57 protein-coding genes (2 of these 57 cut by a window edge) are annotated in these 57671 nt (G+C 60.8%); 40 read left to right on the top strand and 17 right to left on the bottom strand.

The genetic code is table 11. The annotated features are described in order from the left end of the window. The 3 genes in view from accD to HKD31_RS10540 are tightly spaced (at most 45 nt apart) and all read left to right on the top strand, a layout consistent with a single transcriptional unit that may run on beyond the window. A protein-coding gene (accD, locus tag HKD31_RS10550) for an acetyl-CoA carboxylase, carboxyltransferase subunit beta (RefSeq protein WP_062496312.1) crosses the window boundary here: on the top strand, positions 1–139 show its final stretch. Its footprint begins 731 nt before the window's first position; only the last 139 of its 870 coding nucleotides appear in the window; its start codon lies off the left edge, out of view; its stop codon occupies positions 137–139. Beyond that, entirely contained in the window at positions 139–1461 is a 1323-nt protein-coding gene (locus tag HKD31_RS10545; protein ID WP_194265017.1) for a bifunctional folylpolyglutamate synthase/dihydrofolate synthase, read from the top strand. Before accD ends, HKD31_RS10545 begins: the two co-directional genes overlap by 1 nt. Before the next feature lie 45 nt (positions 1462–1506). Beyond that, entirely contained in the window at positions 1507–3021 is a 1515-nt protein-coding gene (locus HKD31_RS10540; RefSeq protein ID WP_062455970.1) for a replicative DNA helicase, read from the top strand. Positions 3022–3582: 561 nt separating this feature from the next. On the opposite strand, the gene HKD31_RS10535 is transcribed toward HKD31_RS10540, so the two are convergent. After that, the gene (locus HKD31_RS10535; protein WP_011252760.1) at positions 3583–3891 is read right to left on the bottom strand and encodes a helix-turn-helix domain-containing protein; all 309 of its coding nucleotides are present in this window, start codon (positions 3889–3891) and stop codon (positions 3583–3585) included. Positions 3892–4087: 196 nt separating this feature from the next. On the opposite strand from HKD31_RS10535, the gene HKD31_RS10530 reads away from it, so the two are divergent. The 23 genes from HKD31_RS10530 (at position 4088) to HKD31_RS10420 (ending at position 23721) form a co-directional block, all read left to right on the top strand. Beyond that, positions 4088–4393 (top strand): hypothetical protein, encoded by a 306-nt coding sequence (locus HKD31_RS10530; protein ID WP_062496308.1) that lies wholly within the window; start codon positions 4088–4090, stop codon positions 4391–4393. Further along, a complete protein-coding gene (locus HKD31_RS10525) occupies positions 4393–4932 on the top strand; it encodes a hypothetical protein (protein WP_194265016.1) in 540 nt (179 codons plus the stop codon). Before HKD31_RS10530 ends, HKD31_RS10525 begins: the two co-directional genes overlap by 1 nt. Before the next feature lie 606 nt (positions 4933–5538). Beyond that, entirely contained in the window at positions 5539–5991 is a 453-nt protein-coding gene (locus tag HKD31_RS10520; RefSeq protein ID WP_194265015.1) for a hypothetical protein, read from the top strand. Beyond that, complete coding sequence (locus HKD31_RS10515) at positions 5975–7288, top strand: phage terminase large subunit (RefSeq protein WP_194265014.1); 1314 nt, start codon at positions 5975–5977, stop codon at positions 7286–7288. The genes HKD31_RS10520 and HKD31_RS10515 overlap by 17 nt, the downstream gene beginning before the upstream one ends. A gap of 46 nt (positions 7289–7334) precedes the next feature. Beyond that, entirely contained in the window at positions 7335–8753 is a 1419-nt protein-coding gene (locus HKD31_RS10510; protein WP_194265013.1) for a phage portal protein, read from the top strand. A 14-nt stretch (positions 8754–8767) separates the two neighbouring features. Beyond that, positions 8768–9265, top strand: a complete 498-nt coding sequence (locus tag HKD31_RS10505; RefSeq protein WP_228120525.1) for a phage scaffolding protein — start codon at positions 8768–8770, stop codon at positions 9263–9265. A gap of 71 nt (positions 9266–9336) precedes the next feature. Beyond that, positions 9337–10716 carry a DUF4043 domain-containing protein gene (locus HKD31_RS10500; RefSeq protein WP_194265012.1) on the top strand — a complete coding sequence of 460 codons (1380 nt, stop codon included), beginning with the start codon at positions 9337–9339 and terminating at the stop codon, positions 10714–10716. Positions 10717–10769: 53 nt separating this feature from the next. Then, positions 10770–11171, top strand: coding sequence for a hypothetical protein (locus tag HKD31_RS10495; RefSeq protein WP_194265011.1), 402 nt, complete (start codon positions 10770–10772; stop codon positions 11169–11171). 10 nt (positions 11172–11181) lie between these two features. Continuing rightward, positions 11182–11781 carry a hypothetical protein gene (locus HKD31_RS10490; RefSeq protein WP_194265010.1) on the top strand — a complete coding sequence of 200 codons (600 nt, stop codon included), beginning with the start codon at positions 11182–11184 and terminating at the stop codon, positions 11779–11781. 12 nt (positions 11782–11793) lie between these two features. Then, complete coding sequence (locus HKD31_RS10485; protein ID WP_194265009.1) at positions 11794–12777, top strand: hypothetical protein; 984 nt, start codon at positions 11794–11796, stop codon at positions 12775–12777. A 96-nt stretch (positions 12778–12873) separates the two neighbouring features. Continuing rightward, complete coding sequence (locus HKD31_RS10480) at positions 12874–14361, top strand: phage tail sheath protein (protein ID WP_194265008.1); 1488 nt, start codon at positions 12874–12876, stop codon at positions 14359–14361. After that, complete coding sequence (locus HKD31_RS10475) at positions 14362–14787, top strand: hypothetical protein (protein ID WP_194265007.1); 426 nt, start codon at positions 14362–14364, stop codon at positions 14785–14787. Beyond that, on the top strand, positions 14784–15101 hold the full coding sequence (locus HKD31_RS10470) for a hypothetical protein (protein WP_194265006.1): 318 nt from the start codon (positions 14784–14786) through the stop codon (positions 15099–15101). The genes HKD31_RS10475 and HKD31_RS10470 overlap by 4 nt, the downstream gene beginning before the upstream one ends. A 665-nt stretch (positions 15102–15766) precedes the next feature. After that, positions 15767–15982 (top strand): hypothetical protein, encoded by a 216-nt coding sequence (locus HKD31_RS10465; protein WP_194265005.1) that lies wholly within the window; start codon positions 15767–15769, stop codon positions 15980–15982. A gap of 161 nt (positions 15983–16143) precedes the next feature. Further along, on the top strand, positions 16144–17058 hold the full coding sequence (locus HKD31_RS10460; RefSeq protein WP_194265004.1) for a hypothetical protein: 915 nt from the start codon (positions 16144–16146) through the stop codon (positions 17056–17058). A gap of 4 nt (positions 17059–17062) precedes the next feature. Further along, positions 17063–17275, top strand: coding sequence for a hypothetical protein (locus HKD31_RS10455; protein WP_228120517.1), 213 nt, complete (start codon positions 17063–17065; stop codon positions 17273–17275). Beyond that, entirely contained in the window at positions 17272–18333 is a 1062-nt protein-coding gene (locus tag HKD31_RS10450; RefSeq protein WP_194265003.1) for a hypothetical protein, read from the top strand. The genes HKD31_RS10455 and HKD31_RS10450 overlap by 4 nt, the downstream gene beginning before the upstream one ends. Next, on the top strand, positions 18330–18953 hold the full coding sequence (locus HKD31_RS10445) for a baseplate assembly protein (protein WP_194265002.1): 624 nt from the start codon (positions 18330–18332) through the stop codon (positions 18951–18953). Before HKD31_RS10450 ends, HKD31_RS10445 begins: the two co-directional genes overlap by 4 nt. Beyond that, positions 18950–19309: a hypothetical protein gene (locus HKD31_RS10440; RefSeq protein WP_062496276.1), complete on the top strand. Its 360-nt coding sequence runs from the start codon at positions 18950–18952 to the stop codon at positions 19307–19309. The genes HKD31_RS10445 and HKD31_RS10440 overlap by 4 nt, the downstream gene beginning before the upstream one ends. A gap of 44 nt (positions 19310–19353) precedes the next feature. Beyond that, positions 19354–20493 carry a baseplate J/gp47 family protein gene (locus HKD31_RS10435; protein ID WP_194265001.1) on the top strand — a complete coding sequence of 380 codons (1140 nt, stop codon included), beginning with the start codon at positions 19354–19356 and terminating at the stop codon, positions 20491–20493. A gap of 42 nt (positions 20494–20535) precedes the next feature. Next, positions 20536–21774 (top strand): hypothetical protein, encoded by a 1239-nt coding sequence (locus HKD31_RS10430; protein WP_194265000.1) that lies wholly within the window; start codon positions 20536–20538, stop codon positions 21772–21774. Between the two features lie 4 nt (positions 21775–21778). After that, positions 21779–22465: a hypothetical protein gene (locus HKD31_RS10425; RefSeq protein ID WP_194264999.1), complete on the top strand. Its 687-nt coding sequence runs from the start codon at positions 21779–21781 to the stop codon at positions 22463–22465. After that, positions 22465–23721, top strand: coding sequence for a glycine-rich domain-containing protein (locus tag HKD31_RS10420; protein WP_194264998.1), 1257 nt, complete (start codon positions 22465–22467; stop codon positions 23719–23721). The genes HKD31_RS10425 and HKD31_RS10420 overlap by 1 nt, the downstream gene beginning before the upstream one ends. 8 nt (positions 23722–23729) lie before the next feature. Here the strand turns inward: HKD31_RS10420 and HKD31_RS10415 are convergent, their stop codons facing one another. From HKD31_RS10415 to HKD31_RS10375, 9 genes are all read right to left on the bottom strand, one after another. Beyond that, complete coding sequence (locus HKD31_RS10415; RefSeq protein ID WP_194264997.1) at positions 23730–25043, bottom strand: cytochrome c; 1314 nt, start codon at positions 25041–25043, stop codon at positions 23730–23732. Next, positions 25040–26818, bottom strand: coding sequence for a GMC family oxidoreductase (locus HKD31_RS10410; RefSeq protein WP_194264996.1), 1779 nt, complete (start codon positions 26816–26818; stop codon positions 25040–25042). Before HKD31_RS10410 ends, HKD31_RS10415 begins: the two co-directional genes overlap by 4 nt. Position 26819: 1 nt before the next feature. Further along, positions 26820–27530, bottom strand: a complete 711-nt coding sequence (locus tag HKD31_RS10405; protein ID WP_194264995.1) for a gluconate 2-dehydrogenase subunit 3 family protein — start codon at positions 27528–27530, stop codon at positions 26820–26822. Positions 27531–27668: 138 nt separating this feature from the next. Beyond that, complete coding sequence (locus tag HKD31_RS10400; RefSeq protein ID WP_194264994.1) at positions 27669–28487, bottom strand: hypothetical protein; 819 nt, start codon at positions 28485–28487, stop codon at positions 27669–27671. 19 nt (positions 28488–28506) lie between these two features. Then, the gene (locus tag HKD31_RS10395) at positions 28507–29469 is read right to left on the bottom strand and encodes a hypothetical protein (protein ID WP_194264993.1); all 963 of its coding nucleotides are present in this window, start codon (positions 29467–29469) and stop codon (positions 28507–28509) included. Then, positions 29466–30395, bottom strand: a complete 930-nt coding sequence (gene hslO / locus HKD31_RS10390; RefSeq protein ID WP_194264992.1) for an Hsp33 family molecular chaperone HslO — start codon at positions 30393–30395, stop codon at positions 29466–29468. Before hslO ends, HKD31_RS10395 begins: the two co-directional genes overlap by 4 nt. After that, positions 30395–31423 (bottom strand): ornithine carbamoyltransferase, encoded by a 1029-nt coding sequence (gene argF, locus HKD31_RS10385; RefSeq protein WP_228120513.1) that lies wholly within the window; start codon positions 31421–31423, stop codon positions 30395–30397. The genes hslO and argF overlap by 1 nt, the downstream gene beginning before the upstream one ends. Continuing rightward, the gene (locus HKD31_RS10380) at positions 31345–32541 is read right to left on the bottom strand and encodes an aspartate aminotransferase family protein (protein ID WP_194264991.1); all 1197 of its coding nucleotides are present in this window, start codon (positions 32539–32541) and stop codon (positions 31345–31347) included. The genes argF and HKD31_RS10380 overlap by 79 nt, the downstream gene beginning before the upstream one ends. A gap of 168 nt (positions 32542–32709) precedes the next feature. After that, on the bottom strand, positions 32710–34299 hold the full coding sequence (locus tag HKD31_RS10375; protein ID WP_194264990.1) for a D-aminopeptidase: 1590 nt from the start codon (positions 34297–34299) through the stop codon (positions 32710–32712). A gap of 66 nt (positions 34300–34365) precedes the next feature. On the opposite strand from HKD31_RS10375, the gene HKD31_RS10370 reads away from it, so the two are divergent. The 8 genes from HKD31_RS10370 to HKD31_RS10335 all read left to right on the top strand — a co-directional run bounded on the left by HKD31_RS10370 (position 34366) and on the right by HKD31_RS10335 (position 41214). After that, complete coding sequence (locus tag HKD31_RS10370) at positions 34366–34980, top strand: regulatory protein RecX (protein WP_194264989.1); 615 nt, start codon at positions 34366–34368, stop codon at positions 34978–34980. 3 nt (positions 34981–34983) lie between these two features. Beyond that, positions 34984–35472: a CHAP domain-containing protein gene (locus HKD31_RS10365; RefSeq protein WP_193363797.1), complete on the top strand. Its 489-nt coding sequence runs from the start codon at positions 34984–34986 to the stop codon at positions 35470–35472. Between the two features lie 70 nt (positions 35473–35542). Then, positions 35543–35797: a twin-arginine translocase TatA/TatE family subunit gene (locus HKD31_RS10360; RefSeq protein ID WP_062496251.1), complete on the top strand. Its 255-nt coding sequence runs from the start codon at positions 35543–35545 to the stop codon at positions 35795–35797. Continuing rightward, positions 35797–36423: a methylthioribulose 1-phosphate dehydratase gene (locus HKD31_RS10355; protein WP_194264988.1), complete on the top strand. Its 627-nt coding sequence runs from the start codon at positions 35797–35799 to the stop codon at positions 36421–36423. Before HKD31_RS10360 ends, HKD31_RS10355 begins: the two co-directional genes overlap by 1 nt. Before the next feature lie 2 nt (positions 36424–36425). After that, on the top strand, positions 36426–36992 hold the full coding sequence (locus HKD31_RS10350) for a 1,2-dihydroxy-3-keto-5-methylthiopentene dioxygenase (RefSeq protein ID WP_062496247.1): 567 nt from the start codon (positions 36426–36428) through the stop codon (positions 36990–36992). A gap of 9 nt (positions 36993–37001) precedes the next feature. Next, the gene (gene mtnC / locus HKD31_RS10345) at positions 37002–37685 is read left to right on the top strand and encodes an acireductone synthase (protein ID WP_194264987.1); all 684 of its coding nucleotides are present in this window, start codon (positions 37002–37004) and stop codon (positions 37683–37685) included. Next, on the top strand, positions 37682–38605 hold the full coding sequence (locus HKD31_RS10340; protein ID WP_062496242.1) for a bifunctional riboflavin kinase/FAD synthetase: 924 nt from the start codon (positions 37682–37684) through the stop codon (positions 38603–38605). Before mtnC ends, HKD31_RS10340 begins: the two co-directional genes overlap by 4 nt. 209 nt (positions 38606–38814) lie before the next feature. Next, a complete protein-coding gene (locus tag HKD31_RS10335; protein WP_194264986.1) occupies positions 38815–41214 on the top strand; it encodes a TonB-dependent receptor in 2400 nt (799 codons plus the stop codon). Here the strand turns inward: HKD31_RS10335 and HKD31_RS10330 are convergent. Continuing rightward, positions 41192–41986, bottom strand: a complete 795-nt coding sequence (locus HKD31_RS10330) for a tetratricopeptide repeat protein (RefSeq protein WP_194264985.1) — start codon at positions 41984–41986, stop codon at positions 41192–41194. The genes HKD31_RS10335 and HKD31_RS10330 overlap by 23 nt on opposite strands. Further along, entirely contained in the window at positions 41986–42957 is a 972-nt protein-coding gene (locus HKD31_RS10325; RefSeq protein WP_338085565.1) for a TraB/GumN family protein, read from the bottom strand. Before HKD31_RS10325 ends, HKD31_RS10330 begins: the two co-directional genes overlap by 1 nt. A 179-nt stretch (positions 42958–43136) precedes the next feature. Here HKD31_RS10325 and ileS point away from each other — a divergent pair, with 179 nt between their 5' ends. The 5 genes from ileS (at position 43137) to dld (ending at position 50906) form a co-directional block, all read left to right on the top strand. Next, positions 43137–45995, top strand: coding sequence for an isoleucine--tRNA ligase (gene ileS, locus HKD31_RS10320; protein ID WP_194264984.1), 2859 nt, complete (start codon positions 43137–43139; stop codon positions 45993–45995). After that, positions 45995–46507, top strand: a complete 513-nt coding sequence (lspA, locus tag HKD31_RS10315; RefSeq protein ID WP_194264983.1) for a signal peptidase II — start codon at positions 45995–45997, stop codon at positions 46505–46507. The genes ileS and lspA overlap by 1 nt, the downstream gene beginning before the upstream one ends. Positions 46508–46572: 65 nt before the next feature. Beyond that, the gene (locus HKD31_RS10310; RefSeq protein ID WP_011252804.1) at positions 46573–47145 is read left to right on the top strand and encodes a DUF3035 domain-containing protein; all 573 of its coding nucleotides are present in this window, start codon (positions 46573–46575) and stop codon (positions 47143–47145) included. A gap of 89 nt (positions 47146–47234) precedes the next feature. Then, entirely contained in the window at positions 47235–49094 is a 1860-nt protein-coding gene (gene mutL / locus HKD31_RS10305) for a DNA mismatch repair endonuclease MutL (protein ID WP_194264982.1), read from the top strand. 81 nt (positions 49095–49175) lie between these two features. Next, a complete protein-coding gene (gene dld / locus HKD31_RS10300; RefSeq protein WP_194264981.1) occupies positions 49176–50906 on the top strand; it encodes a D-lactate dehydrogenase in 1731 nt (576 codons plus the stop codon). Positions 50907–50936: 30 nt separating this feature from the next. Here the strand turns inward: dld and HKD31_RS10295 are convergent, their stop codons facing one another. The 5 genes from HKD31_RS10295 to HKD31_RS10275 form a co-directional block, all read right to left on the bottom strand. Continuing rightward, entirely contained in the window at positions 50937–53078 is a 2142-nt protein-coding gene (locus tag HKD31_RS10295) for a TonB-dependent receptor (RefSeq protein WP_194264980.1), read from the bottom strand. A 114-nt stretch (positions 53079–53192) separates the two neighbouring features. Then, positions 53193–53615: a DUF2946 family protein gene (locus tag HKD31_RS10290; RefSeq protein ID WP_194264979.1), complete on the bottom strand. Its 423-nt coding sequence runs from the start codon at positions 53613–53615 to the stop codon at positions 53193–53195. Between the two features lie 103 nt (positions 53616–53718). After that, positions 53719–54609: an EamA family transporter gene (locus tag HKD31_RS10285; protein ID WP_194264978.1), complete on the bottom strand. Its 891-nt coding sequence runs from the start codon at positions 54607–54609 to the stop codon at positions 53719–53721. Between the two features lie 2 nt (positions 54610–54611). Next, positions 54612–56627, bottom strand: a complete 2016-nt coding sequence (gene parE / locus HKD31_RS10280) for a DNA topoisomerase IV subunit B (RefSeq protein ID WP_194264977.1) — start codon at positions 56625–56627, stop codon at positions 54612–54614. A gap of 67 nt (positions 56628–56694) precedes the next feature. After that, the gene (locus HKD31_RS10275; protein WP_155723183.1) at positions 56695–57255 is read right to left on the bottom strand and encodes a hypothetical protein; all 561 of its coding nucleotides are present in this window, start codon (positions 57253–57255) and stop codon (positions 56695–56697) included. A 282-nt stretch (positions 57256–57537) separates the two neighbouring features. On the opposite strand from HKD31_RS10275, the gene HKD31_RS10270 reads away from it, so the two are divergent. Further along, positions 57538–57671 carry the 5' portion of a hypothetical protein gene (locus HKD31_RS10270; protein ID WP_228120511.1) on the top strand. Its footprint extends 442 nt past the window's final position, so the window shows 134 of its 576 coding nt (coding positions 1–134); the start codon lies at positions 57538–57540; the stop codon falls past the right edge of the window.

Below are 57671 nucleotides of genomic sequence, written 5' to 3'. Positions count from 1 at the left end.
AGGCTTTCAGCGTTCGGAGTATCTGCGTGAGCACGGCATGGTCGATATCGTGGCCAAGCGCTCCGAGCTTCCGGAACTTCTGGGGCGGATTCTGGGCATCATGATGCGCCAGAAAACCGTTTCCGACGCGGCAGCCTGATGACTGCGGAGCGTGGGGCGCCGGTTCGGTTGTCCGGCGAATATCAGGGACGGCCGGGTGCCGTTCTTGCGCGGTTGCAGGAGCTTTATCCGGCGCTGATTGATCTTTCGCTGGGGCGGCTTGAGGCGCTTCTGGCGAAGCTGGGCAATCCCGAGCGTCATCTGCCGCCAGTCATTCATGTGGCCGGGACGAACGGCAAGGGTAGCACCTGCGCCAATCTGCGGGCGATTGCCGAGGCGGGTGGTCTGCGCGTTCATGTCATGAGCAGCCCGCATCTGGTGAGCGTGACCGAGCGCTTCCGGCTGGCGGGGCGGCTTGTGGATGAGGATGTTCTGGTTGCTGCGCTCGAAAAGGTCGAGCAGGTAAATGCGGGTGCTCCGATTACGGTTTTCGAAGTTCTGACGGCGGCGGGTTTTTTGCTTTTTTCGCAGGTTCCTGCGGATCTGGTCGTTCTGGAAGTCGGGCTTGGGGGGCGGCTGGATGCGACCAATGTCGTGCCGAAGCCTGCGGCCTGCGTGATTACGCCGGTCAGTCTGGATCATGAGGCGTTTCTGGGCAGTACGGTTGCGGCCATTGCCGGGGAGAAGGCCGGGATCATCAAGGAGGGTGTACCGGTTGTTTCGGCGGCCCAGATACCGGAGGCGCTGGATGTCATTCGTCGCCGGGCCTCAGAGCTGAATGCGCCGCTTCGGGTGATCGGGCAGGATGTTGTCTTTACCGAGCGCGCCGATGGTCTGGAATATCGCGATGCGGATGGCGTGCTCTCACTGCCTCTGCCCGCTCTGAAAGGGCAGCATCAGGCCGGGAATGCGGCGCTGGCTGTGGCGGCATTACGGGTTTCGGGGCTGGGTCTGCCGGTTTCGGCTTATCAGGGTATTTCCAGGACTTTCTGGCCTGCGCGGTTGCAGAAACTGGATGGTACGCTGGCGCAGATGCTTCCTGCCGGATGGGAACTCTATCTGGATGGTGGTCACAATCCGGATGCCGGGCAGGTGCTGGGAACGGTTCTGGATGGCTGGAAAGACCGGCCTGTCCATGTGATTGCCGGTGTGAAGCAGACCAAGGATGCGTCAGGGTTTCTCAAGCCGATTGTTGAGCGGGCGGCTTCGGTTCAGGCGGTGGCGGAGCCGGGGCAGCATCTGGCGATGCCGGTCGAAGAGATCATTGCAGCTTCGGGGGGGCGGGCGATTGCTGGTCCGACTGTCAGGGAAGCTCTGGAGCGTCTGGTCGCTGAAGGGGGGGCGCCTGCACGCGTGTTGATCTGTGGCAGTCTTTATCTGGCGGGTGTGGTTCTGGCCGAGGATGGCTGGGTCGCGAGGTAATCCGTTTCTGGTCGCGATGCAGGATGGTAGAAGGGCAGCGTGAACATGATCGAATCGCATTCCTCTCCGACCGTTTCTGATGCTTCCTCGAACGATGGAGATCTGGGTGTCCTGCTGAGGCGCAGCCCGCCGTCCAGCACGGCCGCCGAGCAGGCGCTTCTGGGCGCCATTCTGACCAACAACAAGGCGTATGAGCGGGTTTCGGACTTTCTGGAACCGGCTCATTTTTCCGATCCGCTCAATGGACGGATCTACGAGGCCATTGCCCGGCGGATCGAGCGCGGGCAGTTGGCCGATCCCGTGACCATGCGGGCGGAGTTCGAGCATACCGGTGTTCTGGATGCTGCGGGCGGCCCGGCCTATCTGGCCAAGCTGCTGACGGCGATGGTGGGTATCGTCAATGCGGGTGATTATGGGCGGGTGATCCATGATGCCTGGGTGCGCCGGCAGCTGATCGATATTGGTGAAACTGTCGTTAACAATGCCTTTGGAGCGCGGCCTGATCTGGATGGTTCCGATCAGATTGCGGCGTCTGAAGAAGCATTGTTCAAGCTGGCGACGGAGCGGGGCCAGGAAGGCGGGTTCGTCTCGTTTACCAAAGCCCTGACGGAAGCGGTCAGTGTTGCGACCAAGGCCTATCAGCGGACCGGAGACGTGGTCGGTCTGACGTCGGGTTTGCGGGACTTCGACAAGCGGACGGGTGGTTTGCATCCTTCCGACCTGATTATCCTTGCCGGCCGTCCTGCCATGGGCAAGACGGCGCTCGCGACCAAGATCGCGTTCTCTGCAGCGCGCTCGATCCTGCGGGATGCCGAGGACAGCGGCGAGAAGCCAAAGGGATCGGTTGCGATTTTCTCGCTGGAAATGTCATCCGAGCAGCTGGCGACCCGTATTCTTTCGGGTGAGGCCGAAGTTTCGGGTGAGAAGATCCGTCGTGGTGATATCGGGCAGAAGGAATTTGACCGGTTTGTCCGGGTTGCCCGCGAGCTGCAGCGACTGCCGCTCTATATCGACGATACGCCGGCGATTTCCCTGTCTGCCATGCGGACGCGGTGCCGCCGCCTGGCGCGGACGCAGGGGCTGAGCCTGGTGGTGGTGGATTATCTGCAGCTGATGCGGCCGGCCATCGGGACGAAGCCTGACAGTCGTGTTCTGGAAATTTCGATGATTACGCAGGGGCTCAAGGCGATTGCGAAAGAGCTTTCCGTGCCCGTGATTGCATTGTCCCAGCTCTCGCGTCAGGTGGAATCGCGTGAGGATAAGCGGCCGATGCTGTCGGATCTGCGCGAATCGGGTTCGATCGAGCAGGATGCGGATGCGGTCATGTTCGTTTATCGCGACGAATATTACCTGCAGCAGCGTCAGCCCAAGGACAGTGCCTACGACAGCAATGACAAGTTCCAGGCTGCTACAGAAGAGTGGCAGCGCAAGATGGCTCTCGTGCACAACAAAGCAGAGTTGATTCTTGAGAAGCAGCGGCATGGCCCTACCGGAATGATCCAGCTGTATTTCGAAGGGGAATATACCCGGTTCGGAGATCTGGACGTTATTCACGAGTAGCTCTGCGGACAGGGCGAGTACTTTGAATGATGCGGATATCCCTCCGGCGATCCTGTCTGAGGGATAGAGCTGCCCAGCGGTTCTGATCGTGAAAAATCGTCGGGATTTTTTTCGGAAAAGCGTCCGCGTGGGCGGGTATGGAATGTCTCGATAATTGAATCAGTACTTCAAAAGTACAGATTTCATTAAAATATACAGTCAGAAAAAAGCTGTAATATGAAACTCTTCAGCGTGATTTCTCTGTGAAACGCGGTTGAAGGTGCCTATCCGCCGTGCCGAATTGTGGCTGCAATGCGAAAAACTGGCGACAGCCAAAATCTGTCTTAATGGCTTAAAGCCATATTTGTTCCTTGACCCAATGGCACAGTGCCATTAATTTATCGTTAATCGGTGGTTGCCATGGGGGCGATCAACGGGAAAGGAAGGGAACCGGTCAATGAATTCAGGCACTCTGATGACCGGGGATGTTTCTGATTTGTTCATTCCATCGATGAGGCGAGCTTATCGTGTCGTATCGAATGGGGGGCGCCTGAATGCGTACGGAAACCAGTGAAACAGTCACTAATGGATCTCCTCATCTGGTCTCTTGGGCGGATCAGGTGTGTCGGAAGATGTGTTTCTGTCCGTGTTCGGAGCCATGTCTTGCCGCTGGAGCACCAGTTCTGGGTGCAGGGCAGCCAGCCGCAGGGCCAGTTCTTCGTCGGTACGACCGTTCAGGACGCCTTTCAGAAGAAAATCTGTCGAGACGCGCAGGCGGTTCGACAGGGCCGCAATGAGGAAGACGCTGGGCGCGCGGTCACCGCGTTCGATCTTGTTGAGGGTCGAAGCGTCAACGCCTAGCAGGCGGGCGCATTCGCTCTGATTGGGCATGACGAGTTCACGAGCCCAGGAAATGCGAGTTCCGATGGCTCGTTGGAGTGCAGTCAGAGAGTCCGGGCGCTTGTGTTTGGCCATGAGGCCTTTTTAGCAATGGCTTTATGCCAAATCCAGAAGAAGTTTTTTTTATCACACACTATGGCATTTTGCCAAAGTTGGTAACAGTTCTGTACTGGTGAAGGATGTTGAGATGAGGCAGGTCAAGTCAGGTTCCGCACCCCGGCGGGTGTCCGCAAGTGCTCTCGCCGCCATGCTGGCGTCCGATGGTTGGCTACCTGAGCAGGGAAGTGCACGCAAGGGGCGGGGACGTTCTGCGAGGAAAACATCTGAGGCGTCGGCTTCACGTGTGCGGACGGTGACGGACCGGGAGACGGCCGAGGCATTGCCGGCGGGTCATCCTGTAAGCTGGAATGCGCTGTGGGGTGCGGATCTGGTGCCGGTCTTTCCGGGATTGCAGCCGATGGGTGGCCGTGAAGCCGGATTGGAGATCAATTGATGTTCGAGATGGTGCGGGAAATACCGGTTGTTGCTGCGGGACTGTCTGATGGTGTGGTCAGGCCGACTGGGGAGCGGTACCGCCATTCGGAGATCCGTGAGGTTGGAAATACGTTCCGGGTCGTAAATGCGGTGCAGTCCATGTATGACGCCGGCGATATCGGGGACGATGAACTGGCTGCTGCGGATCGCTGGTATCGCGAATATGTCTTTGCCTCTCTGGGTGTGGTGGAAAATTCGCCTTCTGATGGTCGTGTCAGGGAGCGGGGAGACATTCACACCTGGATGATGGGCCGCGGACAGTGTTCTGCGCGGATTACGCAGATTCGGGACATGCTGGGGCTGTGTGCGCATGTTCGTCTCGAGATGCTCCTGGCGCGGGAGATGTCGTTTTCGGCCATGGCGCGGCATCTCTATCCGGCTCTGTCGGAAGGACGTGCGCGGATGAAGGTGTCGGCTCAGTGCGCGCTGCTTCTGGAGCAGCTGGCGCATGTTTATGAAACGCTGTCCAAAAAGAAAAACAGGAAAAAATCTTGTTAACGATAAATTATCGCTTGCTATTTGAACGCGGTTTTGATATAAAAAACGCATACTGAAGAATTACGACATGAAAATCTGAAGCCGGCCTCTCGCGAGAGGCCGGCTTTTATTTTGGAAGTTTCCTGATTTATGGAAAAGTGTGAAATTTCTTCTGGTAGCGTTGTGTTGTCTGGCAGGCAGACATTCATTGTTCTTCAGAAAAATGCAGGTTCATTTGCCGGGTGTCCCCTCGTTTATGAAGGCGAGCCGGTTCATCGGGCGGATGTTGTTCTGGAATGGTACGAACTGGTGGATGCAGGCCTTTCCCGCCTGGATGTCCGGTGCAGGTCCATTCCCTGTCAGCGGTCGGTTCTTTCCGCCCGGGTGATTGGACGGATCGCGCCGGAAACCCTCTCCCGTGTGGCGGTACGGGCCGGGCGTGAACAGACGCAGCGCAATGTGGAAACCTTGGCGCGAAAGGGGGCGGGTCCGAGGGATCGGCCACGGCACAGGCCGGTTCGGGCTGTCTGGCTCGAGGGTGGCATGATGATGAGCCGCAGGGAGGCTTCGCTGAGAGCCGTCTGACGGTTGGTTCTCAGGGCGATCTGGGGAAAAAGGTTGAAGCAGATGGATGAAGACGTATCTGGTAAATGTTCTTTGCGACGGGAACAGTCTTGGGAACGGAAGAAAAGATTTCTCGAACATCTGTCTGTGAGTGGAAATATTTCTGAAGCCGGGCGTGTCGCTGAGGTCCGGCGCAGTACGTTATATCTCTGGAAAGATACGGATAAGGAATTTTCTTCCCGGTGGGAGGAGGCTCTGGAAGAGGCTGCGGATGCTCTTGAAGCGGAAGCGCGTCGACGCGCCGTGGAAGGATATGACGAGCCTATTACCTATGCGGGGCGAGTTGTCTGCGATCCGGATACGGGCAATCCCATTGTTCGCAAACGCTATAGCGACGGATTGATGGCGTTTCTGCTTCGTGCGCATCGCCCATCCCGTTTCAGGGCGGGTATGGAGTCCGAGGGACGTTCGGGGACGATTTCGATCAATATCAGTAGTGATGACAGCGCCCTTTAGGCTGAATGATTCGCAGCGTGAGGCGGTGCGGCTGCTTGGTGGGCCGGCAAGACATATTCTTCTGAGAGGCGGGTCGCGGTCGGGGAAGACCTTTGTTCTGGTTCGGGCCGTTGTGATCAGGGCGCTGAAGGCTCCGGACAGTCGGCATGGCATTTTTCGCCATCGACTGACTGCGCTGAAGGCGTCTGTTCTGCGGGATACGTTTCCGAAGGTCATGCGGATGTGTTTTCCGCAGGTCGGATGGAAGCTGGACCGGCAGGACTGTGTCGTGACGTTCCCGAATGGATCGACGATCTTTTTCGGGGGGCTGGATGACGAGCAGCGGACCGAGAAGATCCTCGGTCTGGAATTTGCGACGGTTTATCTGAACGAGGCCAGCCAGATCAGTTATGGTGCGCGGAACATGCTTCTGACGCGTCTGGCGCAGAAGACGGGTCTTGCGGTCAAGGAATATATCGATGCCAACCCGCCGAGCATGGGGCACTGGCTCTATGCGCTTTTCGAAAGCGGGATCGAGCCCAAATCGGGGGAACCGGTCGGGGACAGGTCGCTTTATGCGACGATGATCCTCAATCCGCAGGCCAACCGGGATAATCTGAGCGAGGATTATCTCGCCAGCCTTGAAGCGCTCCCTGAGCGGGAAAAGCGGCGGTTTCTGTATGGTGAATATCAATCGGTTGTTGAAGGCGCGCTGTGGCGGCTGGAGATGTTCCGGCGCGAGGCGGCGATTACGTCGCAGAGCCGGGCGGATGTGGCGGCTCGGATGCGGCGTATTCTGGTGTCTGTTGATCCTTCGGGGGCGGCGGGACCGGAAGATTACAGGTCCGACGAGATCGGAATTGTGGTCTGTGGCGTTGATGCGGCTGGTGTGGGGCATGTTCTGGAAGATCTGTCTGCCAGGGATAGCCCGGCGGGTTGGGCTGCCAGGGCCTTGCGGGCATTTGATGAATGGGGTGCTGAACGCATTGTTGCGGAGCGGAACTTCGGCGGGGCTCTGGTAGAGGGCACGATCCGGAGTGTGCGGGCGCATGCCTCGGTCAAGCTGGTGACGGCGGCGCGGGGCAAGGCGGCGCGCGCAGAGCCGGTTGCAGCGCTCTATGAGGTTGGCAGGGTTGTTCATCATGGCCGCTTTACGGCTCTGGAGGATCAGCTCTGTCATTTCTCGGTCAGCGGGTATCGCGGGCCACGGTCTCCGGATCGGGCGGATGCGATGGTCTGGGGGCTGAGTGAACTGATGCTGGCCGGAAGTGGCGGCATGACGGGCTGGGGTCCGTCTGGATTTTCGCTGGCGCGTTGAACCGACCGTTCGGGTCGGGATCGCGGCCTGAAACAATGGAGAACACATGGACTGGTTGTCCCTGCAACAGCGTTACGCTGTTCCCGCGGGTGCGTCCGCGCGGACGGCGCGGCTGCTGGCGCTCAAGCGTGTTCTGGACGGGACGCAGTATGATGCGCTGCCGCATCCGTTCTCGATGGAGAAGTCGGGGGCGGGGGAATACATCCCGCTGTCGAGCCGGCGTCCTTCGGTGCGGACAAATCTGTGTCGGACGGTGGTGGATGAGTCGGTTTCGCTGCTGTTCGGGGATACGCACTGGCCGGGTCTGGTGACGGATGATGCGCGGGTGGCGCATGCCCTGAGCGCGTTCGCGTCGCAGACCCGGCTGGCGTCACTTCTTATGGAAGCGGCGCGACTGGGTTCGGTGGGGTCGGTTGCGATCCTGTTCGAGGTCTCGGCCGGGGTTCCGAAACTCTCAGTTCTGGAGACGGCGTATCTGACGCCGTTCTGGGATGATGCGACGGGGGTACTGCTTCGGGTCGAGGAGCGGTTTCTGGTCCGGGGGCGGGATCTGGCGGCGCAGGGCTATCCGATTGCGGATGAGCTTCTGGGGGCGCAGTTCTGGTGGCAGCGGATCTGGACGCCGCTGGATTGTGCGGTGTCCGTGCCCTGGCTGGTGGGAATGGATGGCGGGGTTCGGGACGAGAGCCGCTCCGTCCGGCATGGGCTGGGGTTCGTGCCCATCGTGTGGATACGCAATCTGGGTGGGCCTTGTGGGCGTGATCCGGAAGGTGAGTGCACGTTCGAGCGGGCCATCGATACGGTGATCGAGGCGGATTATCTGCTGTCACAGGCAGGTCGGGGGCTGAAATACGGGTCTGATCCGACGCTGGTGCTGAAGACGGGTGGCTTTTCCGACGGTGTGGCGCATCAGGGTGGGGCGGCTTCGGCGCTGACGCTGCCGCCGGAAGGTGATGCCAAGCTTCTGGAAATCAACGGGAATGCGGCAGGGGCGGTGCTCGATCATTATCGGGAGCTGCGTCTGGTGGTACTTGAGCAGCTGCATGGCAACCGGGCGCATGGCGACCGGGTTGGTGGTGCGCAGTCGGGCAAGGCCATGGAGATGATGTGTCAGCCGCTGATCTGGCTGGTGGATCGTCTGCGGCATTCTTACGGAGAGGGAGCACTGCTCTCGATTTACCGGATGGCGTGCCGGTTTTCCTGTGTTCTGGAAAACGGGCTGCGGATCGGGGGAACGCTGGTCAAGGACCTGCCGTACTGCCGCATGAGCCTGCGGTGGCCGGCATGGTTTCCGTCTACCGATCCAGAGCTGCTGTCGTTGACGCAGGGTCTGGTGACGGCGGTTTCCAATGGAATTCTGAGCCGCGAGACGGCGGTTCGGATGTTTGCGATGGCATCGGGAAATTCTGATCCGAATACGGAATGGAAAATGCTGGAGCAGTGGTGTGCTTCTGAACAAGCATGAGTGTTGACGGGGGAATGATGTCCGGAACTGATGACACCATTGAGGATGTGGAGGCTCTGCGTCGGGCGCTGAATGAAGCGCGGAGCGAGGTTGAGGCGGTTCGTCAGGAAATGACGGATGTTGTGATGCGGCAGGAGACGCTTCAGCGCAGTCATGAGGAAGCGCTGGCCCGGGTGCGGCAGGACAGTGACCGGGAAGTCATTGTGGCGGCGCTTCGGGCAGAGGCGATCCGCAATGGTGCGCATAATCCTGATGATGTCGTGCGGCTGATTGATCTGGAAGGGATCAATCGGGGCGATGATGGCTCCGTGGTTGGTGTGGCCGAGGCTTTGCAGCAGGCGCGTCAGGAGCGGGCCTATCTGTTCGGCGAGGTGCTGCGGCCCGGATATTCGAGCGGAACCACCGTCGGGCAGGTAGCGCCACGCCCGGGCGGGATCGAACCGTTCAATGCGCGCGCCGTCAGCGAGGCGGATTATGAAGCGCGCAAATGGCAGTTTCTGGCCCAGGGCTGAAGGCCCGGGACGATATTTGACCGGGCCTGATGGCAGGCCGGGTTCAGAAAACACATTTACGGAAAAAACACATGAGCATTGATAATTTTCCTGTTCAGCTTCAGGCCGCCATTCAGCAGGGTTTTCTGGCCCGCGAATTCGAGAATGGTCTGAAATCCCGACTGGGTTTCCGGCAGGTTGCCGATCGTGAAGTGTTCCCGAATGCCATCGGTGAGACGCTGACGAAAACCCGCAAAAGCCTCAAGGCTCCGGTGACGACGCCGCTGAACCCGACGGGCAATACGAATTTCGATAATGGTCTGAGCCCCTCCGGCTGGTCGATCGAGCAGTATACGCTGTCCATCAACCAGTATGGCGATACGATCGACCTGAACATGGTCACGAGTGGCGTGGGGATTGCGTCGCAGTTCCTGGCCAATGCCAACACCAATGGTGTGCAGGCCATGCAGTCTCTGGACCGTCTGGCACGCAATACGCTGTTTGGAGGTGCGCAGAATGGTGTGGGTGGCTATCTGGGCGGCAATACGCGTGTGACGGCAACGCTGGGCAGTGCTGGCGACACCATTGCTGTGGACGATATTCGCGGTTTCCAGTCCGTGATCGTGAATGGTCAGGTGACGCCGATCAGCGCGACCAATGGTATGACCGTGACGGTGGGCGGGGATGTTTACACCCTTGTCAGTGTGACGGCGGATGCGACGAATGTGTCCACAGCGCCGGGCGGTGTTTCGGGTCAGATGACGTTCTCGGCGTCCGTATCGGTTGCGGATGGGACGGAAGGTCAGGCGGTTGTGGCCTCCACGGCGCCGCTGGTGATCCGTCCGAACGGGCGTCTGACAACGGCGGCACTGCAGACGGCAAGCTCGAGTGGTCTGGCGGATACGCTGGGCATCCAACAGGTTCTGGCCGGTGTGGCGACGCTGCGGCGTAACAACGTGCCGATGATCAATGGTGCATATCACTGTTACCTGGATGATCTGCAGCTTCTTTCGCTGTTTCGCGATCCGGATTTCAAGCATCTGTACCGTGGTGCTTATGGTTCGGAAGAGTATCGTTCCGGTCAGGTGATAGAGCTTCTGGGTGTGCGGTTCATCCCGACGACGGAAGCGCCGCAGCAGGCGTCTCTGGGTTCCGGTTCCATTCATCGTGCGCTGCTGCTGGGGCAGGGTGCGCTGATTGAGGGTGACTGCGCGCTGACGGGTCATTCCGATATTCCGGATTCCGAGCGTGCGCTGATCGAGATGGTGGACAGTGTGGCGATGGTCACGCGTGAGCCGCTGGATCGTTTGCGCCAGATCATTGCGCAGTCCTGGTACTGGATTGGCGGTTTTGCGCTGCCGACGGACGTGACGGCCGACATGACCGTTATTCCGACAGCCACGAACAGCTATCTCAAGCGTGGTGTCGTGATCGAGAGCCTTGGCACGGATGCGCTTGGTCTGACGTTCTGAGGTTTTCCGGCCCCTGTCTGTAGGGCGGGGGCCTCTCTTGCGGGGAGAATGACATGTCCGGAACGGTTGGTTTATCGACGGATATTCTCTCGGAAGGAGAGAAAATGGATATCCGTCGGTTCTGTGGTTATCCCGCGATCGGGGCGCGGGAAGGTAATCAGGAATCCTGGCGTTTCTTTCAGGTGGAAGGGGCACTGGAATGGCGGATGAACTGTCTGTCCGGGGCTGAGCTTCAGCAGATCCGGCTTTATCTGTCGCAGCTTTATCCGCTGGAAAACGCGATTACGGCGGCGTCAGACAATCTGGATACGGCGCGGGCTGCGGGCTGGTACCACAATGGCCGGGAAGTGCAGGACCGGGTGATGCTGTTCACGCTGTGGCGGCGGCGTCTGTGTGCGTTTCTGGGCGTGACGGGTGGTCTGGAATTGCAGGACGGCCGGGCGATCGTGGTTTGAGGAGGGCTGTGTGCAGCAGGCAATGATCGCGGCCAGGCTCTCCAGAGGGTATGCGAAGGCGGCGGCCGTTCTGGGGGCTTTGGGGGAACAATATCGTCCTTCGGGCGGTCTGTCGCCGATGGAAACCCTTTATGCGCAGCCTATGCTGGCTTTTGACGTCGATGCCGGCTTTTCGTTTGCACGGCCGATCGGGTGGGGGATTCCGACGGAATATGTCCTGACGGATCGGCGGGATGATACGCAGGTTGCCGATATTCTTGTAGCAAACGGGCGGACCTATTTTGTCGCGTCCGTGGAGCCTCTGCGGCCGCCTTTATGTGTGGTGTGCAGCCGGACCGTGACAGTCAGCGGGGTTACGGGAACGGTGGAGACGCTGGTCTCGGATTGTCCGGCGGCCGTTATCATGCGGGCGAAAGGGGAGTCTTCGGGCAGTGGGATTCCGGGCGCGACGCGTCCGGGACAGTCCGTGATGTATCTTCCGCTTCTGCCCGGGGTGGTGCTGACGCCTTATATGACGGTCACGACTGATCTGGGCACAACTTATACGGTTAATGCGGTGGAAACTTCCGGGTTCGGGATCCGGTGTACCATGTCGCTTCAGCAGGTCTGAGGGAGGATAAGAATGACGGATGCCTCCAGGGTCGGGCTGGCGTTGGCCTATAACTGTGCGCAGGTCCTTTATCCGGAGGGTCTTTCGGGAGCTTCGGTGACGGGACGGCAGGTGGTGCTGCGGCGGGGGTGGCTGTTGCCGAGCGATCTTTTTGCGGCGCAGAATATCCGCAACAACATCGATTTCGTCACGGTCACCATGGCGCCCCGGAAAATGCCGGAATGGGCGGAACCTCTGGGGCGGCCCTGGCGGGTGCAGCAGAAGGTTGAGTCTACGGTTGGGGTTGTCGTTGCGGATGGGACGGTTGAAATCGTCTTTTCCGGGACATTCACGCCTGCGGGTGTGGTGGCGGTCTGGCTGGATGACATGCCGCATGGAGGTGCGCCTTCTGCGGCTTATGCGGTGACGGCGCAGGATACGCCAGCGACGGTTGCGGCGGCTCTGGCGGCGGCGTTGACGGATGGTGTGGCGAGCGGGGTGACGGTCCGTGTGCCGGGTCGGGTTCTGAACGGTCATGCTGGTGGGTATGGGCAGTCGGTTCGGGTGACGCGGCGGCAGGCGCAGCTTTATCGGGTTTCGATCTGGACTGCGGATGCGACGGCGCGGGAGACGCTGGCGTCCGTTCTGGATACGGCGCTGGCGGAGCAGAGCTGGATCAGCACTTTGGATGGGCGGGAGGCTCAGCTCCGGTTCCAGAGCGTGGACGATGTCGACACGATGCAGAACGAGGCGCTGTATCGGCGGGATTATTTCTATGAGCTGGTTTTTGACACCCTTCAGGTGCAGTGGGCTTCCGAAATGCTGTGCGGCATCGGGAACCTCTCTGGAGAGGGCGGGGCAGCGATGTCTTTCGGGGAGCTGGCTCCCGGGGGAGCGAACCAGACGGTAACGGCGGCTCTGGACGCCATGCAGGCGGTGGTGGCGGCACAAGCTGCTGCTACGGCCTATCCGGGGCTGGGGGTTGATCAGTTCGGGACAGTGGTCGCTGCTGCCTGACGCAGAAGCTGAATCAAAGCGCTGAAATTTCATCAGGAAAGCGGGTGGCTTCTGTCGGAAGCGCCCGCTTTCTGCATTTTGGAGAGCGATCCGGGGATGTCTCTGGTCTATCAGGCGGGAACGCTGAATACCACGGCACTGACCGTGCCAAATCTTTATGTGCAGATCGCCCAGCCGCAGACGCTGGCCCTGGCGGGAGCATCGTCTTCGCAGTTGGGCATTGTGGGCACTGCGGGCTGGGGTCCTGTGGGGATGCCACTGCCGATCGGGGGCATGAGCGACTATGTCGCGGCGTTCGGCGCCAAGCAGAACAAAACGACAGATGCAGGTCTGGCGGTCAATATCGCCGTGATGCAGGAAGCATCGTCTTTTGTTGTCGTCCGGGTGACGGACGGGACGGATGTGGCGGCATCCGGCACGCTGGATGGCGTGACGATCCAGGCTGTTCATACGGGTAGCGTGGGTAATGGTATCGTGGCGGCCGTGACGGCTACGGGTTCTGGATATGCGCTTGCGGTCACGCATGCGGATCTGGGGGCGGCGACCTATGCGGGGGCGGACTGGTCTGCCATTGCAGCGGCAGTGGCGCAGGATCTGAATGCGCTGGTGAAGGTTGTGCTTCCGGAGACGGTTCCGGCTGTGGCAGCAGCGAGTGTGACGCTTTCGGGCGGTACGGATGGTGGTGTGCCGACGACGGCTCAGTTCATCGGGCAGGACAGTACGGTGCGGACCGGTATGTATGCGCTGCGCGGGCAGGGCTGTGCGGTGGCGCTGCTGCATGGTGTCACGGACAGCACGTCCTATACGGCGCAGGCGGCTTTCGGGACGTCCGAAGGGGTCTATATGATCGCTGTCGGGCTGGCTTCCGATACGGTGACGAATGCGATTGCAGTCAAGGCTGCGAGTGGGCTGGATGCGGCGTCGGTCAAGCTGATGTTCGGTGACTGGCTGTGGTGGAATGATGATACCAACGGCATGATGCTGGTCAGCCCGCAGGCATTTGCAGGGGGCAGGCTGGCCGCTCTTTCGCCGGAGCAGTCCAGTCTGAACAAGGCGCTGTCGGGGATCGTGGGGAGCCAGAAGGCGGGTCTGACGGGCAGCAGTGCGACCTATTCCACGGCTGAACTGTCAGTGCTGTTTACGGCCGGGATTGATGTGATCTGCAATCCGGCGCCGGGTGGCACTTACTGGGCGGTGCGCTGTGGGCATAATTCGTCCAGCAAGAGCACCATGAATGGCGACAATTATACGCGCCTGACGAACTATATTGCGTCTTCGCTTGCGGGTGGCATGGGCGCTTATGTCGGTGAGGTGATCAACGACACGCTGTTCAGCGATATCCGTTCGACGCTTCTGGGTTTTCTGTCGTCGCTGCTGTCGCAGGGGATCCTGGGCGTTCAGAATGGTGAGCTGCCTTACAGTGTGGTCTGTGATTCGAGCAATAACCCGCAGTCCCGCACGGCGCTGGGCTATGTGCAGGCGGATGTGGCGGTTCGCTACCAGGGCATCAACGAGAAATTCATCGTCAATCTGCAGGGTGGTGCGTCTGTCACCGTGTCCTCTGCATCGGGGAGTGTCGGCTAAATGGCAAATCCATACAGCATTGGCCGGGATTGCCGGATTACCGTTCTGTGGAATGGTCAGCGCGTCGATCTGAGGGATGTCACGTCTTTCAGTGCGGCCCAGGAAACGCAGGCCCTGCGCGCAAATCCGCTGAACGGGGTGCCGCTGGAGTTCAATGTTCCCAATGGCTGGCGGGGGGCATTCCAGATTGCCCGCGCCAATGCGGCACTGGATAATCTGGTGGCTGCTGTCGAAGCCGCATACTGGAATGCAGGGACGGTCGGCAGCGGGACGATCTATCAGTACGTCACCGAACCGGATGGCACGACCAGTACCTGGGAATTCAGCAATGTTTCCATGCAGATGAAGAGTGACCCCTGGCAGGCGGATCACATGATCCATCAGACGGTTCAGTTTTTTGCTTCTACGAGGACGAAGATTTCGTGAGTGATTTTCCGCAGGAAGTTGTTCTGTCCGACAACCGCCGTCTGACGCTGCGCGAGATTGATCCGGCAGATATGCTGGATCTGATCGAGGCGGCTGGCAGTGCGATCAATGGCGCGTCGGCATCCGCATGGCTCGGTTATGCGGAAATGATCTGTTCGGTGACGGCCATTGATGGTGTGCCGGTTCAGATGCCGCAGACCAAGGATGAAATACGCGATCTGGCCCGTCGGATCGGCAAGGCCGGAATTGCTGCGCTGACGCCGCTTTTCGAGCGTGATGCGGATGAGGATCTTCGGGACGTCGCAAAAAACTGAGCCGGCACTCCGGGTTCCAGGAGATGCTTTATCTGCTGGATCACGGCGTGCCGTGGGATGTTTTGCGAGGATGGTCGAGAGCGCGGCGTCTGGCCGCGTGTGTCATTACCGGAGAGCGGGAAGGGCACTGTTTTGACTGGGATATGATGGGTTATCGGGGAGAGATATGATGCGGGAGCACATCTGGCGGTCTCTTCTCTCGGTCAGGACGTTTTTTGCAGCTTCTTCCAGAGGGTTGGCGTGGGTGCATCGGTCGTTTCCGGTTGCGGCTGTGCCACGGTTGAAAAAACAGGCTGGGATCGTGCCGTCGTGCATCAGGGAGCCTCTGGTTTCCGGAAGGATGCTGCGGGGTGGCGGCTTTCGAAGAAGAGAGGGCATCCAGGAGATTGCGCCTGTTTGTAAATCGGGTGGAGTATTTCATTCGGTGTTGTTTCCCGTGCGGGAAAAACAGCGGGTGGTGCGGATCCTGCGACCATGTCTTCCTTTGAAGCCTTTTTCCGTTGTTGCAGAAAAAGCGGGAATACGTGCGGCTTTGCACGAGATGACTGCTTTTCCGAAACGGTGGGAGCGATTGGATGCAAAATCGGGGCGGACTGTGGGGGCACGGAAACTGGCTGCTGCTGATGTCGGGCGAGCGGTGGCATTCCCGGGTCGGGGGGGAATGATTGAGCGCGCATTGCCTGTCAGGCGCATCAGGCATGGTGCGGCGGGTGTGTCTCCTGTCGTTCGCCGGGCAGTACTGGCGGATGAAGGTTCGGCCTGCATTCCGCCAGTGCGGAAACAGACTGTGCACGCGCCATCATCTGAAGGAGCTGGACGAGGACATGATGCGCTTCCAGCCTTTCCAGCGCTCCGGAATTATCACGATAGGAACACTGTGAATGGTGAGGCGCATCACGAAATGAGGTGTGATGATTTCTCGTTCGGCAATCGCAGGTCCCGTCTGGCGGCGCGACGTTCTGGCGGGGGCGTGGATGAAATCATGCAACCTCAGTATCCGGGTCGAAGTATCGGATTTTTCTGACAGAGGAGATGTTCCCCGATGGGTATTGGTCTTTCCGACATCGAAAATGCCATTGGTGCCGTGGGGCGGCTGGGATCATCATCTCCTGTCATACTGGGAAATCTGGTTCTGACGGGAATTGAAGTTCCCGATACGCTTCAGGTTGGCGGTCGGCAGATGCTGGTTGTGCATCGTCTTCCGGGGGGGGGGCGTGTTGTTGATGCGCTCGGCAACGATCCCGGGCGACTGGAGCTGAAAGGGCGCTTTCTTGGTCCGGATGCGCAGATGCGGGCGCAGGCGGTGGAACGCATGCGGATGGCCGGGCAGCAGGTTGCTTTTTCGGCTGCGGGGCTTTCCGTTCAAGTCTGGATTGCCCAGTTTCATTACGTTTACCAGGCAAAAGGCGCTGTCTGTTCCTATACGCTGATTCTTGAGCGACCACAGGAAACGACGGCTGTACAGACTTCCGGTACTTTGTCCGGAGTGCTGGGAGATGATGTCGGGAATGCTCTCGACAGTTTTTCCAGTGTGGTTTCGGATGTTTCCGAAGGGGTCTTTACGGCGGTGGGACAGGTGTCTTCGGTTGTCGGGCAGGTCATGCCGCTGGCGACGCTTGTCGGTGCCGGGGGTTTTGCCTCGAAGGTGACGGATGCTCTGGGGACGGTCAACGGCGAGGCGCAGAGTGGTATGAATCTCGCTACGGTGCCTTCCGCGCTGACCTCTGTTGCCGGGGGGCTGGAAAATGCGGGGAGTGGGTTGCAGTCCATTCTGACCGGAGCCGGGCAGAATGTTGAAGCCATTCAGCCGGTCAACAGTGTTTCACTGAACGCTTTGGGACAGAACGCGGCGCTTTTGAGCGCTGCGGCCGATGCGGGCAGTCTGGTGAATCGCTCTGCGGCGAATGTTGCTGTGGCGCAGGGGCAATCGACGTCTCTGCCGTCCGTTTTCGCATGAGGACATGATGCAGGATATTATTGTCAGCGCTGCGGATATTTCGTTGTTTCATGTGGCCGCGCGTGAGCTGGGGAATGCTTCTCAATGGTGGAGGATTGCGCAGGTCAACGGGATGACGGATCCGGATCTGGGATGGATTTTCGAAACTGTCGTGCTCAAGGTGCCGGCAGTCGAGAGTGATCTGGTATCGGGTTTGCCTGACGGGGTTTTGGAATGAGCGTCAGAAACCTGGAAGTCCAGGTTCTTTTTGATGGGCAGGTTGATCCGGTTCTGGCGCTTCTGCAGTTCGAGATTGATGCGAACCGCTATGAAGCCTGTGATGTCGCATCGCTGCGTTTTGCCGTCAGGGATCAGGCGCAGCAGGCTTTGTGGTTTGAGACGGAGCAACCCGCCCGGAAGTGGGTGATCCTCCAGATGCGGGATACGCAGAGCGTTTTGTCTTCGTGGACTACGCTGTTTGAGGGCCGGATCGACCATATTGAATATGCGGCCGAGCATGCTGTTCTGGAAATGGAATGCCGGGATGCGCTGGCGGCTCTGATGGATCTGCGGATTCAGGATGCGTGGCTCAACCATACCCAGCAGGAATTGCTGGAAATCATGGCGCAGGCTGCGGGGCTGGATGCGGCGATTGCGCTCCCCTCTGATCAGGCTACGCTTATGGCGGGTCAGTTCTGGCAGATCGAGCATAAGCGCGGTGCTCTCATGGGGCAGCATCGTTTTCAGACGGCGGCGGATCTTGCGTTCACGATTGCCCGGGATTCCTTTTGCGACCTTTACGCTAGTGGAACATCTCTTGTCTGCCAGCCACTGGGTTCCTCGTCCGATACGGGTGTGCAGGTTACAGACATGCGGAACGCGGTTCTTGAAACCAGTGTTGCGCGGGATCTGCAGCTTCTGTCTGGTGTGGTTGTGCACATGGCATCGTGGGATTCTCGTCAGAGAAGTACGACGCAGATTTATTATGATGGCGTTTCATTCTCTCAGGACGCCCCTTCCGGAAACGCCAGTATCCATACCTTTCGTGTTCCCGGACGGCGGCTGGACGAGTTGCAAAGGCTGGCGCGTGGCAAGCATGCACGTATTGCGGCGCATGCGTTGTCTGTGCGGATCAGGATCCCGGGTGTGCCGGGTATTGCGCCAAGAAACTACATGACTGTCGTAACGGGAAATGGAGAAAAGACGCTGGGGATTGATCAGGTGATCTCCCGGTTTTCCGTGGAGCAGGGATTTGTGCAGCAGGTTGTTCTGAGGGATCGCGGAGGTGGGACATGAGTGATGCCCGTTTTGATGCCGCTGCCCTTCAAGGCAGGACGGCGCATACGATGTTTGGAATCGTCTCAGCCGTCGATCCTGTCAATCATGCCGTAAAGGTCCGGATCCAGCCTGAAAATGTGGAAACGGGCTGGATTCCGGATGCTGGCGGGGTGCATGCGGGAGATCTGCGGATTGCGTGTCCGTCTTCTCCTGGAACGCATGTTGTTCTTCAGCCTGTTGAGGGGGACGGAGAGCATCTTGTTGTGACGGGGGGTGTGTTTGACACGGTGGTGATGGCGCCTGTGTCTCCCCTGACCGGAGCCGTTGCGCAGCCTGGAGAACTGCTTGTCAAAGGGGGGTGTGGTCGTCCGCCAGTATCCTCGTCAGACGCTTCCGGGGCGACGTCTTCGGAAGCGGGCTGGCTGCATGTCGGGTCTGCTGGTGTGGCGGCGGGTGCGGGAAATGCACGGATTGTTCTGAAGGACGGTGGCATCAGTTTTTCTGTCGGTGGGACAAACATGACCCTGACATCTGCCGGGTTAACGGTTTCGGGGGGGGATGTGCGTACGGATCAGCATTCGCTGAATGAGCATGTCCATCTGCTGGGAAGCCAGAAAACGGAAGGACCGCTTGGATGATCGCTCTTTCACATGTTTTCGGGAACGATTTGGTTCTGAACTCCGGCACGCTTCAGACGGTCTCTGGCACGGAGCTGACGAGGCAGAGTCTGTTGAGGCGTTTGCTGACTGTTCCCGGGGATTATATCTGGCAGCTGGATTATGGGGTGGGGCTGCCACTCATGGTCGGTCAGGTCATTGCACCGGAAGCGATGGAATCTGTCATCCGGGCGCAGGTTCAGGCAGATGCCGGGGTGGATTCATCGCAGGCCGTGACAGTGACTGTGACGGATGAGGGCGGGGGTGTCTGCAGATGCGACGTGTTTTATGTCGATGCAGCATCCGGTCAGCAGCAGAGCCTGTCTTTTTCCTACTGAAATGATGAGAGCGGCACAGTATTGAACCGCTCCAAGAGGATGCGATGTCTCTCTCCTTACGTTCCTTTTCCACGACTGTTTCGGCTGCAGTGACAACGGCGCAGGCCTCATGTTCCCAACTGCTGGACGTTTCCATCGGATCGCCTGTGCGGGCGCTTATGGAAGGTGTCGGCGGTGTGGGATTGTGGTTGCAGTATCTGGTATTGCAGTCGCTGTTGCGGACCCGTCTTGCGACGTCGACGGGGGCGGACTGTGACAGTTTCGTCAATGATTTTGGCATGACCCGTCTGCCGGGAACGCCGGCGACAGGGCTTGTGACGTTTACGTCCTTTATGGCCAGCGAGCAGTCGGCTGTTGTTCCGCCCGGAGTGATTGTGCGCACTGTGGGAGGAATATCCTTTGTCGTGACGCAGGATCAGTCCTTGCCGACATGGTCCGCATCTGCTGGCGGATATGTGCGGGCGGCAGGTGTGACGACGCTGTCGGTGCCTGTTTCATGCCAAGAGGCGGGAGCGGCCGGAAATGTCTCGGTCGGTGCGATCTGCCTGATGGGAACGGCGGTCTCGGGGTTGGATACCGTGACGAATACGGCGCCTTTCCTGAATGGCTCCGACCAAGAGACGGATAGTCAGTTGAGGGCGCGTTTTCCGCTCTGGCTGGCGGCAAAGGCGTCTGCCAGTCGGGCCGCAGTGGGGAATGCCATTGCCAATGTCCAGACGGATCTGAGTTATTCGCTCCGGGATGGTCTCGATGCGGCGGGTGTTGCGCGGAGCGGATACTTTACGGCTGTGGTCAATGACGGAAGTGGGGTGCCTTCGGATCAGCTGCTGTCGAATGTCTATGAAGTCATTGATTCTGTTCGGGCCCTTGGGGTCGGGTTTGGTGTGCAGGCCCCACAGGTTCTGACGGTGGATGTTTCCATGGATGTTGTGGTGCCGTCTTCCGTTTCGGTTCAGGAGGCAGAAAGCGCCATTCAGTCTGTCATGTCGAAAGATATTGCCGCGATGACCGTGGGGGCCGGATATCCGTACAGCCGTCTCTCCTACCTGGCCTATGCGGGGGCGGGGATCTCCGTGACGTCGGTTCTGAATGTCCGTCTCAATGGAGGGCAGGCTGATATTCCTGCCAACGGCAATCAGGCGCTCGTGGTTGGAAGCATTCAGATCAATGTCACCCAGGGCTGAGGATCCGGAATCTGGATCCATCGGCAGGGATGAGGAATTTTCATGGCGGTATTTAATACATATCCGAAACTCGAATCCCTGACGGGAGAAGAGGTCCTTGTTCTGGCGGATGCCAGCGGAATACGGACAGTGACGGCGACTGTGGCGCAGGTAACTGAAGCTCCTGTCACCGTTTCGGCCAGTGGTCAGTTCTATGCCGACAAGGGTGCGCAGGTAAAACGTTTTGCGGACCGGCTTCTGGTCGGTGTTGCGGCGGAAAATCCCGCTCTGAGTGACCGGGCCAGTTCTTCGGAAAATGACTGGCTGTCGGAGACCATGGCGGCGACGTCCATTGGTCCCTGGGCATTGCAGGATGCTCAGTGCGCGTCGGTTGCGCAGTTCGGCAACAGTGCGTTCGTCGCGGGGTCGCGGACGTCGGATGCGGTGAGTGGTTCTTCGGTTCTGGGGTTTCAGCCGAGTTCCATCGGAGTGGCGTCCTGGGGAATTTCGGATGACACGTCCAATCCTACCACCACGACCGCCTATGCCTATTATGGTGAAGCGTGGCGGATGGCAGGGGTGGATTACCAGCCGACATTCGGGATGGAACTTGAGGCTGTCAATTTCGGTGGCCTTGCGGTGGGGCAGTCCACGCCTTATGCGCCAAATGTTGGTGGTGGCGTGTATGGAATTCAGCTTGGCGCGGGTGGCGGCCAGACGTCGGGGACGTCCGATGCTGCGGCAGGAATAGTATTCGTTTCCAATCCGAACTCCTGGCAGACGGGTATTGTTTTCGGTGCCCAGTCCCTGACGGGAACAGATGGAAAGGATTCCGGATATGCGTCAGCTGTTTCTCTGGCGCGGAATCATGCTGTCGAATGGCATACGCCCGAGACCGTTTCCGGTGTGGCAGGTGCCAATGTGGGAGCATTTGTTCGTTCCACGGTAACGGAACGCACCAGTGGCACGCGGCAGGAATTTACCAATGACGGAATCCTGTTTGGCAATATCGAGGGTGAAACACTCTTCTCGATTGCCGGCATGGCCAGCCCGACCAATGCGCTTCAGGTTCAGGCGGGAGCAGGGACGCAGGCAGCGGGTCTGTATGTGCAGGAAGGGACGGGAGGCTCCGGAAATCTGGGACTTTTTCCCGCAAGCGGGGGAGAGCTTCAGATCACGTCACCGGTCACTGGAGCCGGAGGTACGATGCCGACTGTGGCAGATGGCGGTTTTCTCCATATCAACGTCAATGGTGCTGATTATCGTATTCCGCTGATGAGCCCCAGCCAGGCTGGGGGATGACCGGATGGGTATTCTCTATGACGAAGGCCGGGATATTCTCCGGGCACCGGATGGAAGCATCCTTTTCGATACGGGACCGGCTCCCGGTTCGATAGATGATTTCGCAGGCCGGCTCCGGCGTCTTTTGCCCAAGGGGTGGTTTCCTTCAGAACCGCAGGGGCTGGATGAGGAGGCCGCACCAGTACTGGCGGCTCTTCTGCGCGGGGTCGGTGCTGTCCTGGCTGGTATCTGGCAACTGATGCTGGAGTGTTCCCCGCAGATGCGCCTTGGGACGATGAGCGGTGCGTTTCTGGACATGGCTGCGGACGATTATTTCGGTGAAAGCGGTCTGGTCCGCCAGGCTTCCGAAACGGATGCCGTCTATCGCAAGCGCATCAGTGCTTCGCTGTTTGCCGAACGCAACACACGTCAAGCCGTGACGAATGCGATTGTTGCGGCGACCGGTGTGCAGCCGGTCATCATTGAAACCCTGAATGCTTCTGACTGCCATGCCCTTGGCTGCGCAACGGCGCCTGCCATGGGCGGGGGGTACGGTTATGGTGCGGCGGCCCTGCGTTACGGCAGCCTTCAGGGTGGTCAGTTCTTTGTAGAAACACAGCTGGGAAAGGCCGCAGATCTGGCGACAGTCTGCCGTGCCGTCGATCAGACGGCGGCCATGGGCGTTATCGGCTGGATCAAGGTGGAAAATTAATGGACCGGGCAATCGTTTATGCGGGATCCATCCCGCTCGACACGGATCTTCTGCGGGCCGGGCGATATACCAAGGCCGCTTTCGGAAACCTGGCGTCCATGCTGTACGGTGCGAATGTCATGGCCGCGTCCGGACTGGGATATTCTGCATCCTCCAGCGATCTGAGCCTGACGGTCGAGGCGGGTTCGATCCTGGCGCCGGGCGTCATGGATGCCACCAGTCTGGGCGGCAATGGCGGGGGTCTTGCGGCGGATACAACGGCTCTCACATGCCAGTATATCAGCACGACATCGCAGACCGTTACGCTTCCGGGGAGCGGCAACACCTATACCGTTTATGCAGTCTGCTCCGAGCAGGATGCCGATCCCACCGTGCTACCGTTTTTCAATGCCAGCAATCCGTTGCAGACGCAGGCAGGAATCCAGAATGACGGTGGCGCGCTGCCGGTGCGACGGGCGGGTGTTTTTTCTCTGGTCGCCGCTGCCAATCCGCCTTCTACTCCCACCGGCGGATGTGTCGTGGCGCTTTACACGATTGCGGTTCCACAGGGGGTGACCAGTCTGTCAGGTGTGACGGTTCAGCCGGGACAGGTTTTCTGGCCGACCATCCCGGAACTGGCGACGCAGGCTCTCCTCAAGGCCTGCACGGAACCCATGACGCTGGTGACCGTGAATGGCTCGGTGCCTGTTCCGGCATGGGCATCCCGGGTGGAACTGCGCGTTATTGGCGGTGGCGGTGGTGGGGCTGCTTCTCAGTCGATGACGACTGCCGGTGCGTTTTCTGGTGCCGGTGGCGGCGGTGGGGGAGATGCCTGGGGTATCTATGCCGTCAGCCCCACGCAGGGGAATGGTCTGGCGATTACCGTCGGAAGTGGCGGTGGGTCCGAGCAGACGGGCGGGACTTCCCTGGTGAGTTACAACGGGCAGACGCTACTGCAGGCCGAAGGTGGACAGGGCGGAACATTTTATTCCACGACCGGATCTGCGGGCGGTGTGGGCGGCAATGCTTCTGGCGGCACGATCTGGAACCAGAGCGGAACCTCTGGTGGGGACGGGCAGTGCAACGCCTATACATTCTCCGGATATGGTGGGGATGGTCCCTGGGGAGGTGCCGGGCGTTGTGGCAACCAGGGGGGGCGCCTTGCAACGCGGTACGGCGCAGGTGGTGGCGGTTCTTACTCGGCAACGGCTGAGGGCGTGTCTTCCAGTGGTGGTACCGGGTTTCAGGGCTGTGTGCTTTATCGCTTCCTGCCCTGAGACGGCATTCAGTTCAGTGAGACCGCATCATCTGCCATATCTGGTGGGGGCATGGTTTTGCTGAACTGTCTGACGTCTTCTGCCGAAACGGGAGCAGCGTTGTTGCCCCAGGCATGGCGGATGAATGTCACTACATCGGCAATCTGCTGATCGGTCAGCTTGTGGCTGAAAGCGGGCATGGTGATGGAGGAGGGCGCGGCTGTCATGGCAGGAAGGCTCGCGCCATTCTGGACGATATGAACGAGAGACATCGCATCGCTCTGCATCATGACAGGATTGCCAGCCAGGGCTGGAAAGACGGCTGGATAGCCTTTTCCATCAGTCCGGTGACAGGCTGCGCACCGATCGACATAGATGCGGGCGCCGCGTGAGGAGAGATCTGCTTTGTGAAGCTGGTCGGTGATCGTGGGATCATACGTCCATGGGGTTTGTGTCTGGTCGGCGGGTGGCAGACTTTTTAGATAATGTGCGATGGCGTGCAGGTCGCTGTCGGTCAGTTTCTGTGTGCCGTGCAGAACGGCGGAGGTCATGGAGCCGAAAACGCTGCCGGTGTTCGAGCGGCCAGTCCTGAGGAATGAAACAATGTCCTCCTCACTCCAGCGGCCCAGTCCGGTTCGGTTTTCCTGGCGGAGTGATGGTGGCGTCCAGCCATCTACTGGCGCCCCACCAGCCAGATAAAGGCTGCCGTCATGCGCAGTCAGGGCTTTTTCTTGCATTGTGATGGCGCGCGGGGAATGGCAGGCGCCACAATGAGCCGGCCCTTCCACGAGATAGGCGCCTCGTGCAAGGAGTGGATCGGTGAACTCTCCTGCCGTGCTGGCGATGGCCTTATGGGGCGTGGGAGCAAAGGCCCAGCGCCAGAATGTCAGAGGCCAGCGAATGGACAGAGGCCAGGGGATTTGGTTCTTGGGCGCTGAAACCGGCACAGCTTTAACGCCGTCCCTGAAATAGACAAAAAGAGCATGGATATCGCTGTCTGTCAGTCGGGCGTAGGACAGAAAGGGCATGGCGGGATAAAGTGTCGCACCATCCCGGCGGATGCCTTGTCGCAATGCCTGTCCGAACTGGGCTTCCGTATAGCGGCCGATCCCGTGATCGGGATCTGGAGTAATGTTGGTGGAATAGATTTTTCCCATTGGCAGGGAAAATGATACACCTCCGGAATACTCCGGTTGGCCATGAACGGAATGACAGGCACCGCAGTCGGACGCTGCGGCCAGATAGCGTCCCTTTTCTACAATGGCTTTGTCAGAGTCCTGCGCTGCCGCTTCTGCTGTGAGACCCATCCCCAGAAAGCACGCGATGAACAGAGGCCACTTCATGCTTTCACCAAGGGGCCAGGGGACTTCAGGTAGGTCGTCCGGATGTGATGTGCGGCCCAGTAGGCCAGAGCGGCCACCATTCCCGTTGGATTATAGCCCATTCCCTGTGGGAACGCGTTTGATCCGATGACAAAGACATTGGACACATCCCAACTCTGGAGATAGCGGTTGAGCGCACTTGTCTGGGGATTGTCTCCCATGATGGCGCCGCCTCCCAGATGGGTGGTCTGATAATTGCGGGTGTCAAAGGGCTGCCCGGCATTGAGATGAACCAGATTCATCTTTGTCGCTCCCATCGCGCGGGCGATGGGTTCGATCCTGCTGACGACATACTGGTTCATGCGGATATCATTGTCCTTCCACGTGAAGGTCATGCGAAGCAGTGGCTGCCCGTAAACATCTTTCCATGTCGGATCGAGATCCAGATAGACATCCCGATACGCCATATTGCTTCCATGGGCATCAATACCCAGCGAATGCTTGTAGGTATTGATCAGGGCGTTCTTGTAGGCCGAGCCCCATCGTGGTGTTCCCCCTCCGCCGGCGCCTATAGCGGCGGCAATCGGTTTCACGCCCGCCTGATTGACCCAGACAGGCGATCCTCCCACAAAACCAAGCGGCCCGTGGTCGAAATTCATGCTGTTGAAATCATCAATGGCGACACCGGCCCCGCCGGCCCCGACGAACTGGTTGGTGTAGGTCGAGGAGGGGAGCCAGACGCGCGAGGATGTAATGGTCTGGTAGACGAAATTGCGCCCGACCGTCCCGGTATTGCTGACCGGATCGTAAGGTTTTCCAATTCCGGACACCAGCATCAGATGAACATTGTTGAACTGGAACGCCCCCAGAATTACCAGATCGGCAGAAAGCGAGGTTTCTTCCCGGGTTTCCGTATCCAGATAGGTCACGCCGGTTGCTTTTGTTTTCGTGCTGTCGAGATCGACCCGAAGGACATGGGCATTCGGGATAAGGGTAAATCCTGGGTCCTGCCGCAATGCGGGCAGGATATTCACGTTGGGCGAGGCCTTGGAATACAGATAGCAGTCATAGCCGCTGCAATAGCCGCAGAAATTGCATGGCCCCATCTGACAGCCATAGATATTGGTGTATTGTCGTGATGCGTTGGCAGCCGGCAGGGCGTAGGGATGATATCCCGCATTTTTCGCAGCATCGCGGAAGATCGATGCTGAAAAGGTATCCTTCATGGCTTGGAGTGGAAAATTATCGGAACGATCCGGAGAAAAAACATTTCCGTTTCCGACAATTTTTCCCTGAACTTTGTACGCTTCCCCGGACGTGCCAAAGACCTTTTCAGCCTTGTCGAAAAATGGTTCGAGTTCTGCGTAGGTGACGCCATAATCCTGAAGGTTCATGCCTTCGGGAATGAATTTCTCACCGTAGCGTTCGATCACGGAACTCCGCAGTCTCAGATCTTCGGGGGCAACGCGAAAATGCACTCCCGACCAGTGCAGTCCTGCGCCGCCCACGCCTTCTCCGGGCAGAAAGGCTGCGAGCTGACGGTAAGGCAGTGCCGTCTGATCCATCGTATTGCGGATTGTCACCGTGGACTGGGACAGGTTCTGGAAAAGGCGCTTGCGCACGGCGCCGCGCAGTTCATCAATCGATTCCGGATAGGCGCCTTCGACAGGTGTCATCCGCTCCGGGCCACGTTCCAGCATGATGACCGACAGTCCGGCTTCGGTCAGTTCCTTGGCCATGATCGAACCGGCCCAGCCAGCGCCAACGATGACTGCATCGACATGTGTCCTGCCCATCTTAAGCGGTCTCCCCTGAAATGGAGACCGGCGCGAGGGGATAGGGAGCGCCTTCCTGATTGACCCAATCCATGAAATCCGCCCTGGCGCCAGGGAAACCCAGCATGATCCAGCCGCCAAGCCCCCGGTTGCCGCCGTAAAGCGGATCGGCGAAGGCGCCTTCAAGTGTATTGGTCCGGAGCTGCTCAAAAAAGACGCGTCCCGGGACTTCGCCTAGCTGGACCGATCCTCCTTCCAGCGCCGTCAGGATTTCATCCTGCTGCGCCGGCGGGAGGTCTGCAAAGCCTTTGCCGTAATGTTGTCGGGTGTAGTGCTCAACGCCTGCGATGCCCTTGCGATACAGGTCGCGCGGGACAAAAGGGAGCTGATACCCCAGATTGGCCGGCCCCTGCTGGAAGGGGCCGGACATGTACCAGTTTTCCCCCCGGGCATAAGGGGTCTGCATCTGACGGTCGATGAATTCCGCCACCCCCAGCGCTTTTGCACCCGGCCCGTTATTGTCAGCAGGAAAGAGGCGCTCGCTGGCTGCCTCTACAAACCGGTATTCCATCGCATCGAAAAAGATGGGCTGATAGGGATGGGCTGCCTCAGCTGCCAGCGCTGCCGTCCATGAGGCGTTTCCCGAAGCCATCCAGAATGATGTGGTCCCAAGAAGCCCCTTCACGAAACTGCGGCGGAGTGGACGGTTCAGTGTCGGTTCCATGGGGGGCACAGGTTTCTCCGGACAGTAGAACCAGAAATGACAGAAAATATGGAAACGGTCATTTTACAAAATGGATGCCCTCTCCCTAACGAAGGCAGGCGCAGTTCACCAGACATGTGCTCATCACAACATGACGAGAGGCGTAAATCAGTGCGTTTCAGTGCTGTCTGTTGAGGGAAGCTTCAGTATTCCGGGCTGCGGCGAGTGCTGGGTGGCTGTCGTTGCAGCCTCGGTGTCGGATCCTGTGGGGAAAATGGCGTCCGGTGCGCTCGGCGCGGCAGCAGCGGGTGCTGCGGCTTTTTCGGCCGTGGCTGATTCCGGGGGAGTCTCTGTAGAAAGTGCCGGCGTTGTCGGGGCGGGCACTGGTTCTGTTCCAGGTGCTCCAAGTGTCTGCTGCTGGATACCGCCATTGACGAGCGGAGTTCCGGCGGCATCGGTCATCCAGGAAAGGAGCTTCTTGCGGATCTGGAATTCCAGTTCCACGTTCATGTCCTGCATCATCTGGCTGGTAAGGGTATAGAGTTCCTTGCGCGAGGTCGGATCCCGGTCTCCCGCATCCAGCTTGTGGGTGATGCGCGCATGGACGAAACCGGTATGCTGGTTACCGGCATCCGCGACGTTGAGCTGTACGTCCATGGCGCCGGTTACCACGTTATCGCCTGCCCGGTTCAGATAGGCCTGCTTGATGATGAAGTCGGCTTTGCCGGAGGTTCCGCTGGCTACCAGACGCTGGTTTGCCATGGCCTTCAGCGCCTGGTCCGGCGCAACAGGGGCCTTTGCCGATAGCGAGTCCGGCGCAGCGGGAGCTTCATCCTGCACGTCAATCGACGCTACGTTTAGATGGATCTGGGACAGATAGCTGTAATCAAGCGGAGGAAAGGTCTGGTCCGCATCTCCATCGGAGCATGCCGCCACGCCAAGGGACAACACCAGAGCACTCAGACCAGCCCAGTAACGTACGCGCATATCCTGTCTCCTAAAGGCGCTACAGACGACCGAAAAGGGACTTGAGTCGACTTTTCAGCCCCTGTCTAGACGCTTGCGGGGGGGCAGCGGAAGCCGGTTGTTCCACTGGGAGCGGCGAAGGAGCTGGCGTGGCCAGCGAGGGCGGCGAATTTTCGTCCACTGGTTTCGGGTGCAGGCCGGACGCCTGCCCAACTCCGAAATCCTCGGCCCTGAAGGGGCGTGCCTCACGGATCAGCGCTGCATGTTCGGGATGGCGCGCATACCAGCTCAGGATCATCCCCGGGATCATCGCGCCGCCCGGATCATCACTGATGAGCAGCGGGGCATCGGGATAGTAGAAAGAGGGGCGAAGGGCCGGAAGAGCGTCGTTCCAGATCAGGTAAAAAACCGTATCGGCTTCCTGAAAACGGCTGACACTCAGAGGCCCCGTCTGGAACGTGATCTGTGCCAGCAGGGGGAGCGCCGTGAAGGGCGAAGAAACGATCAGCGGGCCGTTTCCGCGCTGGGCAGCCAGCAGAGCCGTTATCCGGTTTGCGCCGATTTTGCGGCCGTTCGGACATGGCAGTGCCTCGCCGCTATCTGCATGGCCTGATGGCAGAAGGAGCGTATGCGGTGCGTATCCTTCAAGCCAGGAACCGGCAAGCTCGTTCATGGCAATTTCGGGCAGGCTGTCGCAGGAGGATGGTCCGGTCTGGTCGGGCAGGGGAGAGCCCAGCACTCCTGATGCCAGCGGCCAGAACACCGGATCCATGGCGGTCAGAAGGCGTTTCCGCAAGGAGGGATCCAGCGCCAGAACATGGCTGGCACGATAATTTTCGCCTTCAAGCCACCAGCAGGCCTGCCGGCTGGTGCTCGCTTCAGTAAACACCACAACGCTGAAATCATCCGCGACCGGCGCCCGGCTGAGGGGCGCCCAGCCGGGATAAAGCTGCTCGACCGGAAAGCCATCGAGCTTCACGTCATCAAGCAGTGGCAGAGTCATGCAGAGCGTGCTCCAAGTTCGTCGCGCGTGAATCGGAAACCCACGTTGCAGAATTCACAGTTCATCGTAATGGCGCCATTTTCGACCATGTGGTCGAGGTCGTCATCGGGGAATGTTTCCAGAACGGATGCGAGCCTTGCCCGGTTGCATCGGCAGCCATAGGCCAGTGCGCGCGGAGTGCCCAGACGGACATCCAGCGTACCAAAAAGCCGATGGATCAGCCGCTCGTTCGACAGGTCCGGATCAAGGACTTCCTGCTCCGTCACCGTCTCGGCCAGCGTGCAGGCGGTTTCCCACGCATCTTCGTCCTGTTCGGTGGTCTCGATCCCGCCTTCGGCCGCAATCCGTTCCAGAACCAGTGCACCGGCCTTCCAGCCGTCAGGCGATTTCGCACAGAACAGCCGGATCCAGCAGTCATGCTGCTCGCTGGTCTGGAAATAGTTCATCGCCATATCGGCGAGCGTCGTGCCCGTCAGGTCCACGATGCCCTGGTGCCGGTCCATGTCCGGCCCCTGGTCGATGGTGAAGGCCATGTAGCCGTCGCCCAGAAGCTCCTTGGCGGTTCCGGGCAGCGCATCGCGATCGGTATCTTCACGCAGGCGCGCGAAAAACCGCAGGTCTCCGCTATCCGTTGCATCCGCTACCAGCATGGAAACCGGCCCATCGCCCTTGACCTGAAGGGAAAAGGCACCTTTGAACTTCAGAGCTGAAACCATGGCGGCTACGAGTGCCAGAGCCTCGCCGCCAAGCCGGGAAACGGCATCGGGATTGTCGTGACGGGACAGGATGGCATCCGCCAGTGGTCCGAGCCGCACCAGACGGCCCCGGACTGGCGAACGTTCCAGATAGAACGGCATGACACCGCCCGAAACGACCATGTTCGGAACTTCAGGCCGGTTCGTATCAAGAAAGGGGGGTGTATCCATCAGCCGTTTTCTTTCCCCAGGGCCCAGAGCAGCAGGCCCTTCTGCGTGTGAAGGCGGTTTTCCGCCTCATCAAAGACGACGGACGCCGGGCCTTCAAAGACCTCGGACGCCACTTCCTCTCCGATATGGGCAGGCAGGCAGTGAAGGAACAGGGCATTGGGCGCAGCTTTTGCCATCAGTGCCGTATCGACCTGATAGGGCTGGAACACCTTGAGGCGCGTTTCACGGTCCTTGTCTCCCATGCTGACCCAGGTATCCGTCAGTACTGCATCCACCCCGGCCACAGCTTCTGCAGGGTCCTGGAAAATCTCGATTGTCGCGCCATGAGCCCGTGCCCACGCTACAGCATCGGGGTTGGGAGCAAAGCCTTCCGGCGTTGCCAGACGGACATTGAAGCCGAGAAGGGCCGCGCCTTCCATCAGGGAAGTGGCGACGTTGTTGCCATCCCCGATCCAGGCCAGCGTTTTGCCGCGGATCGGTCCGCGATGTTCCTCGAATGTCAGGACATCCGCCAGGATCTGGATCGGATGGGAAACAGGCGTCAGGCCGTTGATGACCGGCACCGAACTCCATTTTGCCAGTTCGCGCAGATTGGCGTCATTGCCGGTCCGCAGCACGATCACGTCCAGAAAACGCGACAGGACACGGGCTGTGTCCGCCACGGTCTCGCCCCGGCCAAGCTGCATGTCGCCCGGCGAGAGCACGGAAACGGACCCGCCAAGCTGTCCCATCCCCACCTCGAACGACACACGGGTGCGGGTCGAAGGCTGGGCCAGGATCAGGCCAAGACTGCGGCCTTCCAGCGGGCGATCGGGATGGAGGGGCTGCCGGCGCCCGTTCTGCAGAGCCTTGACCTTCGCCGAAAGGTCGATGATCTGCCGGATGACCTCGGGGCTGAAATCCCGCAGATCCAGGAAATGTCTCGGAGTGAGGGTTGCTGCTGTGGTGCTCACGATGCGTTCTCCTGCGTTGCAGGGGCTTTCAGGGAGTGAGCCGCCTTCACGAGCCTTTCGCAGGCTTCGCGGCATTCGGCTTCCGTCACGACCAGCGGCGGGACGAGGCGCAGCACGTTGTCCCCGGCGCTGACCGTCAGAAGCTCCTGATTCAGCACGGCCTGCATGACGTCTGCGACAGGCGGCACGCAATGCAGCCCCCGCATCAGCCCAATCCCGCGGACATTGTCGAAAACACCTTCCGAACGGCTGACCACATCTTCCAGCATCTTCCCGAACGCGTCGCCGACGCTCCGGACATGCTCCAGAAAACCGGGGCTCAGGATTTCTTCCAGAACGGTCACACCCGCTGCGCAGGCCAGCGGATTGCCGCCAAAGGTCGTCCCGTGTGAGCCCGGGGTCAGATGCCGCGCCAGCTCTTCCGTCGCAAGAACGGCGCCGAGGGGGAAGCCGCCACCGATCCCCTTGGCCACGGAAATCACGTCCGGACGGACGCCATACCATTCATGCGCAAACAGCTTGCCCGTCCGGCCAACACCGGTCTGGACCTCATCAAAGCCCAGATACAGCCCGAATTCGTTACAGACGGCGCGGAGCCCTTCCATGAATTCACGGGTCGCCGGCTTGATGCCGCTCTCACCCTGAACAGGTTCGACGACGATACCCGCCGTGTGCGGCGTGATGGCGTCACGCAGAGTGTTGGTGTTGTTGAACGGCGCATGGTCGAATCCTTCCACCACCGGGCCAAAGCCCTTGAGGTAGGCGGGATTGCCCGTCGCGGAGATCATGGCGAGTGTCCGGCCATGGAACGCACCGTTGAAGCACAGGATGTTGGTCCGTTCCGGATGCCCGTTCTCGAACTGGGCGCGGCGGATCATCTTGACCATGCCTTCATTGGCTTCCGCACCCGAGTTGCAGAACAGCACCGAGTCCGCAAATGTGTTCTGCACCAGCAGTTCCGCCAGCTTCTCGGCCTGGGGGATCCGGTACAGGTTCGAGACATGCATGACCTTCGCGGCCTGATCCGCAATGGTCTTCACCAGCTTCGGATGGGCATGTCCCAGTGAGGTCACGGCAATGCCGGCCCCGAAATCCAGATATCGTCGCCCGTTCGTCGCCGTCAGCCAGACGCCTTCGCCCTGCTCGAAAGCAAGGTCGGCACGTTTGTAATTCGGCATCAGCGCGGGGATCATGATGGATCTCTGAATATCTGGTTGAAAACGAAACGGTTTGTGCGGAATCGCAAAACCCTGCTCTGGTTGCCCGGAGCAGGGCTTCAAGTTCCACGGCCCCATAGTGAAGCGCAGAAAGGGGTTCCGTCAAATCCCGACGCAACAGAATGTCTCGGTTAACCCGGCAGATCAGACCCGCTGATACATCAGATCCCGCGCCAGCCAGCACCCGACACGCACCGCCGTTACGCTGCTGCCCTGACGCTCGAATGCCAGTGTCCAGTCTCCGGGTGCCGTATGATCCAGCGCCCGGGGGCATGGCAGAACCCAGACATCCTTTGCCAGACGCTGGAGCATTTCCATCCGACCATCTCCCAGTATTCCCGAGAAACCGCCATAAACCACGCCACCAGCCAGTTCGATGGTCACTTCGGCCTCGTCCAGCTCTTCGCAGCGATAGACTCCGGCCAGTTCGGCAATGTCCTCGCCGGTCGTTTCATCACAGCGGGCGAGGATGCCGGTGCGGTTCTCGCCCGGACGTTCCATCACGGCTTCCGGGCTATCCGCAGTCTCTTGTGTTTTCACAACGACCGCTCCCGCCTCGGCCCGCGTGGCTGAAATGCCTTCCAGAAGCTCCGGCACCATCAGATAGCGCAACTTCGCCCCACCGGGTGCGGGTTCGATTCGGGCCGAGAGCCCCGTCTCCCGTTCCAGATAGGTGCCATACAGTGCTGTCGGCTGCTGCGTGCTCCGCTCGGGCTCGTAGGGCACACCCAGAGCCGCAGCCAGGATCTGCGCCGAGGCAACCTGCGCCGCGCTCATGTGATTGAACATCACCACGACAGACAGACGCTCGGACGCGACATGCAGCCGATGGGACCGCCAGCCCCGCAGGGCGCCCCCATGCATCGTGACATCCCGGCCGAACATCGTCGTCCGTTGCAGCCCGAACCCGTAAGGCGCAGGCTGCCCGTTGCTGAATGTCACCGGCATAGTCAGGCGCCGGTAAAGACTGCCCGGGGCCTCGCGGGTGGCATCGATGAAGCGCTCCCAGGCGATCATGTCATCCAGCGAAGCGCCGAGTCCGGCATCGCCCGTCCACCAGATGTTGTTGACGGCTGGGCGGAATCCACTCTCCACGGTTCCTTCGTAGCCCACCGTTCCATCCGGCATGGCGCGTGTTTCGGCCGCAAGGATTGCGCGTTCCATGCCCACAGGATTGAAAATCGACGTTTGGAGCAGTTCGGCAAAGCTGCGCCCCGTTCGATCCTGAAGAATATCGGAAATCAGCCGGAAATTCTGGTTCACGTAGGAATAGGACGTGCCCGGCTGGAACTGGAGCGTCCGCGTCCCGTCAATGACGCGTCGTGCCTCCCGGTCGCCGAAATATCCTTCGATGGGTGCGCCATGCAGCATCGCCACCGCCCAGTAATCCCGCAGACCAGACTGATTATGCGCCAGATGCAGCATTCCCGGTGAGGGCTCATCAAGTTGCGGCAGACGCGCATCCACATCCGCGTCCAGTTCGGACGGATCATCATACAGGTCCAGCAGCGTCGCGCAGGTGAACTGCTTGGTGATGGAGCACATGCGGAACAGTGTGGACGGCGTGAACGGAATGCGGCGTTCCACATTCGCATAGCCCCAGCCATGCCGGACCAGAACCTCTCCGTCCTTCAGAACGGCCACGGCCCCGCCGGGACCGGGAAAGCGGGCAGGGAGGGCGGAGAGGGCCGCTTCAAGACGGGCAGCCAAAGGGGCAGAAAATGAATCGCTCATGCCGGGAATGATGGCTCCAAGGCGTCTTGCCGTAAATGCCTTTCACACCGCATACTCCGAAGCATTATGGAGGACAGTCCCGCCCCGCCACCCGTCCCGGATGCAGCGTCCCTGCGTGAAGCGGCGCTGGCGCATCTCGCCCGCTTTGCCACGACCGAACAGGGCCTGCGTCAGGTGCTGGACCGCCGCCTGCGCCGCTGGGGCGTGCGCGCTTCCCGGGCGGGTCTGCCGAACGAAGACATCGAATCCGTTATTGCATCCCTGCGTCCCGCCATCGACGGAATCGTCGCGTCCATGACCGATCTCGGTGCCGTGGATGATGCCGGCTATGCCCGCAACCGCGCGCTCAGCCTGACCCGGACCGGCCGCTCCCGCCGGGCCGTTGAAGCCCATCTCGCCAACAAGGGCGTGGATCAGGACACGACCCGCGAAGCCCTCAACGACTCGCTCGGTGAACGCTCGGACAGCAGCGCGCAGGAAGCGGAACTCGCCGCCGCCCTCGTTCTGGCCCGCAAGCGCCGTCTCGGCCCGTTCCAGAGACCCGACCGCGAAGAGGAAGATCCGCTCAAGGCACTGGGCGTCTTCGCCCGCAACGGCTTCTCCCGTGATGTCGCGCAGAGCGTGCTCGACATGGACTCCGATGAGGCGGAAGACCGCATTATCGCTTTCCGCAGTCTGTAGAAGATGACGATGCCCCGCTTTTTCCGCTGCCTGCCGCTGGGCCTTCTGGTCGTCCTCGCGGCCTGCGGCAACCGCTATGAATACAGCCGCGCCAGCTTCAATGGTCCACTGCAATGCGCACCCTACGCCCGCGAGCGCACCGGCCTGAAACTGAGCGGAAGCGCCGCCTCATGGTGGGGACAGTCCGCCGGGCGCTATGCCCATACCCATACGCCCCGACCCGGAGAAGTCCTGGTCTTCCGCGCCACGTCCCGCGTGCCCAGCGGCCATGTTTCCATCGTGCGCCGGCAGGTTTCGGACCGCACGATCCTCGTTGACCATGCCAACTGGGAACCGGGCCGCATCGATCGCGCTGTCCCCGTGACGGATGTTTCCGCCCGCAATGACTGGACGCTGGTGCGCGTCTGGTGGGCTCCTGTTCACAGCCTCGGAAAACGCGCTTATCCGACCTATGGCTTCATTTCATCGCACGACAGTGACGACGCTTCCTGAGAGGAACGCTTGCACAATCGCCCAAGCCTTGCCACATGATGGTGGCCTTGGCTTTTCGGAGTAATACATTATGGGCAGCATGAGCCCCGTTCACTGGCTGATCCTGGCGGTCGTCCTGCTCGTCGTGTTTGGCGGCGGCGGCAAGATCAGCGGCCTGATGGGAGACTTCGCGAAGGGCATCAAGTCCTTCAAGAAGAACATGGCCGACGATGAATCCATGACCTCGACGGACGCCACGCAGGCTCCGGGTCACATCTCTCCGCCGAACCAGAATCCCGGCTACAGCCAGACGACCAGCAGCGAAACGCACCGCAACCAGGTCTGATGCAGAACCTCAAGGTTGATGAAAGCTGGGGCAATGCCTGCCGTCAGATTGTGCAGGCTGGCCAGCGGATGGACCAGCGCGGCTGGGTTCCGGCCACGGCGGGGAACCTGTCCTGCCGCCTGCCGGACGGTCGCATCGCGATCACGCGCTCGGGTGGCCACAAGGGTTTCCTGACGGACAGCGACGTCATCGAGATTACCCCCGATGGTGTTCCGGTCGATCGCGCAAACCGTGCCAGCGCGGAAACGCTCCTGCACACGCAGCTTTATGCACATGATCCCGCAATCGGGGCCGTGCTGCATGGTCACTCCGTGGCTGCGACCATCCTGTCCATGGATGAACCGTCCGGCGCGATCACGCTGGCAGGCTATGAGGTCCTCAAGGTGTTCGAGGGCCAGACGACCCACGATACCAGCCTCGAACTGCCCCTGTTCCATAACGATCAGGATATCGCGCGTCTGGCCACGGTCGTCGCTCCAAAACTCGCGGATATGCGCCTCGGCTATCTGATCCGCGGCCACGGCGTCTATGTCTGGGGCAAAGACATGTTCACGGCCCTGGCTCGTCTTGAAGGGCTTGAGTTCCTGCTGGCCTGCGAACTCGCCCGTCTGCAGAAGAAGGCCTGATCATGAGCCGCCTGACCGTCTACCGCGATGATGCTCCCGACACGATCCTGCTGGATGTCACCACGCCCGGCGAGATTGCGGAGACCCTGCGTCCCCACAACATCCGCTTCGATCGCTGGTCCGCTCCCGTCACGCCGGCGCCTGACGCCCCGGCAGAAGAGGTGCTGGACGCCTATCGCCCCTATCTCGACACGCTGATGGGTGAGACGGGTGCCGGTAGTGCGGACGTGGTTCGGATCAACGCCACGACGCCAAACCTTCCGGAGCTTCGGAAAAAATTCCTGTCCGAACACACCCACAGCGAAGATGAAGTCCGTTTCTTCGTGCACGGGCAGGGGGCGTTCGTCCTGCATATCCGCGGGCGTGTCTATTCCGTCCTGTGCACACAAGGCGACCTGATCTCCGTTCCCGCCGGAATCCCGCACTGGTTCGACGCCGGACCATCGCCGGACGTCGTAGCCCTGCGTGTCTTCACCGACACGACTGGCTGGATCGCGCAATATACCGGCGATGACATTGCCAACCGTTTCCCGGCCGAAGTGCCTGCCGAAGCTTCCGGCAACTCCTGAAAGTCCCCCATGATCCGTCTCGTCCTGCTTGATATCGAGGGTACAACCCTGCCGATCTCTTTCGTGCGGGACGTCATGTTCCCCTACGCCGCGAAAGCTCTCCCGGCCCTGATGCAGGATCATACGAACCCGACGGTCGTGGCAGCCCGTGCGGATATCGTCATGGAACATCCGGGACAGGACCCGCTGAAGGTCTGTCAGGACTGGATGAAGGCGGACGTGAAGGCCGCGCCCCTCAAGACGCTTCAGGGTCTGACCTGGCGTCAGGGTTTCGAGGATGGAACCCTTCAGGCCGATCTGTATCCGGATGTCCCACCCGCTCTGAAGGCTTGGTCGAAAGGCGGTCTGCGTCTGGCCGTCTACTCGTCCGGCTCCATCCCGTCGCAGAAGCTGCTTTACGGTCATACGGCGCAGGGTGACCTCACGCCGCTGTTCGAGGATTTCTTCGATCTTTCGACCGGCGGAAAAAAAGCTGCGGCGTCCTATGAAAAGATCACAGCCGCTGTCGGTCTGCCCGCAGACGAAATCCTGTTCCTGTCCGATATCGGCGCCGAACTGGACGCCGCTCAAAGAGCAGGGCTGACCGTCTGCCAGCTCGTTCGCGAGCAGGACGGCACCGTTCCCCATCCGGGCGTCCCGCAGGCACCGGACCTGAACGCCGTCTCCACCCAGTTCGGCCTGCCCGTAGCATGATCCTGCATACGGACTGGCGCAACATCCCTGCCTCTGCCCGCAATACGGTTGCGGCCCTGGGCAATTTCGACGGCGTGCATCGCGGGCATGTCCATCTGCTCGATACGCTGCGGATGGCGCGTCCCGATCATCCGCTTTCGGTCGTCACGTTCGATCCCCATCCCCGCACGCTGTTCCGCCCGCAGGATCCGCCGTTCCGCCTGATGCTGCCGGATGTCCGTGCCGCCGCTCTTGGCGAGCAGGGCGTTGATCATGTCTTCCAGATCCCGTTCGATGCGGAATTCTCGCATCTGAGCGCCGAGCAGTTCGTGAACGATGTTCTGGTCAACGGCCTTGGCGTGGCCCATGTGGCCTGCGGGGCAGATTTCGCGTTCGGCCACCGTCGCACCGGCAATATCGAGCGCCTTGAAACCCTTCTGGCACCTCATGGAATCGGGCTGACCATTGTGCCCCAGCTTTCCGATGAGGGCGGTCCGATTTCCTCAAGCCGCATCCGTCGCCTGCTGCAGGAAGGTTATCCCGAACGCGCGGCGCAGGAACTTGGCCGTCCCTGGAGCATCACCGGTCCCGTCATGCACGGAGACCAGCGCGGACGCCTCCTTGGCTTCCCGACCGCCAACATTCCCCTGACCCAGCATGTCGAGCCCGCACGCGGCGTCTATGCCGCGCGCGTCACGCTGCCGGATGGCCGGGTCATTGCCGGCGTCGCCAATATCGGCCGCCGTCCGACCATCAATGACGGTCAGGAAAGCCGGCTCGAAGTCCATCTCTTCGACTTCAACGAAGACCTGTACGGCCAGACCTTGAGTGTCGCCCTGATCGCGCTCCTGCGCGAGGAAAAGAGGTTCTCCGGTCTGGACGAACTCAAGACCCAGATCGCAGCAGATGCCGCGCAGGCTCGGGCCATTCTCGGCGTCTGAATTTCTTTATTCATTTCCCAATTCTGCTGAACCCCTTCTTCGCCTTCGGAGAAGGGTTTTTTTTTGCCGTATGTCGTTCCGTGTCATTTTTGCCACAATCAGACAAAGAGAATGAGAATCTTTCGCAATTTTACTGAATCTGTATTGAGAATTAGTCGCATTAACTCTTTAAGGACAGCATCCGTTTTCGTTTGCAGGATCGTGATCCGATGTCGTCCAGAACACCCCGCCACCCACTGGGTCCGCTATCTCTTGCCGCAGGACTGACGCTTGTCTGTTCCGCCGCGCACGCACAGGACGACACCCGGCACCATCACAAGGCCCGTCGTCACCCGCTTCCCAAAAACGACGCAGCTAGCCCCCAGACGTCCAAGGCCCTTCCGCCCAAAGCTCCCATATCGGGGGCTGTTCCAAAAACGGCGGACAACAGCATCGTCGCAACGCCTGAGGAAACCGAGCATCTGCAGGTCGTTGGCTCTCCGATGAACACGTTGCAGACCCCCATCGGCATTGGCCGGATGCCGGAAGACGTCATGCACACGCCGCAGACGATCAACGTCGTGCCCAAGCTCCTGATGGAACAGCAGAACGTCAAATCGCTCGACGAGGCCCTGCGCAACGTGCCAGGCATCACCGCATCGGTCGGTGAAGGCGAAGGTGGGATGGCGGGCGACCAGTTCCTGATCCGCGGCTTCCAGGCGCAGAACGACATCTACGAAAATGGCCTGCGCGATTTCGGCGTCTATACCCGTGACAGCTTTGATTACGACCATGTCTCGGTCATCAAGGGGCCGTCTTCGGAAGTCTTCGGTAACGGAACGACGGGTGGCGCGATCAACATCACCACCAAGGTCGCCCATCTCGGGGACAGCTACGGTGGCAGCTTCTCGGGTGGTTCTGCGGAGTATTATCGCGGCACGCTCGATTTCAACAAGCAGATCGGGGACTCCACGGCCATCCGCATCACGGGCATGGGTAACGAGAACAACACGGTCGGCCGGGACAATGTCTTTTCCCATCGCTGGGGTATTGCCCCGTCCATCGCCTTCGGTCTGGGCAAGCGCACGACCTTCACGCTGGAATATTTCCATCAGACGGACAACCGCGTGCCGGATTATGGTGTGCCGGTCGTCACCAAGCCGGGAACGACCATTGCGAAGCCACTGACGGAATATGGCCTGAACCGCAACAACTGGTACGGCACGACCTATGATCAGGATGCGTCCAATGTGGACATGCTGACGGCACGCCTGAAATTCGACCTGAACAAGAACATCACGTTCTACAACGATGCGCGCGGTGGCATGTACAGCCGGTATTTCTCCGCGTCACAGCCGGGCTGTGATACGACCTGCGCTGCCGAGTATTTCACCGATCCTGAAGCGGCGACCATCAACCGGCGTGGTCATCTGGGCGGTCCGGAGCCTTATCAGCAGAACGACTGGTCCGTGCAGGACGTGTTCTCGGGCATCGCGAAGTTCTCGACTGGCAGCATCCGTCACCAGATCATCGCTGGTGTCGATATCTCGCATGTCTATGACCGGCGCACGAACTACGCCTACAATTTCAACGGCCAGAACGGCACGCAGACTGATACGACAAGCCTGCTCCACCCTTCCGCCACCCAGCCGGGTCTCCTGCTTGGCTCACTTGGCCAGTACAGCGGAAATCTCGTGAACATTTCCGGTGTCGGCCATGCCCTGTACAAAACGGGCGATGCCACGGATGTCGGTGCGTTTTTTTCTGAACAGATGTGGCTGGCACCCTGGTTCTCGATCCGTGGCGGCTTCCGCTGGGATCACTGGGACAGCCACTATTCCGCCAATGGCGGCACGGCTGGCGCCGGCGTGTCTTATGGACAGACGCAGGACACGTTCAATCCGACCGTCAGCCTGATGTACACGCCGACCAGCAACATCATGGTCTATTTCAACTGGGCGCAGTCCACCACGCCGCTGGGCCTGTATGTGACGAACAGCTCCGAACCCCTGAAATCCACGACGCAGGGTTTTAGTCCCGAACGCAGCAGTCTTTACGAGCTGGGTGCGAAGTATAACGCCTTCCACGGTCGCATGGGCTTTGCAGCTTCTGTGTTCCGTCTGGAAAAGGGCAACGCGCTCATGACCGACCCTTCGACGGGGGATGTGTCTTCGTCCAGCGACCGTCAGCGTAACCAGGGCGTTGAACTCAGCGTTTCGGGCGAAATCCTGAAGAACTGGACCATGATCGGCACCTACGCCTATTACGACGCCACAACCGTGTCATCCCTGACGGCGGCTGATGTCGGCAAGCGCATCCAGTACGCGCCGAAGAACTCCGCCACCATCTGGTCCACCTACACGATCGCGCCGAACCGTCCCTGGAATGTCACGTTCGGCGGTGGTCTGACCTGGCGTGATGGTGTCTACCTGAACGCCACCAATACAGCGGCCGTGCCTGCCACCGTGGAATGGGATGCCGTGATTTCCCACAATTTCGGCAAGCACTGGCGCGTCGCCATGAACGGCTACAACCTCGACAACCGCCTGAACTACAGCAACCTGTTCAGCGACCGTGCGACCCCGGCTGTCGGCCGGTCCTTCCTCTTCAACCTTTCGGCGAATTACTGACCGAAACAGCCTCGCCTGAAGGAGAAATCCCCATCTCCTTCAGGCGTTCGCGCACCCGCTCCAGCAGGTCCGCATCACCTTTTGGCCCCAGCGCCGTCAGCTTCTGATCCATCGCCAGCAGGATGTCGGACGTCGCATCCACGACGGCCTGGCGCCACCAGCCCAGCGCCTCATCGATCTTCCCGGCATCCACAAGCGCCGTGGCATGATTGTGCTGCCCCCGGTAATCGCCGCCTTCTGCTGATTTCCGATACCAGTCCAGCGCCGCCGCCCGGTCCTGCGGCACAACCCATCCTTCTTCCAGAAACCGCGCATACAGGTTCATGGATTTCGCATGGCCGTTATTTGCCGCTGTCCGGAACAGATCCAGCGCCCGCGCCAGATCCGGCTCCATGCCGATCCCGCGCATGGTCATGATGCCCAGATTGTACCGGCCCCACTCGTCTCCGGTTTTCGCAGCAGCTTCATAACAGCGCGCGGCCTGCTGAAGGTCCTTCTCGCAGCCCCAGCCGAACTGGAAGCACCGCCCGCGCATGTTGTGCCCCGGGCCGAACCCGGCATTGGCCGCGATCGTGAACCATTCCACCGCTGCCATCGGATCACGTGGAACATACACGCTGTCCAGCAGCACCTGTCCCCACTGTACGATCTGAAGATGCTGTCCCTTCAACGCGCCCTGCCGGATCTCCTCGATCTGCGGTGGCAGGGCAGGAGGCTCGGGACGGCGCGTGGGCACTTTGCAGCCCAGGAACTTCTGAACGATCCGTTTCATCAGAGCGCGGGTACGATCTGCTGGACCTCGAACCCATCCTTGCGGAGCAGGGCGGGCAGACCCTTCGGCCCAGCCATGTGCAGGGAGCCCACGGCCGCGAACAGCGATGTCCCGCTCTCATGGATCTTCTCGATTTTCTGCGCCATGCCGACATTCCGCTCATCCAGAAGCCGGGACATGAAACGGCGTTCCTGTGCCGTATTCAGGCAGTCGCACCAGTCCTGATAATGATCGAGACGCTTCACGTCGCTTGAGGCCCACATCTGTGTCAGCTTGCGGTTCTCGGCCTGCGTCTTGCCGGAAGACACACCTTTGACGATGTCATCAATAAACGCATCTTCATCCGCCTGATCCGGACCGATCAGCAGATCCCGCTGCATCTGCACCGTCTCCAGCCCGATCAGAGGCTTTTTCAGACTTCCCGCCATGCCCTGTAGAACGGCATCCACCGCATAATCCGGATAATATCCATCCTGGCGTGACGCCAGGGATTCGACACCAGCCGCTTCCACGCCAACCGCCACATGCGCGAACGCAGCACTCGGCACGCATTGCTGATCCATGAGCGCATCCACTTTCGCCTTGCGCCCGGACTGCACGAGATGCGCCCATCGGGCCGGATCTTCCGGCTGCCGCAGCGTGGTGGCCGTGTCCGGGGCGTTCAGATCAAGCTCAAGGGCGACCTCGCCGCTCTGCAGGATCGCGGCGCGGGTCAGTGGGCCGGGCAGCAGCCAATCCTGTTTTGCGACATGCAGCGTCCCATACAGCCAGGAGGAGTGACCGTCCTTCGTCACTTTCCACAGGAAGCCCCGGTCCGGTGCCGTCTGGAACATCTGCGTCATCCGGGCCTTGTCCGGAACACTCGCCGCCGCCGGGCAACGGGGCGCCTGCGCGTGTGCGGCCATGCTGAACCCCGTACAGACACCCAGAACGGCTCCTGCAACAGACTGGAAGAGACGAAGTGCGTTCACGGTTCTGCCTTCTGAAAAAAGCGCCATATCGTCCATCATCCGCGAGTCCCGCCGCCCCGGCAACCCGCTTTGGGGCAGCCCTGCATTGCTGCCGCCCTTAACGCGGACTTGACCGGATTGGCTCGCGATCTCCATATAACCCACCCTTTGTGTGAATGACCGAAACTGGCTCGTCCCTCATGTCCGATAAGACTCCCGATCCTTCCGTCGCCGCCTTCAAGGAACAGCAGGATCGCTACCGCGATACCGTGTTCCTCCCCCGCACCGGCTTTCCGATGCGCGGCGGCCTGCCCAAGCGCGAGCCTGAAACGCTCGCCCGCTGGGCTGTTACGGGGCTGGACGAAAAGATCCGCGAGGCCGGGAAGGGACGTCCCGTCTTCACGCTTCATGACGGACCGCCCTACGCCAACGGTCACATTCACATCGGACACGCCCTGAACAAGGTGATGAAGGACGTCATCAACCGCGCCCATCGCATGTCGGGGTATGAGGTCCGCTATCTTCCGGGCTGGGACTGCCACGGCCTGCCGATCGAATGGCGGATCGAGGAACAGTATCGCAAGGCTGGCAAGGACAAGGACCAGGTCCCCCTGCTCCAGTTCCGTGCCGAATGCCGCCAGTACGCCGCCGAATGGGTGCAGAAGCAGGCCGAGGACTTCAAGCGCATCGGCGTTCAGGCCGAATGGGCCAACCGCTATGTGACGATGGACTTCAGCTCCGAAGCCAAGATCGTCGACGAAATCGGCAAGTTCCTGCTCAATGGCAGCCTCTATCGCGGCCTGCGCCCCGTCATGTGGAGCCCGGTTGAGAAGACGGCCCTGGCCGAAGCCGAGATCGAATATCACGACATCGACTCCACCACGATCTTCGTGGCCTTCCCGATCATCAAGGACCCGACGCCCGCTCACGCCCTGAACGGTGTATCGGCCGTCATCTGGACGACCACACCCTGGACCATCCCCGCCAACCGCGCGCTCGCCTATGGTCCGGACATCACCTATGTCGTCCTGCGCGTCGATGAGACGAACGAGAACAGCCTCGTCCCGCAGGGTGCGAAGCTGCTGGTGGCCGAGGATCGTGTGGACGCGTTCTGCACGGAGACGGGCATCACCGCCCATCACATCCTCTACACCCTGCCGGGCAACGGGCTTGAAGGCGCGGTCTGCGCCCATCCGCTGCGTGGCCGTGGCTATGAGTATGACGTGCCGATGCTGCCGGGCGATTTCGTCACGACCGATGCTGGCACGGGCCTCGTCCATATGGCGCCGTCCCACGGTCAGGACGACTTCATGCTCTGCCGTCAGTACGGCATCGAAGTCCCCGAACTCGTACAGGATGACGGCCGCTATGCACCGTGGGTTCCGCATCTGGCCGGCATCCATGTCTTCAAGGCGGCCGATCCGGTCTGTGACCTGCTGACCGAAGCCCGCCAGTCCGCCGAACATGATGACGCCCCGGCCACCGGCCTGATGGCCCGCGGAACGGTCCGTCATTCCTATCCGCATTCCTGGCGCTCCAAGGCACCGATCATTTTCCGCGCCACGCCGCAGTGGTTCATTGCGATGGATGGCGAGACGAAGCTGCGCGAAAAAGCCCTGAGCGCTCTCGATAACGTCACCTTCGTCCCCGAAGCCGCCCGCCGTCGCCTGACCTCCATGATCGAGCAGCGCCCCGACTGGTGCATCTCCCGCCAGCGTGCCTGGGGTGTGCCGATCGCGGTTTTCGTCGAGAAGCGCACCGGCGACGTCCTGCGTGATCCGGCCGTCATGCAGCGTATCGTCGAGGCTTTCCGCGAAAAGGGTGCGGATATCTGGTACGAAGCCGACCCGGCGCTCTTCTTGGGTGAAGGCCGTGATCCCGCCGATTACGAGCAGGTCTTCGACATCGTGGACGTCTGGTTCGAGAGCGGCTCCACCCATCGCTTCGATCTGGGGCAAGAAGGTCTGAACTTCCCGGCTGATCTTTACCTTGAAGGTTCCGACCAGCATCGCGGCTGGTTCCAGTCCTCCCTGCTGGAAAGCGTAGGAACGATGGGTGTCGCACCCTACAAGGCGCTCGTGACCAATGGCTTCGTCATGGACGAACAGGGCCGCAAGATGTCCAAGTCGCTGGGCAATGTCGTGGCCCCTTCGGACGTGACCGACAGCCTCGGCGCCGACATCCTGCGTCTGTGGGTCCTGAACTCGGACACGAACGAAGACCTCCGCATCGGGCAGGAAATCCTCAAGCAGCAGGGCGAACTCTATCGCCGCCTGCGCAATACCCTGCGCTGGCTGCTGGGGGCGCTGGACGGCTTCACGCCCGAAGAAGCTGTGCCTTACGCTGATCTGCCGCCGCTGGAGCAGTATATCCTGCACCGCCTGTCGGAATTGCGCGGCCTGATCGCCAGCGCAGTCGAGACGCATCAGTGGGTTGGTGTCTATCCGGCACTGCATGGCTTCTGCACCACCGATCTCTCGGCCTTCTATTTCGACATCCGCAAGGATGCGATCTACTGCGACGCCCCGTCTGACCCGACGCGCCGTGCCGCCCGCACGGTGCTGGATGCCCTGCATCGCGCGCTCTGCACCTGGCTGGCCCCCGTCCTCGTCTTCACGGCCGAGGAAGCCTGGCAGGCGCGCTTCGGCGAGGAAGACAGCGTGCATCTCGCACAGTTTTTCGAACCGGAAGCTGAGTGGAACGACCCGGAACTCGGTAACCGCTGGGAAGACATCCGTGCCTATCGCCGCCTGATCACGACCGAGCTGGAAACGGCTCGCCGTGACGGCACGATCGGCTCCTCGCTCGAAGCCAGCGTCACGCTGCCTCTGTCGCAGGAAGAGGCCGGGATTTTCGGCGGCCTGGACTGGGCCGAGCTGCTCATCACATCCCATGCCGAAACCGAACTGCTGCCGGGTGACACGGCCCATGGCGGCCCGCAGGTCGAGCGTGCGCCGGGCCATAAATGCGCCCGCTGCTGGAAGGTTCTGCCCGAAGTCGGCGAGAACGCCGAACATCCGGCGCTGTGCCGCCGCTGCATCGACGTGGTGAGTGCCTGATGTCCCTGTGGCATGAGGGCATGAGCCGGACAGGCCGCATGGTTCTGGGGTTTGCCCTGCTGGTTCTGGTCCTCGTTTTGGATCAGGCCAGCAAGGACTGGATCCTCTATGTCTATCACCTGCCGGACCGGGGATCGGTCGAGATCCTGCCGTTCCTGAACTTCACGATGGTCTGGAACCACGCCGTGACGTTCGGCATGTTCGGCGGCCTCGGCAGTCGTGGGCCGTGGATCTTCTGCGCGGTCTCCCTGATCGCGGTGGGGCTTCTGGTGTGGACCCTGACCCGCACGCAGCGCACCCTCGTGGCGGCGGCCTGCGGGGCGATTGCAGGTGGCGCCATCGGCAATGTCATCGATCGCCTGCGCTATGGGGCAGTCGTGGATTTCCTGCATGCCCATGCTTTTGGCTGGTCATGGTATGTCTTCAATATCGCGGATTCAGGGATTGTCTGCGGCGTCGCCGTCTGGCTGATTGATTCCCTGCTCGCCGAACGTCAGGCGGCTGCCAAGTGATGCGGTCACGGAACTTGTTCCAATGGCTTGCTCCGGCGCCGCGCGGACTGTAGGAGTGTTGCATCATGATCGCGTCCCAGGGGCCCTCCATGCGCCGTAACCGTCTTTCCGTTGCCCGTCTCAGTGTCCAGATGGGTGCCATGGCTTCCGTCGGCCTGCTGCTTTCGGGCTGCTCGGGCGCCGATGTCTCACGCGCGATCGGTCTCGAACGGGCCATGCCCGACGAGTACACCGTCACGACCCGCGCCCCGCTCTCCATGCCGCCTTCCGAGCAGATGCAGCTACCCGGTGCCGCAGATGCCCATCGTCCGGACGAAAGCCCGCGGATGCAGGCGCTCGAAACCCTGTCGCCTGATACGGCCCTGCATCCGGATTCCGGCAAGGGCAGCACCGGCCAGACCGCACTGGTCGGACAGGTGGACAAGTCCGCCAGCGCACCGAACAATGCCGAGCTTGGCGCGGCCGATGCCGGTTTTGTGGACAACCTGATGTTCTGGAAGGGCGGCAATGCCGGTTCCGTCGTCGATGGTGACGCCGAAAACCGCCGCATCCGCGAGAACTCGGCCCTGGGCCGCAATCCCGCAACGGGTGCGACCCCGACCGTCAGAAAGAAGAAGGCCTTCCTCGGCGTTCTCTGAAGTACCCTCCGTCCCGACTGCCCCCTGATTGGGTGGACGGGACGGCCCCGTCTGCCGTCCGGCCCCTGTCCGGACGATGAGGAGGCATCGTGTCCGAGGCCCCGTCCTTTCCCCGCCCCACAATCCGTCGTCTTTCCGGTCATGTCATTGATCTGATTGCGGCTGGTGAAGTCATCGAGCGCCCCGCCGCTGCGCTGAAGGAACTGGTGGAGAACGCCATCGATGCAGGCGCGACCCGCATCGTGGTTGCCCTGCGTGCCGGCGGGACGGACCGGATCGATGTCATCGACAATGGCTGCGGCATGACTCCGGTCGAGCTGGAACTGGCCGTCGAGCGGCACTGTACCTCCAAGCTTCAGGACGAACGCCTCGTCCAGATCCGCACGCTGGGCTTCCGGGGCGAGGCTCTGCCGTCCATCGGCGCCAGCGCGCGCCTGTCCATCACGTCCCGCACGCCGGAGTCCGATACCGCCTGGTGCATCCGCGTCGATGGGGGCGTCATCACGCCGCCGCAGCCCGCTTCCGGCCCGGTCGGCACGCGTATCGTCGTGACAGATCTGTTCTTTGCCACCCCGGCGCGGCGCAAGTTCCTCAAGAGCGCCCGCGTCGAAAGCGGACATGCCGAATCCGTCATGCGGCGTCTGGCCCTGTCCGCGCCTCATTGCGCCATGCGCGTCCTGCTGGACGACAAGGTTCTGTTCGACCTGCCCGAGCAGAGCCCCATTGCTCGGGCAGCTTCCGTGCTGGACACGACTCCTGACACGCTGATCCACCTCGACGAACAGCGTGGGGCCGTGCGTCTGTCGGGGTTCGCCTGCGGCCCGGCTCGCACCCGCGCCACTGGATCGGGGCAGTTCATTCTGGTCAACAACCGCCCGGTAACGGACCCCATGCTCCGGACCGCCATCCGCGTGGCCTACCGTCCCGTGATCGAGCGTGGCCGCTTCCCGGTCATGGCGCTGCATCTGACCGTGCCGCTGGAACGGCTGGACGTGAATGTCCATCCCGCCAAGACGGAACTGCGGTTTGCCGACGAAGCCGAAATCCGGTCTCTCGTGATTGGCGGTCTGGGCCGGGCGCTGGGTCATGGTTCGAATGGCGGTGGTGGCATTCATGCGAGCTTCGGTTCGCGGCCGTCCATCGTCTATCCGCCCCGGCCGCCGGAGCCACGGGAAGCTCCGGCTTCCGTACCGCTACAGGGCAGCCTTCCGACCGGTTATGCTCCGCGATCCTCGCCTCTGCCGGACCCCACTCCGTCTCTGGCCCGACCGGGTTTTGCGGAAACGGACCCCGGTTTTGCGCCCGCTGCCCGTGCTCCGCAGCAGCCCGAAGCGCTTGATCCTGCGTTTCCGCTGGGTGCCGCCATCGCGCAGGTCTTCGATACCTATATCCTGGCCCTCGCTCCCGATGGGGACCTCGTCCTCGTGGACCAGCATGCCGCCCATGAGCGCCTGACCCATGAACGCCTGCGTGAACAGTACGCCAATGGCAGCACGCTGCGGTCGCAGGCTCTGCTCCTGCCGGAAGTGGTGGACCTGCCGCGTCGCGAGGCGGAAGCCCTCATGGCCCGGGCCGAAGACCTGTCAAAACTGGGGATCGATCTTGAATCCTTTGGACCCGGCAGTGTTCTTTTGCGCTCGGTGCCGGCCCTTCTGGGCGCTCAGGACATTCAGGGGCTCCTGAAGGATATTGCCGACGAACTGGCCAGTGATCCGGATTTGGACGCCGCCAGTACGGGAAGTTTCTCGCATCATCTGGATGCCATTCTCGCACGCATGGCATGTCATGGCAGCATCCGCGCAGGTCGTCGCCTCAAGCCCGAGGAAATGGATGCTCTGTTGCGCGAGATGGAACTGACACCGCGTGCAAATACTTGCTCACATGGACGACCGACATGGCTCAAACTGACACGGCGTGAACTTGAACGTCTTTTTGGGCGCGTTAAATAACACGCAGGGTTGAAGAGCGGTTTCTTGCAACACCATGTTAGGACCAGCGGCGATCACTTTGGCGGCAGGAAAGACAACAGAATGTCAGCGTCACTAAAAGGCAGTTCCGAGGTCAGCAATGCCTCGCTCATCCACTCCCTGCGGGCCATCGTGGGCGCGCGGCACGTCCTGACGAAGCCGTCGGCGACCTACCGCTTCCGTAAGGGGTTCCGCTTCGGTATGGGCGACGTTGTTGCGGTGCTTCAGCCGGGCAGTCTGGTCGAACTGTGGCGCGCTGCGAAACTCTGTGCCGAAACGGGCCGGATCATCATCATGCAGGCCGCCAATACCGGCCTGACCGGCGGTTCCACCCCTGACGGCAACGATTATGACCGTGACGTGGTCATCATCAGCACCAACCGTCTGGATGGTATTCACCTGATTGGTCAAGGCAAGCAGGTCGTCTGCCTGCCGGGCTCCACCCTGCATGATCTGGAAGAAAAACTCGCTGCCATTGGCCGTGAGCCTCATTCTGTCATCGGCTCGTCTTGTATCGGCGCTTCGGTTCTGGGTGGTGTTAGCAACAACTCCGGCGGCGCGCTGGTCCAGCGTGGACCAGCCTTCACCGAGATGGCTCTGTTCGGCCAGATGGGCGAGGACGGCAAGCTCCACCTCGTCAACCATCTGGGTATCCGTATTGAAGGCAATCCCGAGCAGATCCTTGCCGCCGTACAGGCCGGTCAGCTTCCGGAAAATGCCATCGACTGGAAGGCCGGTCGCGGTCATGACGAGAACTACGCCACCCATGTCCGCGACGTGGACGCCGACACTCCCGCCCGTTTCAATGCCGACCCCAACCGCTGGTACGAAGCCGCGGGCTGTGCGGGCAAGCTGGTCGTGTTTGCTGTCCGTCTCGACACGTTCGAAGCCAACAAGAATCCGGGCGTGTTCTATATCGGGACGAACAACACATCCGACCTCGAAGACCTCCGCCGCCATGTTCTGACCCATTTCGACGAGCTGCCGATCGCCGGTGAGTACCTGCACCGCGATGCGTTCAATATCGCCGAAAAATACGGCAAGGATACCTTCGCGGTTATCCGCTATTTCGGCACGAAATACCTGCCGATGTTCTTCTCCATGAAGTCTAGGTTTGACGTTTTTGCGCAGCGCCTGCCCTTCCTGTCTGATCATTTCAGCGATCTGGCGATGCAGTTTCTCAGTCGCTTCCTGCCAAAACAGCTTCCCCAGCGCATGTGCGATTACCGCGACCGTTTCGAGCATCACCTGATGCTCAAGGTCTCCGCCCACATGACCGCACCCGTCCGTGCCTATCTGGAGCAGTGGGCCTCAAGCACGGGGGGCGCCTTCTTTGAATGTACGCCGGATGAAGGCACACGCGCCTTCCTACACCGTTTCGCAGCAGCCGGTGCCGCCGTGCGTTACCGTGCGGTCCATACGAAAACCGCTGAAGACATCGTGGCGCTCGACGTTGCCCTGCGCCGCAATGACCGTGAGTGGTTCGAGGTCCTTCCCAAGGAAATCGAGGACCGGATCATCGTCAAACTCTATTACGGTCACTTTTTCTGCCACGTGATGCACCAGGATTACGTGATCAAGAAGGGCTACAACGCCATGCAGGTGGAGCACGACATGCTCCCCGGCCTGGATGCCCGTGGTGCGCGCTATCCGGCCGAACATAATGTTGGCCATCTCTACAAGGCGCCCGAGGAAATGGTCGAGCATTACCGCAGCCTCGATCCCTGCAACTGCTTCAACCCGGGCATCGGTCTGGCGACAAAGAAGCGGAACTGGGTTGCCGAGAGCGTCTGACGCGCTCCCGGTTCTCCCGGCCCGGTCTTTTCAGAATGAGGCGGTCATGTTCATGTTGAAGGACCGCCCCATTCCCGGCAACGGCCCCAGAATACCCGTGGCGTCATAGTCACCCAGTGAGAGGCCGCCGAGCGGCAGGTAGTATCTCTGGTTCAGCACGTTCGCCAGTTCGGCATTGAGCGTGAAATACCGCCAGCGATAGCTCCCCCCAAGCCCCAGCAGCGCATAGCCCGGCGTGCGGGGCTCGTTGCGCAGCCAGTCCACGGTGTCCTTGGACTTTACGAGCGTTACTTCGACGCGTCCCGTCCAGTTCTCGTACGTCTCGTGCAGCCCGATCACGCCATTCGCCGGCATCTGGTGATACAGGCCCGAATGCGTCACCAGATCCACGCCGCGGACCCAGTTGATGTTCCCGACAAGCTCGCCCCGTCCGTAAGCCGGCCTGTTCCAAAGACGTACGGACCCAGAGGCGTTGATGCCGTAGCTCTGGGCGTTGTGGTTGACGAAGCCCAGCATCGACAGCCCGTTCGAGAAGCTGCCCAGGCGCCGGACGTTAATGTAGTTGTGCGTGTAGGTGTAAAACGGCTGGATTTTCAGGTCCCAGCGCTGCATCGGGTTGGGGTCATGCCAGTCCACCGTCACGCTGGCCGTATTGGCGATTTCGGGCGACAGGTTCAGGTTCCCCACATAGCCGTTGCCATCGCCAAACCAGCCGATCATGCGCGTCGCCATGCTGCCCATGCCCCAGGCATAACGCTCATACAGGTTCGGCGAGCGCGTCTTGCGGGCATAGCCACCTTCAATGGACAGGCTGTCCAGCGGCTTCCATCGCCCCGTTGCCGTGACATCGAAATTGACGTCCGTCCGGCCGCGTGACGCCTTGTTGAATGTCTCGGCTGCGGCAGCATCCGTCATCGACATCATGCTGCTCCAGGAATAGGGGGCAACCTTCCCCGTATTCATCATCACGACGTCATTGCGGAACCCGAGCTGCGTGGAAAAGCGTGGCAGCCACTGCGCATCCCATTCCACGAAATGGCCCAGCCGGTCCCGATGGCCGTTATTGATGTTGTGATAGGTGCCAGGCCCCATCATCGTGCTGCCCTGCAAAGGCGGCCACCAGTCGTTCAGCCCGTTATGATCGAAGGAACTGCCCAGCTTCAGCGTATGCTTCAGCCCGAGCGGAATGGTCGCCTTGATCGCATAAGCCGCCGTCCGCGCATCCGTGTTCATCGGCATACCCGTGGTGGCACTGTGACCGCCCTTGTCCGACAGCATGTCCATGACATGTGTCACCCGCTGCCACGACCCGCGCACATCCAGCGTGCCCCAGTTGAAGTCGCCCTTGTACTTGCCGTTCACGAAGGTCGAACGGTTGTTCGTCATGTCCATGTACTGGTTGGGAAAGCCTTCATACGGGATGTCCTGCTGACCGAACGTCAGGGCCAGCAGATGATTGGCCTTCTTCACACCCAGCGTCACCGCATGGTTGAAGCTCAGGTAATCCGTGGACCGCACATGCTGTCCGTTTCCGCCGGCCTGATAGTCGCTGGCATGGGAATAGGACGCCGTATAGCGCAGACTGAACATGTCATTGGCGACGGTCAGGGACCCGGAAGCACCGGAGCCGCCGCCATTGCTGCGATAGTCGCCACGCACATGTCCGGTCACGAGGATGTTGCCCGCTTTCGCAAAGAGCGGGTCTTTCCGCTCGATCTCCACGGTGCCGCCGATGCTGTCCCCGCCCAGACTGACGGGCGTGATGCCCGCAATCGCCACGGCGCGGGACACGCTGTCCGGATCGACATAGGACATGGCCGGGTTCATGTGATTCGGGCAGGCCGCATCAATCCGCATCCCGTCCACGAGTGTGGCCACCCGGTCATCGGCCATGCCGTTCAGGACGGGCAGGGCGGAAACACCCCCTGCGGAATAGGTGCTGTAGCCCAGTGCATGGTCCAGAAGATGCGCCGTATCCGCGCTGGTTGTCCGGGGCTGGCGCACACCATTGACGGTCAGATGTTCGGCTTTGCCGGCTTCGACGGAGTCCGGCTGGGGCAGGGTTTCCTGAGCAGACGCCCCTGAAAAGGCGCTCAGGGTCAAAATGATGGCCGCCAGGTACGGGCGCACGTGAGGTGCACCGTCTGCGCGGGCGCTGAAAAAGGGGAGCATGATCCGCATCCTCGACTGGTCTGAAATCCAGTCACGGCGAATCACGTCCTGAAGGGGCGCCCGAAACGGGCAGACCGCAGGAAGTTCCGTCCTCCGCCATGACCACGATGGGGGTCAGACGAGGCGGGGTGGTCCCCGGGACGGCGGAAGCAGACGCCAGATCGCAGGCGGTGCGCGTGGTGTGCCCGGGTGTTGCCGGATCTGACGGCTTGTGGTCCTACGGGCGGGCACGAGCGGCAGACTGGCAAGGATGACCGCCAGAAGCTGTAACAGCGGACAGAGCGGACAAGTGCCGTCATGGGAATCGTGGTGGTGATGCTCCCCAGCCGTCATTCCGGGCATGGGGCCGGTCATCACCATGGGTGACGGTGCAATGTCGATCCCCGTCAGGCGCTCGATCGTCGCCCGCGGACTTTCTTCGGGATAGGCGCATCCCTGAAGGACCAGCTGCCCCAGAAATCCCAGAAGAACCACGGCGATGACTGCAAGGGCAGACAGACTGGACCGTTGGTTCGAGGAGGGAAAGAGGCGGGACATGACGCCCGCATCTGGCGCGCGTGTCGCAGCCCGGTCAAGGGAACGGTATACGGCCTAGCCCTATATTCCTGTCAGTTTTCAGCCGATTATTGCTCAGGCGGGATCAGTGGAGCGGCTTCTGGCGCCCTGTCAGGACATTCCCGGCCGATGCCGCCGCGATGCATAGAACGCCCATCCAGCGCATGATGGACAGCGCCTCATGCAGGAAAATGAATCCTGAAAGCGCACCCAGCATCGGCTCCATGCTCAGCAGGATTCCCAGCTCGCGCGGGTTCAGGGTCCGCATCGCCATCATGTCCAGAATATAGGGCACGGCCGAGGACAGGACCGCGACGCTCAGCGCGGCTCCCCCCTGCCAGGGATGGGTCAGGACGGTCGGGATCGTCGGAATCAGGCAGGGCAGCAGCAGAATACCTGCCGTGCTCATGCCCAGAGTGGTGGCGACGGGGGCGGGGAACATTTTGCCCATGCGTGTGCCGGTCAGGATGTAGACCACCCAGCCACACCCACTCAGCAGGGCCGCGGCCACGCCAAACAGATTGAGCGAGGACAGGCCAATCGTCGCTCCCTCGGGCCGCAGCAGCAGGAAAAGCCCCAGCACCACAAGCCCTGCCCAGCACAGATCCAGCCATCGACGGGATCCAACCAGTGCCAGCGTCAGAGGGCCAGTGAATTCAAGGGCGACAACAACGCCCAGCGGCAGCCGGACCAGGGCCACATAGAAGCAGAAGTTCATGACGGCGACGGCAGCGCCATAAGGTAGCAGCAGTTTCAGGCGCTCGACCGTCAGCGAACCGCGTGTCGGTCGCCAGATGCACAGCAGGATTATGGCCGCCAGACACACGCGCAGCCCCACCATGCCGGTCGGACCGAACAGGGGAAACAGACCCTTTGCCAGCGTTGCGCCGATCTGAAAGGAGGAAATCCCTCCGATCAGACATCCGACGGCCTTGAGCTGGCTATGAGACTCCGTGGAACTGGCCGGTGACGACACGCTCAGACGTCGAGCTCGTCAACGGATCGGGCATGTTCCTGAATGAAGCGGAAGCGCAGCTCCGGCTTGCGGCCCATGAGGCTCTCGACACGCTCGCTGGTCGCCAGACGGTCCTCGGCCGGGGTGATGACCCGCAGAAGCGTGCGCCGAGCCGGATCCATGGTCGTTTCCTTCAGATCCTTCACCGGCATCTCACCCAGGCCCTTGAACCGGGAGACCTCGACCTTCGCATTTGGCTTGAAGTCGGCCTTGATGCGCCGGACGCGGTCCTGATCGTCCATGGCATAGACCGTCTTGGGTCCATGCGTGATGCGATAGAGCGGTGGCTGAGCCAGATGCAGATGGCCGTGACGGATCAGCTCCGGCATCTCACGATAGAAGAACGTCATCAGCAGCGAGGCGATATGCGCCCCGTCCACGTCGGCATCCGTCATGATGATGACGCGCCCGTAGCGCAGACGGCTGATGTCGAAGGAAGCCCCGATTCCACATCCAAGGGCTTCCGTCAGGTCCCGGAGTTCCTGATTGGCCCGCAGCTTGTCCGTCGTCGCGGAAGCCACGTTGAGGATCTTTCCACGCAGCGGCAGCACGGCCTGCGTCTCGCGGTCACGCGCCTGACGCGCCGACCCGCCGGCCGATTCGCCCTCCACCAGGAACAGCTCCGTTTCCGCCGCATTTTCGCGTGTGCAGTCCGTCAGCTTTCCCGGAAGACGCAGCTTGCGCGTCGCGCTTTTACGGGCCGTGTCCTTGACTTCACGACGGCGCAGACGCTCTTCCGCCCGCTCCACCATGAAAGCCAGTAGGGTGTCAGCCTGTTGCGGGTTGCCGCCCAGCCAGTGATCCACACGGTCCCGCAGCGCACCTTCCACCAGCCGCGAAGCTTCCTGCGAGGTCAGCTTGTCCTTGGTCTGGCCCTGGAACTGGGGGTCGCGGACGAAGACCGAAAGCTTGGCGGCTACAGATCCCAGAACGTCCTCGGCCGAAATCGCCGCCGCCCGCTTGACCTTGCGCTGATCGCCCCAGGCGCGAAGTCCTTTAACCAGAGCCGCGCGGAAGCCGGCTTCATGCGTGCCACCCTGAGGTGTGGGAATCGTGTTGCAGAACGAGGAGAGCGACGCCGTACCGCTCTCAAGGAACGCCACAGCCCATTCCACGCGTCCGCCCGTGCGTCCGTCCGCTGCAACCGGCAGTTCGACATCACCAGCCCAGATCGGTGTCAGTAGATCCGGATCCGGCCCGAGTTCCGCTGAAAGAGCGTCTTCCAGACCGTTAGGGAACTGGATGGTGGCCTCGACCGGCGTCTCGTCTCCGGCCTTGATGAGGGACGGCTCACATTTCCACTGGATCGTCACCCCCCGGAACAGCGCCGCCTTGGAGCAGCACATCCGGTAGAGGCGCGCAGGGGAGAAGTGGTGATTGCCGAAGATTTCCGGGTCGGGCGTAAACCGTACGGTCGTCCCGCGACGGTTGGGCGCATTCCCAACTTCCGCCAGCGGCGCCAGCGAGACACCGCGCACGAAGTCCTGCCGGTACAGCGTCCGGTCCCGTGCGACCTCGACTTCCAGCTTCTCAGACAGCGCATTGACGACCGAACTGCCGACGCCATGCAGACCGCCAGACGTGTCATAGGCCTTGCCGGAGAACTTTCCACCCGCATGGAGCGTGGTGAAAATCACCTCAAGCGCGGATTTCTCGGGAAATTTTGGATGGGGATCGGTCGGGATGCCACGGCCGTTGTCGCGCACCATAAGCGTGCGCGGGCCTTCCAGCCTGACGTCGATGGTGGTGGCGTGACCGGCCACCGCTTCATCCATCGCATTATCAAGGATTTCGGAGGCAAGATGATGATACGCGGTATCATCCGTGCCGCCGATATACATGCCCGGACGGCGCCGGACGGGCTCAAGCCCTTCCAGCACCTCGATGTCGTGGGCGCCATATTCCGTGTCGACCGTGCCCTTGCGGGCGCCGCCGGTCCGGGTTTTGCCTGTCTTTCCTGACTCGAACAGATCGCTCATGTCTGCGTTGTCGCCGTCCCGTCACGGAACGTCAAGCGAACGCTTCGCGACAGGATCAGAGATCGGCTCAGGCGCGGTTCGTGTGGCGGGTGGCGGCCCGCTTCGTCACGCCCTTGCGGGAGTGGCGGTCCACGGTCGCCGGAGCTTCGCAGCTCTCATAGGAGGCCGGCTGGGCCACGTCCTTGGCCTCAGCATAATGCGCCAGATCGGACGCTGATTCCAGAGCGTCGATCTCGTCGAACATCGCCTCGCGCTGCTGGCAGAAGACCGTGCCGGACTTCAGCCCACCCAGCGACTGGATGTCGGCCAGCTGTGTGATGTAATCGTCATGCTCGACCTGGGCGCGACGGCCATAGGTCGTGCGGAAATAGCTGTTCAGACGCTCGTCGGCGTTCAGCAGGGCCGGGCGGAACTTGCCGACGAAGGCATTGTAACGCTCCTGCGCCTTGCACGACAGCGCCGTCACCATCAGCTCGGATTTCAGGCCGGCCACATCGAAGGCTTCGTGAGCGGGCGAATTGCCGCAGTCCGCAGCGCGGGCGGACAGGGGATGAACGGCAGCAAGCGTAGCGCAGGAAAGCCCGACAGCAAGCAGGCTCTTGAAGGAACGACGGAAGATCGACGGCATTGACAGACTCCACAAGACCGGATCGACCGGCCACAACCACTGGAACAGACTACCTGCGGTCGACCCCCCGCGAAAGCTGATTCTGCGTCTGAGGAACGTGCGGCAAGCCCTTAATCCGAAACATGATTTCGTGGCAGAAAATTGGCGAGGGACGTCCCGGGGCGAATTTATCGTTCCCCGGGCACAAAATACCGTCAAAATGGCCACACTGTCCCCATGCAGCCTTTCGCCCCGTGCAGTCCTGTTCTACATGCGAACGTCTGTCTGCCGTGAAAACGCGGCATGTCCTGTCACGATGCGTTGGAGTTGACCGTGCGTCTGCGAGGTTCTGCCATTACCCTGGGTTCGGCACTGGCCGTTTCCCTGCTTCTCTCCGGTTGTGCCCAACAGCCGATCGTCCAGCGTTCCGTGGCCCC

Source organism: Gluconobacter potus, assembly GCF_015244705.1.
Lineage (GTDB): Bacteria > Pseudomonadota > Alphaproteobacteria > Acetobacterales > Acetobacteraceae > Gluconobacter > Gluconobacter potus.
The sequence above is the reverse complement of the archived record's forward strand: the minus strand, read 5'-3'. Positions and strand labels throughout refer to the sequence as shown.

Coding starts and splice junctions, on each gene's coding strand:
- HKD31_RS10360 (WP_062496251.1), top strand. CDS start 35,543: ATGGGCAGCATGAGCCCCGTTCACTGGCTGATCCTGGCGGTCGTCCTG.
- HKD31_RS10350 (WP_062496247.1), top strand. CDS start 36,426: ATGAGCCGCCTGACCGTCTACCGCGATGATGCTCCCGACACGATCCTG.
- HKD31_RS10290 (WP_194264979.1), bottom strand. CDS start 53,615: ATGTCCCGCCTCTTTCCCTCCTCGAACCAACGGTCCAGTCTGTCTGCC.
- HKD31_RS10540 (WP_062455970.1), top strand. CDS start 1,507: ATGATCGAATCGCATTCCTCTCCGACCGTTTCTGATGCTTCCTCGAAC.
- HKD31_RS10440 (WP_062496276.1), top strand. CDS start 18,950: ATGATCGCTCTTTCACATGTTTTCGGGAACGATTTGGTTCTGAACTCC.
- HKD31_RS10445 (WP_194265002.1), top strand. CDS start 18,330: ATGAGTGATGCCCGTTTTGATGCCGCTGCCCTTCAAGGCAGGACGGCG.
- ileS (WP_194264984.1), top strand. CDS start 43,137: ATGTCCGATAAGACTCCCGATCCTTCCGTCGCCGCCTTCAAGGAACAG.
- HKD31_RS10340 (WP_062496242.1), top strand. CDS start 37,682: ATGATCCTGCATACGGACTGGCGCAACATCCCTGCCTCTGCCCGCAAT.
- HKD31_RS10505 (WP_228120525.1), top strand. CDS start 8,768: ATGATGTCCGGAACTGATGACACCATTGAGGATGTGGAGGCTCTGCGT.
- dld (WP_194264981.1), top strand. CDS start 49,176: ATGTCAGCGTCACTAAAAGGCAGTTCCGAGGTCAGCAATGCCTCGCTC.
- lspA (WP_194264983.1), top strand. CDS start 45,995: ATGTCCCTGTGGCATGAGGGCATGAGCCGGACAGGCCGCATGGTTCTG.
- HKD31_RS10450 (WP_194265003.1), top strand. CDS start 17,272: ATGAGCGTCAGAAACCTGGAAGTCCAGGTTCTTTTTGATGGGCAGGTT.
- HKD31_RS10435 (WP_194265001.1), top strand. CDS start 19,354: ATGTCTCTCTCCTTACGTTCCTTTTCCACGACTGTTTCGGCTGCAGTG.
- HKD31_RS10415 (WP_194264997.1), bottom strand. CDS start 25,043: ATGAAGTGGCCTCTGTTCATCGCGTGCTTTCTGGGGATGGGTCTCACA.
- argF (WP_228120513.1), bottom strand. CDS start 31,423: ATGCCGCGAAGCCTGCGAAAGGCTCGTGAAGGCGGCTCACTCCCTGAA.
- HKD31_RS10500 (WP_194265012.1), top strand. CDS start 9,337: ATGAGCATTGATAATTTTCCTGTTCAGCTTCAGGCCGCCATTCAGCAG.
- HKD31_RS10480 (WP_194265008.1), top strand. CDS start 12,874: ATGTCTCTGGTCTATCAGGCGGGAACGCTGAATACCACGGCACTGACC.
- HKD31_RS10425 (WP_194264999.1), top strand. CDS start 21,779: ATGGGTATTCTCTATGACGAAGGCCGGGATATTCTCCGGGCACCGGAT.
- HKD31_RS10430 (WP_194265000.1), top strand. CDS start 20,536: ATGGCGGTATTTAATACATATCCGAAACTCGAATCCCTGACGGGAGAA.
- HKD31_RS10510 (WP_194265013.1), top strand. CDS start 7,335: ATGGACTGGTTGTCCCTGCAACAGCGTTACGCTGTTCCCGCGGGTGCG.
- HKD31_RS10485 (WP_194265009.1), top strand. CDS start 11,794: ATGACGGATGCCTCCAGGGTCGGGCTGGCGTTGGCCTATAACTGTGCG.
- mtnC (WP_194264987.1), top strand. CDS start 37,002: ATGATCCGTCTCGTCCTGCTTGATATCGAGGGTACAACCCTGCCGATC.
- HKD31_RS10475 (WP_194265007.1), top strand. CDS start 14,362: ATGGCAAATCCATACAGCATTGGCCGGGATTGCCGGATTACCGTTCTG.
- parE (WP_194264977.1), bottom strand. CDS start 56,627: ATGAGCGATCTGTTCGAGTCAGGAAAGACAGGCAAAACCCGGACCGGC.
- HKD31_RS10545 (WP_194265017.1), top strand. CDS start 139: ATGACTGCGGAGCGTGGGGCGCCGGTTCGGTTGTCCGGCGAATATCAG.
- HKD31_RS10355 (WP_194264988.1), top strand. CDS start 35,797: ATGCAGAACCTCAAGGTTGATGAAAGCTGGGGCAATGCCTGCCGTCAG.
- HKD31_RS10310 (WP_011252804.1), top strand. CDS start 46,573: ATGATCGCGTCCCAGGGGCCCTCCATGCGCCGTAACCGTCTTTCCGTT.
- HKD31_RS10515 (WP_194265014.1), top strand. CDS start 5,975: ATGACAGCGCCCTTTAGGCTGAATGATTCGCAGCGTGAGGCGGTGCGG.
- HKD31_RS10535 (WP_011252760.1), bottom strand. CDS start 3,891: ATGCCCAATCAGAGCGAATGCGCCCGCCTGCTAGGCGTTGACGCTTCG.
- HKD31_RS10380 (WP_194264991.1), bottom strand. CDS start 32,541: ATGATCCCCGCGCTGATGCCGAATTACAAACGTGCCGACCTTGCTTTC.
- HKD31_RS10530 (WP_062496308.1), top strand. CDS start 4,088: ATGAGGCAGGTCAAGTCAGGTTCCGCACCCCGGCGGGTGTCCGCAAGT.
- HKD31_RS10375 (WP_194264990.1), bottom strand. CDS start 34,299: ATGAGCGATTCATTTTCTGCCCCTTTGGCTGCCCGTCTTGAAGCGGCC.
- HKD31_RS10410 (WP_194264996.1), bottom strand. CDS start 26,818: ATGGGCAGGACACATGTCGATGCAGTCATCGTTGGCGCTGGCTGGGCC.
- hslO (WP_194264992.1), bottom strand. CDS start 30,395: ATGGATACACCCCCCTTTCTTGATACGAACCGGCCTGAAGTTCCGAAC.
- HKD31_RS10455 (WP_228120517.1), top strand. CDS start 17,063: ATGATGCAGGATATTATTGTCAGCGCTGCGGATATTTCGTTGTTTCAT.
- HKD31_RS10525 (WP_194265016.1), top strand. CDS start 4,393: ATGTTCGAGATGGTGCGGGAAATACCGGTTGTTGCTGCGGGACTGTCT.
- HKD31_RS10275 (WP_155723183.1), bottom strand. CDS start 57,255: ATGCCGTCGATCTTCCGTCGTTCCTTCAAGAGCCTGCTTGCTGTCGGG.
- HKD31_RS10420 (WP_194264998.1), top strand. CDS start 22,465: ATGGACCGGGCAATCGTTTATGCGGGATCCATCCCGCTCGACACGGAT.
- HKD31_RS10460 (WP_194265004.1), top strand. CDS start 16,144: ATGGGTATTGGTCTTTCCGACATCGAAAATGCCATTGGTGCCGTGGGG.
- HKD31_RS10520 (WP_194265015.1), top strand. CDS start 5,539: ATGGATGAAGACGTATCTGGTAAATGTTCTTTGCGACGGGAACAGTCT.
- HKD31_RS10370 (WP_194264989.1), top strand. CDS start 34,366: ATGGAGGACAGTCCCGCCCCGCCACCCGTCCCGGATGCAGCGTCCCTG.
- HKD31_RS10335 (WP_194264986.1), top strand. CDS start 38,815: ATGTCGTCCAGAACACCCCGCCACCCACTGGGTCCGCTATCTCTTGCC.
- HKD31_RS10295 (WP_194264980.1), bottom strand. CDS start 53,078: ATGCTCCCCTTTTTCAGCGCCCGCGCAGACGGTGCACCTCACGTGCGC.
- HKD31_RS10330 (WP_194264985.1), bottom strand. CDS start 41,986: ATGAAACGGATCGTTCAGAAGTTCCTGGGCTGCAAAGTGCCCACGCGC.
- HKD31_RS10365 (WP_193363797.1), top strand. CDS start 34,984: ATGACGATGCCCCGCTTTTTCCGCTGCCTGCCGCTGGGCCTTCTGGTC.
- HKD31_RS10495 (WP_194265011.1), top strand. CDS start 10,770: ATGTCCGGAACGGTTGGTTTATCGACGGATATTCTCTCGGAAGGAGAG.
- HKD31_RS10400 (WP_194264994.1), bottom strand. CDS start 28,487: ATGCGCGTACGTTACTGGGCTGGTCTGAGTGCTCTGGTGTTGTCCCTT.
- HKD31_RS10395 (WP_194264993.1), bottom strand. CDS start 29,469: ATGACTCTGCCACTGCTTGATGACGTGAAGCTCGATGGCTTTCCGGTC.